The sequence below is a fragment of the Candidatus Dormiibacterota bacterium genome (assembly GCA_035544955.1).
In the GTDB taxonomy this organism is placed as follows: domain Bacteria; phylum Chloroflexota; class Dormibacteria; order CF-121; family CF-121; genus CF-13.
This window is the reverse complement of the sequence record DASZZN010000050.1, coordinates 1-48,728: the sequence shown is the minus strand read 5'-3', so window position 1 is coordinate 48,728 and position 48,728 is coordinate 1. Positions and strand designations below refer to the sequence as shown.

The window sequence follows — 48,728 nt, the reverse complement described above, 5'->3', positions numbered from 1 at the left end:
CACGCGCGACATCGCAATCCTCATGGCCTTATCGAATTACCGCTACCTCGATCGTGATCAAGTCGAACAGCTCTTCTTCCCCAGTCGACGCGTTTCCCAGAGACGGATCAAATGGCTCAAGGATCAGGGTCTCATCTACCGCTGGCTCATGATCGAACCTCCCGGTTGGACCCGATTGCACTCACTCTTGCTGCTGTCTCCGCGGGGGGCGGGGGTGCTCGCAGCGTGCCTTGGCCGGGAGCCGCGACCGCTCGTTCGTCTAGCCGAGGAGTACCGCGATCATTGCTTCAACGTTGGGCACGACCTGGGAGCTAACGCGTTCTTCGTCGCGCTGGCCGTCGCCAGCGGCTCGCTGGCGAATGAGGGCCTGTATCACTGGGTGGGCGAGGAGCGTTGCCGGCGACTGCTGCGTGAGGATGCCGGTCCAAAGTATGCGCCAGCACCTGACGGCTGGGGTCGCTACCTGGTTGCAGGCCGAGAAGTCATCTTCTTCCTCGAGTGGGACCGGGGTACGGAATCCGTCGACCGCCTTCTCCGAAAGTCGGCGAACTATATCCGCTACTTCGTGAGGCGAATAGCCGCCGACCATAGCCATATCCTGTTCGTGTTTCCCTCGTTGAACAAGGAGCTGGCCTATCACAAGGGCCTCGCCAAGCAGCTGCCGGCCGAGGAACGTTGCTGCGTCTTCTGGACGACCACCGTGAACCAACTCCAGGTACTCGGGTCGCGGGGACCGATCTGGTGGAAGGTGGGTCGACGGGCGCTGAGCGACGGCACCGCTCGTGCGCCTTTGGGCAGCCTTGCCGGCCGTCCGGAGCACGGTTATGCCGCCGCGAACTGTATAGGCAAGCCCGATTGGTGGGACCGGAGACCTGCCGGAGGTCAGGTTTGACGCGCACTGGCCCCTCTGAGGGGCCAGAGTCTGTCCCCTTCAATGTCGCAGGACAAACCTGACTGACTAGCGGTCGAGCCGCGTCGCCCAATTCGGATCGCGTGCAGCCAAGCTCGTCGTTCCAGAGCTTGGATCCTACTGCGAAGGCGAGGAAAACCCGAGTGGAAAAGCCTCCTCGGCGGAAGTCGGCCCAGCCGGTTCATGATTTCAATCCTGCCAACGTCTCGATCACGTCGAGCATCCAAGCCCTTGACAGCTCAACGCCTTCGGGATTACCTTCGCGACACCCCGGTTGTGAGTCCCGGGGCGGTGACGCGATTCAGGCGTACGCGGAACTTATCTGCGCGTTCTGGGCTGCTCATCGCAGAGCAACAGCGGGCAACCATCCGGAGCACAAAGAGGCGGCTTAGTGGCGAACTCAGCGACCATCAAGCGGGCGGCGATCTACATCCGCAAATCCCAGGTCTACAAGGGCGTGCGGCATATCTCGCCAGAGATGCAGCGAGACGCCTGCATCCGCTGGTGTGAGGATGACGGCTACACATACGAGGTCTTCGCCGATGTCGAGGGCCACAGCTCCGGTGGGACAGACAAGCGTCCCGGTTACCAGGAGTTGAAGCGTCGCCTAAAGGAATTCAATGCGGTCGTGATTCATAGCCTCTCTCGGCTATCGCGGAACAAACGTGATTACTTCTCGTTCCTCGAAGATCTTCGGAAACACAACATCGACTTTGTTTGCATCACCCAGAAGATCGACACGACAACTCCATACGGCCGTGCCTTTCTGGGCATGGCGGTCGTTTGGTCGGAACTTGAGCGCGAGCTCGACGCCGAGCGAGCGACGCAAACCATTGCGGTCAAACAGAATCGCGGTGAACATTGCGGCACGATCCCACTCGGTTACGACCGCGACCATGGCGTCCTCAGGCCTGCCGCTGACGTACGCGAGATCAAGCTAGTTCGTTTGATCTTCGACCTGTACGGCACCGGCCAATATTCGGACGTGTCGCTGGCACGTCACCTCAATGTTGCCGGCTATCGCGGGAAAAACGGCATCGAGATAACCGACAAAGCGATCCGCACGATCCTCAACAACCATGAGCTCTACCTGGGATACATCAAGCGGCATTGGCGCCGACCCGACCGCGAGCTGATCAAGGGGAGTCATCCACCCCTCATTACCGACGCCCAAGTACAAGTCTCGCAGTCGATCCGAAGCAGGAACACGCTTACGAAATTGCGAGAAGGCCGGCAGAAGAAAGCCGCGGAGCATCGCACCTATTTGCTCGCGGGCATCGTCCGCTGCGCCTACTGCGGTGGACCCATGTGGGGTGGTGCCACCTCGTCGAATCGGGGCCGGCGCTATCGCTGCCGCCATATCGGTGTCGAGCGCTGTCCGCAACGAATGGTGACCGCTGAGGTCGTGGAACGCCAAGTCCTTGAGCTTCTACGCTGGTTCGACATACCCGTGTCTGCCCACGAGGGCGTGGCCAAGGCCGTGATCAGCCTCTGTCGGGCCACGGGTGGAGATGACGACTACGTCCAGGCGGAGACGGCGCGCCGCGAGCTCGCCCTGCGGAGGCAGCGCACCCTGGAGATGTACCGGGACGGGCTCTGCGACAAAGCGTTCCGGGACAAGTCTCTCGCGGATATTTCCGAAGAGGAGGGACGGTGGGATTATGCGACCTCAACCCCCGGCATGTCCCCCCTCCAAGCCCTCGAACTCGTTCGTGGCTTCGCGGCCGCCGTTCAGGAGTCGAGCCCGGAGGCCCAGCGTGAGGTCGTCGAGCGGGTGTTCACCCGGATCGCTATCCGAGATGATCAGGTTGTCGACGTGGACATATACCCGGTATACGCCGAGGCTTTCAGGTGGTATTTACGACCCCGAGCGGATTCGAACCGCCGATCTCCTCCGTGACAGGGAGGCATGTTAGACCACTACACCACGGGGCCGCGGAAGCCCAGTATATATAAGGTTGCGCCGGCCTAAGCGCGCATTCGCGGTTCCTCTTTCCCGATCACGAAGCGCTCGATCACCTGCGCGACACCCGCCTCCCCGATCCGCCCGGTGACGTAGTTGGCGACGGCTTTCAGGGCGTCGGGCGCCTGGCCCATAGCCACGCCGAAGCCGGCCCAACTCACCATGTCCTCATCGTTCGTGTTATCCCCGATGGCGCAGACCTCCGCCTGCGCAATGCCAAGCCGGTCCGCCACCATCGCCAGCGCCCGCGACTTGGACACCTGCGGGTTAATCACCTCGACGAACCAATCGAGCGACCGTGTGACCCGCCCGATATCGCCCATCCAGTCGGTCAACTCAGCTATCCGTTTCGGCACGTCAGCGGGGTCAAGGTCGACGAGGACCATCTTGGTCGAGTCCTGTTTGACCCATTTCGAAAGGGGCCCCACCACCTCGTAGGGCACCATCGCGATCCGGGCGTAGAGATCCGCCTCGGGCCGCGCGCGCGCCGTGTAGACGTGCTCGGCGACATAGGCGTTGACGTGCCAGTCCCGGGGCTCGGCAAACGCCAGCACCCGCTGTTGCATCGGCACGGTCAGCTCGCACCGAGACCAGATATCGCCGCTGGCGATCTCGCGGACCACCGCCCCCTGGTAGTTGATGATCGGGCCCGTCAGGCCAAGTGGTTCCGCATAGCGCTGTGACGACTTGAACATGCGGCCTGTCGCCAGCACCACCTTGACGCCCGCGGCAGTGGCCGCCTTAACCGCGGCGACGTCCCGCGGGTCCATCTCCAGCCGGTCGTTGACCAGCGTGCCATCAAGATCGATGGCCAGCAGCCGGATGCGCACCTAGTGGCGGACGGCGAGCGCTTCCGGGTTGACCAGGTTGGGCGGGGTCTGCCCCTCGACCGCCGCGATCACGTTCTTCGCCGCGGTCTCAGCCATGGCGGCTCGGGCCGTCACCGTGGCGCTCCCCAGGTGGGGCAGCAAGACGGCGTTCCAGCAATCGGTCAGCCCCGCCTCGGTCTTCGGCTCCCGCTCGTAGACGTCGAGACCCGCTCCCTTGATCCAGCCTTCTTTGAGCGCCCGCACCAGGGCCTTCTCGTCGACGATCGGTCCGCGCGCGGCATTGATCAGGTAGTGCTCAGGCCCCATCAACTTCAGCTCCCGTTCGCCGATCAGGTGGCGGGTCTGATCGTTCAAGTCGGCGTGAATGGTCACGAAGTCGGCCTTGCGCAGCAGCTCGTCGAGCGGGACGTACTGGGCGCGCAGCTCGGACTCCACTTCGGGGCTGGCCCGGTGCGCGTCGGAATAGAGGATCGACATGTTGAAGCCCAGGCCGCGCCGCGCTACGGCCTGCCCGATTCGACCGAAGCCGATGACGCCCAGCACCTGGCCATAGACATCGCTGCCGAGCAGGAGGTCGGCCTTCCAGCCCTTGAATTTCCCTTCCCGAAGAAACCGGTCAGACTCCACCACCCGGCGGGCGACCGCCAGGATGAGGGCGAACGCCAGGTCGGCGGTCGCATCGGTCAGCACGCCGGGCGTGTTGGTGACCAGCACCCCGCGGCGGGTGGCAGCCGCCACATCGACGTTGTTGTAGCCGACGGCGTAGTTCGCCACCACCCGGAGGTGAGGCGCGGCCGCCATGATTTCATCGGTGATCGGGACATTGACCATGCCGACGATGCCGATCGGATCCGCTTCGGCAATGTGCCGCTTCAGCGTCTCGGCCGGCATCCCTTCCGCCTCCATCATCGTGACCTCGAAGCGCTCCCTGAGCATGTCGATGCCAGGCGACGGCAGGGGCAGCGTGACGAAGACACTGCTCATGCCGGGCGACGGACGCGCAGGTCGAGCAGCATGACTTCCATGGCAAGGCGAGGATTTACATTCTGATCGATCAGCAACTGGGTACGCTGAGCCGCCGCCAGCGATGCCCGCACGTGGTCCACGGGGACCCGGGCCGACCACGCTTCGAGCGCGGACCTCCGCTCCGCCGGCATCGAACTCAGGACGCCAGCCTGGAGCAACATTGCGTCGCGGAGGAAGGCGGTGAAACCGCGGAGGGCATCCGCGGCTACCAGCCGCATCTCGGCTTGCGGGCCCTGGCCGAACCGCGCCGCGTAGGTCAGCACACCGTCGACGTCCTCAAAGGCCAGCGCCGCCAGTTGCTCGGCCCAGCGGTCGATCCGCACCACCCAATCGCGGTCGGTGAGCGCGCGCGCCGCCCATCCTGGGCGGCCATGCGCAAGCCCGACGAGCGCTTCGGCCTCCGCTTCATTCGGCTGACGCGCCTTGATGAAGCCGACCATCGCAGGCCTTCCTACTGGCGAAAGGGCTATCACCTGGCAGCGCGACAGGCAGGTGGGAAGGAGATGATCCGGATAGGCCGTGGTCAACACCAGGACGGTGTTGGGAGGGGGCTCTTCGAGCGTTTTCAGCAGGCAGTTCTGCGCGGCCTCGGTCATCCGTTCGGCATTTGCCAGGAGCGCCACCCGGAGCGGCGCCACGAATGGTTTCAGGCTAAGGAACTGCTGGAGCGATTGCTCGTGGGTCGGAGCCCCGCGTTCCGGATGAAACCGGATCTCGTCGATGCTGATCGCCTCCGGCCGGTCATCCGACCAGAAGTCCGGGTGGACCTCGAGGCGCGACGGCTGCCCTTCGCCCAGGAGCAGCTCTTCGGCGAGCGCCCGCGCGACGGCGGTTTTGCCGATCGCTTCCTCGCCGGTGAGGCAGTAGGCATGGGCCAGGCGGCCGGCTCGCTGGTGAGCTCGCAGGATCGAGATGGCTCGATCGTGCCCGGCGATCGCGGCAAAACCTTTAGGCACAAGTGCCGTGCTTCGACGAGTCCGCGAGGCTGGCATGGCGCCCACCTTAACAACTCTTTCCTTGACCGTGCCCGAACCTACTCCTATTCTGTAGGCGTTTCCGACAGCGTGACTGTCATCTTGTAGGCATCGTCGCGTTCCACCGCCCGTCGCAGTTCTCGTCACAGCACTGATTCCGATGGATGCCGAAGAAACCGACCAGCAGAAGAAGATTCGCGAGCTGCAGGCAATCATCGCGAAAGGCCTGAACGGCATCAACGACTGCCGCTACAAGAACGAGTGCGAATTCGCCTGCGCCTGCCCCGGGACTTGCTGATCTAGGCCCGCACCCCGACCGCCCCGCAGGGAGCCTGCTATAATCCATAAAGGATTCTTTATATGGCATCCTCTCCCCTCCTCAATAATCCCTCCCTGCGCGAATTCCGAGCCCATTACCAGGCCCTGGCCAGCATTACGCGCCTGCGCATCCTTCAATACCTGGCCGGCATTCCGGAGATCACCGTTCTCGAGCTCGCCGATGCGATCGGCATCAGCCAGCCTCGCCTGAGCTGGCACCTGCGGATGTTGCGACGCGGCCAGCTGGTCCGTGCGCGGCGGGTGGGGCGCACGATTCACTACTCACTCAACCGGGAAGGCCTGCACGCCTTCCAACGAGAACTGACGACTCTGATCGCGCCTCGACCTCGGGTCAAGGCGCTGCAACACGAATGGAGGCAGGTGTAATAAGCGATGGCAACAACAAAGAACGGCAGCCGGCACAACGGCCGAACGCCAAAAACCACTGGCGTTCGCCGCGATGCCGGGTCGCGCCGCAAGGTCCGGGTCGCGATCCTCGGCGTAGGTAACTGCGCCTCGTCGCTGGTCCAGGGTATCGAGTATTACCGCGATGCGAAGCCCGGAGCCTCGGTCCCGGGCCTGATGCACGTCGACCTGGGCGGCTACCACATCAAGGATATCGAGTTCTCCGCCGCCTTCGACATCGACAAAGAAAAGGTCGGCAAGGACCTGTCGGACGCGATCTTCTCCGGGCACAACAACACCGTCAAGTTCGCGGAGGTCCCTCACCTGGGCGTCAAGGTCGAGCGCGGCATGACCCACGACGGACTCGGGAAGTACCTCTCGGAGATCATCACCAAGGCCCCCGGCCCGACGGCTGACATCGTCGGCATTTTGAAGGCGACCAAGACCGATGTCGTGGTGAATTACCTTCCGGTTGGGAGCGAAGAGGCGGTCAAGTGGTATGCGGAGCAGGTGCTCGAGGCCGGCTGCGCGTTCGTCAACTGCATGCCGGTCTTCCTCGCGCGCGAGCCCTACTGGCGCGGGCGCTTCGAGAAGCGCGGCATCCCGATCATCGGCGACGACATCAAGTCGCAGGTCGGCGCAACCATCGTCCATCGCGTGCTGACCCGGCTCTTCGAGGATCGGGGCGTCAAGCTGGAGCGAACCTACCAGCTGAACTTCGGCGGCAACACCGACTTCCTCAACATGTTGGAGCGGGAACGCCTGGTGTCGAAGAAAATCTCAAAGACGAACAGCGTCAAGTCGCAGATGAAGGTCGATATCGGCGCGGACAACATTCACATCGGGCCGTCCGACTACGTGCCCTGGCTGGGCGATCGCAAGTGGGCCTACATCCGGCTGGAAGGCCGCTCCTTCGGCGACGTCCCCCTCAACGTCGAGCTCAAGCTCGAGGTCTGGGACTCTCCGAACTCCGCCGGTGTCGTGATCGACGCCATCCGCTGCTGCAAGCTTGGCCTCGACCGCAAGCTGGGCGGAGCCCTCGATGGGCCGTCGTCGTACTTCATGAAATCACCGCCAACCCAGGTCACGGACGGGGTTGCCCACCAGCTGACCGAAGCCTTCATCGCCGGGACGCCCGTCGACGGCAAGGCCGACGAGCGCGCCCAGGCCGTTCCCGCCCGGGAAGCGACCGCTCGGCGCTAATGCTCCTCCCTCGGCTCTTCAGGCTGGGGAACTGGGTCATGCGGGCGCTTCCGCCTGGGGTTCGCTACCCCCTCGCGGCGGTTACCGGGCGCTGCGCGTTTTACCTGATGCCGCGACGCCGCCGAGTGGCCTTCGAGAACTTCGGGCAGGTCCTCGGCTTGCCGTGGGACGACCCGTTGGTGAAGCGGACCGCGCGGCATGCCTTCGGCAACTACTTCAAGATGTTCGCCGACTTCATGTTGATGGACACCCTCAAGCCCGAACAGATCCGACGCATGGTCCGTCCTCAGGGCATCGAGCGGATCGACGCGGCTCTCGCCCAGGGCAAGGGCGTGGTGGTCGTCACCGCCCACGTTTCGAATTGGGACATCCTGGCCGCCGCCTCCGCGGTGTACGGGTACCCGATCAGCGCTGTGACCAACGATCTACCCAGCGGTGGCCTCAACGAGTTGGTGATCGCCTCCCGCGAGCGGATCGGGATGAAGATGATCGGGCTCGGCCCCGGCAGTCTGCGCCAGATCATCAAGGCGCTCGGAAGAAATGAGCTGGTGGCGCTCGCAAGCGACCTGTACAGTGGTGATCGTGGCGTCCGCGTGCCTTTCTTCAACCGGCCCGCAATGTTCCCCTCAGGCCCGGCTGCTCTCGCGTTGAAGACTGGCGCGCCGATCCTGCCCGTCTGGTGCCGGCGTCAGCCCGATAACCTCTATATCGCCGAAGTGGAGGCGCCCATCGAAGTCAGCCGCACCGGCAACACCCAACGCGACATCCAGGTGACGACGGAGCGGATCGTGCAGTTCTTCGAACGGATCATCCGCCGCGAGCCCGACCAGTGGCTGGTTTTCCTCCCCGTCTGGCGGCTGGAGCAAGCGCCGCAGAGTCCGGGCTCACCCATGCAACCGGTCCTCGACCCGTCGTGATGACCTATCTCGGATTCCGGCTGATCGAGGGCATCCTCGCGCGCTTGCCACGGCGGCTCGCGTATGCGATCGGTGTGGTCACGAGCACGCTGGCGTTCCCCTTGCTCGCCCGTCAACGCAAGGCCCTCGAGTCGAATCTGCACCACGTCTTGCCCGAGATGCCCGGGCCGCAGCTCCGCAAGCTCGCCTGGCGCAACTGGCTCAACTACACGAAGGCCTGGATCGATTTCTTCAAGATCCCTCGCATGGACCGCCGCAAGCTCGGCACCCTACTGACCCCGTATGGACTCGAAAATCTCGACGCCGCGATGGCCGGTGGTAAGGGCGTCATCGTGGTGGCACCGCACATGGGATCGTGGGAACTGGCCGCGGCCAGCTGGGCGGCCACCTTCGGTGAGATCGGAGTCATGGTGGAGCAAATCGAACCGCGCCGGCTCTTCGATCACGTGTCGAGCCTTCGCTCGCGAATGAACATCCGCGTGATCCCACTGAGCCGCACCGGCGCTCGGGACATCATGCGGATGCTGAAGGAGCACCGGATGGTGGTGCTCGCCATGGATCGTGACATTTTGAACACCGGCCGGCAGTTCAAGTTCTTCGGCCGTCTCACGTCGTTTCCCACCGGTCCCGTCGAGATCGCCCTCAAGACCGGGGCGCCGATCCTGCCCGCCTTCTGCATCCGGGACGCCGATGACGCCTACATCGCCATTGGGGAGCCGCCACTCTTCCTCACCCCAGGTGAAGATCACCGGGCAGACGTACGAGGTGCCATGGAACAGATCCTGGCCACGTTTGAACGGTATATAAAGAGGTATCCGGACCAGTGGCACGTACTCGAGCCAATCTGGCCGGAGAAGCCCGTCGTCCCGGCCGTCACCATTCCGTCACCGCCGGCGCAAGCCGCAGTGGGCGATTAAGGAGGATCTCGTGGGCAAAGCCGATTTTCACATCCATACCTCGTTGAACGACGGTACCGCCACCGTCCGGGAGGTGCTCGACTACGTTCGCGACCGCACCGATCTGGACGTGATGGCGATCACCGACCACGACCGCCTCACCGGGAGCTACCAGGCGCTCGAGATGGCTAATGAGTATCGCTTCGAGGTGGTGAGCGGCTGCGAGATCACCACGCTGCACGGGCACCTGCTGGCGCTCTTCATCGACAAGCCCATCCCCATGTGGCGTCCGCTCGATTGGACGATCGGCAAGATCCACGAGCAGGGCGGGCTGGCGATCGCGGTCCACCCCTTCTCCATGCTTACCCGGAGCATTGGATTTCGCTCGTTCGACGGCATCATGAAGCATCCGTCACCTGACATCTACTTCGATGCGGTGGAGACCTTCAACCCTTCCGTCGCCGGTCGGACCTGCGCCGCGAAGATCGATCGCCTGAACAAGAGCCGCTTCCACCTTCCGGAGGTCGGCTGCTCCGACAGCCACCACCTCCAGGGAATCGGCACCGGGTTCACGACCTTCCCCGGCAAGAGCGCACAGGACGTGAAGAAGGCCCTCCTGGCAAGCCAGACGAAGGCATTCGGGGAGTACTGGGATTTCGTGACGCATCGTCGTATCGCCCAGCTGAAGTTCCGGCGCATCGGCCGCAACTGGGCCCGCATGGGGCGGTCCGCCGTTCGAGCTTTCGCCCGAGGCTAGGGAAGTGAGGGGAAGTCGCTGATGAAGGTCGGCCTCGTGTCGGCCTATGACTACGCACATCCGGGTGGGGTCACCGAGCACGTCCGATATCTCGCGGCCGGACTAAGGCGACGTGGTCATGACGTCACCGTGTTTGCGCCCTGCTCGGACAAGGAGCTTGCGGATCGTGACAGCGACTTCATTCGCGTCGGCCGGCCCTTCCCCATCCCCATGCACGGTTCCGTGGCCCGCATCACCGTCAGCCTGCATCTCACCAACAAGATCAAACATTATGTCCGAGACGGCGGCTTCGATGTCCTTCACTACCACGAGCCGCTGATGCCGGTGTTGCCGGTTACCGCACTGCGGTTCTCGAAGACGATCAATATCGGGACCTTTCACGCCTTCGCCCGCTCCAACATCGGCTATTACTACGGCAAGCCGCTGCTGAAGCGCTATGTCCGGCGGCTTCATGCGCGGATCGCCGTCTCGAATCCGGCCCGCGAGTTCGTGCGCCAGTATTTTCCGGGCGATTATCGCGTCATCCCGAACGGGATCGACGTCAAGCGCTTCCAGAACCAGGCCCCCTACCCCGAGCTGCGTGACGGCATGTGCAATCTGCTCTTCGTCGGCCGGCTGGAGTACCGCAAGGGCCTCGGTTACCTGTTGCGCGCCTTCGCTCAGCTCAAGCCGCAGTACCCGAACCTGCGCCTCATCATCGTCGGCGACGGGCCGCTGCGACGCTGGTACGGCAACTTCCTGGCCCGTAAGCAGCTCGATGATGTCGTGATGGCCGGCTACGTGCCCGCGTCCGACCTGCCGCGTTACTACGCCAGTTGCGACATCTTCTGCTCACCGGCGACCGGCGATGAGAGCTTCGGTATCGTCCTGCTGGAGGCGATGGCGTCGGGCAAGCCGATCGTCGCCACCAGCATCGACGGCTTCCGTGAGGTCGTCACCCACGGCCGAGACGGGCTGCTGGTCGAGCGCAAGAGCCGCCGCCAACTGTCCTACGCCCTGCAGACGCTGATCAACAATCCAGCACTCCGCCAGGAGATGGGCCAGGCCGGACTTCAGAAGGCACGCCGCTACGACTGGGAGCGCATCATCGACGAGGTCACGGACGTCTATCGCCAGGCGCTCGACCACGCGCAACCGGCGCCATCGGCGCGTCTCGAGCCGAGTCTGAGTCCGCGCTGATGTTTACCCAGAAATTCCAGGCATGGGTACGCCGCTGGGCGGAGCGCTTCGTCAGCGTCTTCCGCGAATCGCCGATCACGCCGAACATGCTGACGCTCTTCGGCCTGGTCATCACCGGCGCAGGCGCCTTCCTCGTCGCCATCAATCAGTTGCTGCTGGGCGGCCTGGTGCTCACCGTCGCCGGTTTCTTCGATGTCTTCGATGGCGCCCTCGCCCGCGCCGCAGGCAAGGTCTACCGCTACGGCGCCTTCCTCGACTCCACCGTCGACCGCTATTCCGAAGGCGTCGTCTACCTGGGAATCTTGATCTACTTCCTGCGACAGCACGACGGGCTGCAGCCGATCATCGTCTTGATCGCTCTGGCCGGCTCATTCCTCGTCAGCTACGTGCGGGCGCGAGCGCAAAGCCTGGGCTTCACCTGCGACGTGGGCATCCTTGCCCGACCCGAGCGAGTCGTCATCATCGTGGCGGGCCTGCTGCTCGAGTCGTTCGGCCTCAAGGTCGGGTCCTGGACGCCATTGACGCTCGCACTACTCATCCTGGCGGTGGGTACCAACTTCACCGCGGTCCAGCGCGTCTGGGTCGTCTGGCAGCAGAACCGGGCTGAGCTACGGGCCACCCGTGGGCAGGCCGCCCCATCGCCCACCGACAAACCTCGCGAACCGCAACCGGTCCGGGCGGCCATGCGGCGCTTCTTCGAGAACCTGGGTAATCCCTGACCCGTTCGTCGGCGGGTCGCGCCACTCGGTATCATGTGGGCGTGCAGGTCGCCATCTATGCCGACCACGATCCGGGCGGCAAGAAATTCATCGCCACCCTGAAGCGTCGCCTCAAGAATGAAGAGATCCGCGCCTGGCAGATCCAGAAGTTGGCGCCCTTCACGCTGGTGCACGCCGGCGATCGCTACACGAAGATCCGCGTGACCTTCGTACCGGCCGGAACGCCCAGCTTCAGTCGCGCTGCCAGGGCCGGCCTGCTGGGCGCCTTCAAGAACCCAGAGCCGACGCTGCTCGCCACCATCTCGGCCGGGCCGTCCGCCGACCGCGTGCTGGGCTTCGTGGTCGGCATGCTGACCCGCCACGCCGAGCCGCTAGGCGTGTCGGGCGTCGGCATCCCCCTGACCGGGTAAGCCTCGAGCCGCTAGCTCGTCTCGGTCTCGGTGGCCACGCCGCCGCGCAAACCGAAGAGATGCTTCTGCCACGCGAGGTAGATCACGATCGCGACGTTGATCAGCAAGATGCCGATGCGCACCGGCGTCTGTCGGTTGAGCACCTCGCTCACCTCCAGGGGGATGCCGATGCAACCGGCGATCACCGTGAGGTACTCGGCCCAACGGCGTCGCCGCGCCAGCCCGACCGCTTCCGTCAGCTCCAGGACCCCGAAGAGGACCGCACCGATCCCGATGAGCAGCACGGTCCGCGAGGAAAACCCGCCGATAGGACGAAGGATGGTGCTCAGGAGCCGAGGAATCAATCGCCGCTCAGGGTTGACGTCGAGCTCGGCCACCCACTGGCGAACCAGCGACACCACACTGCGGCTCCGGGTCAGCAGCGCGATCCCCAGGATGAAGACCAGCGTGCCGCGGATGGCGCGTTCAAGGATGATCAAGCGCACGATGGTGTCGACCGGCTGCGTTTCCCGCCCAAGCTCGCGCTTGGCCTCCTGCCAGAAGGTCACTGCGGGAGCGCCTCCAGCAGGCGATTGAGATCCTCGTCGCTGTTGTAGTAGTGGGGCGAGGCGCGCAGGAAATCACTGCGCAGTGAAAGGATGACGCCGGCCTCGCGTAAGCGAGTATGCAGCTCGGCCGGGACCATCCGGGGGTGGCGGAACGACACAATGCCACAACGTTCGGATGGCAGCGTAGGTTTCAGCACCAGCTCATAACCCCGGCGCGGGAGCTCGTCGCGCAACCGATCGGCGAGCCGAAGGACGACGTCTTCCACCGTCGGCGGGCTGGCCCGCAGCAGGAGATTGACCGCCGCGCCCATCCCGAGAATGCCTGGATAATTGGGCGCCGCCTCTTCGAAGCGGCGGGCGTCCGGCTTCAGCGTGATGTCATAGTCGAAGTACTCCTCGTCACGGACCACGCTGTCGGTGCCGATCGTGACCGGGCTGAGTCGCTCCAGCATCCGCGGTCCCACGTAGGCGAAGCCCACGCCGATGGGGCCCAGCAGCCATTTCTGCGCACCCGCGCACAGGAAGTCAACGGGCGTCGCCGAGAGGTCCAGGCGCATAGCACCGACCGCCTGGATCGCGTCCACCACGAGCAAGACGTCGCGGCCTTTGAGCGCCGCACCGAGGGCTCCGAGGTCGGTCCGAAACCCGCTCCAGAACTGGACTGCGCTGATGGCGAGCACGCGAGTCCGCTGATCGCAGAGCCGCACCAGGGCCTTGACGTCGATCCGGCCGTGCGCGGGACGGTAGAGGCGCAGGTCGACACCTTTTCGCTTGAGGCCCATCCACGGGTAGATATTGGCCGGAAATTCCCCATCGACGCCCACGATGTTGTCACCTGTCTCCCAGTCGAGGCCGGCCGCGACGAGACCAAGCCCGGCGGTCGTGTTCTTCGTAAACGTGATCGATTCCGGCCCGACCGCCAGCAACTCCGCGACCCGGCCGCGCACCTGAGTGCGAAACCGCGCCCAGTGCGCCAGGTCGAAGGGTTCCTCCGTCATGCGGCCGAGGAACACGTCCATCGTGGAGCGGACCGGCGTCGCCAGCGGGGCGATGGACGCGTGATCGAGATATGCGTAGCGGCGCGTGATCGGATAAAGCGCTCGCATCTCCTGCGGCGTGAGCGGCATACCTTGGGCACACTACACTAGGCATGTTGGGCGAGGCGACCACCATTGATCTCTCCGACTTCGAGCGGGTCGACATGCGCGTCGGCCGGGTCCTTCTGGCCGAGCCCTTTCCGGAAGCCCGCAAGCCGGCCTACAAGCTTCGCATCGATTTTGGCCCGCTCGGCATCCGGCGGTCCAGCGCCCAGCTGACGGCGCACTACACGCCGGACGAACTGCGCGGCAAGCTGGTCATCGCCGTGCTCAACTTTCCCCCGCGGCAGATCGGTCCGGTGCGTTCCGAGGTGCTGGTCCTGGGCGTGCCCGATCCGGACGGCGCCGTGGTCCTGCTCGAGCCAAGCCTCGACGTTCCTCTCGGGGGTCGCGTCTTCTGAGCGTGCCGCCGCTGACGCCCTACCTCGTCAGTGAATGGCACGATCCGGCGACCGGCGCCCGCGGATGGTTCGTCATCGATCGGCTGGTTGGCGGGATGTGCTCCGGTGGCATCCGCATGCGTCCAGGCGTCACGGTCGACGAGGTCACCCAGCTAGCCCGGATCATGTCCCACAAGATGGCCGTCCTCGACATCCCGTACGGCGGCGCGAAATCAGGAATCGACTGCGATCCGGCGTCTCCGCAGGCGCCCGCGGTGCTGCGCGGTTTCGTCGAGGCCATCCGCCCCTTCATCGCCGAGCGCTACGCAACGGGGGCCGACCTGGGCACGCGCGAGGACGACATCATCGCGGCCTGCCAGCTGGCCGGGCTGACCCATCCGCTCCAGGCCGGGTTCAAGTCCGAAGGCGGCGCCGGGCTCAGCCGCGTCAAACAGGCGCTGGCGCTTGCCAGTGAAGGCAACCCGATCACCGAGCTGATCGCCGGCTACGGGGTCGCGGAATGCACCACCGAGGCGACCGAGGTGCTCGGGCTGCCGCTGAAGGGCGCGACGGTCGCGCTCCAGGGATTTGGCAACGTTGGGGGTGCCGCAGCCCGTTACCTGGACCGGGCCGGGGTCCGCATCAGTGTGGTGGCCGACATCGAAGGAACGATCGTCGACGAGAACGGCCTCGATGTCCCGCACCTGCTCTCGATCCGCGACCGCTTCGGCCGCGTCGACCGGCGACGTCTGAAGCCGGGCGCGCGTTGCGAGCCGGAGCCCGCCTGGCTCAGCCATCGGGTCGACATCATGATCCCGGCGGCGATCGGGAACGCGATCCGCGCCGACAACCAGGCGGGCATCAACTGCCGCCTGCTGGTCGAAGCCGCGAACAACCCGGTCACGGCCGACGCTGAGGCGCAACTGGAACGTCGCGGCATCACGATCCTGCCGGACTTCGTCGCCAACGCCGCCGCCGCGTTTCTCTTCTGCGGCCTGCTGGAAAAACGCCTGGAGCCAAACCTCGATTCGATCTTCACGGTCACCAGCCGCCAGCTCCGCAGCACCACGCGCGAGCTCCTCGAGCGGGCAAGGCGGGAGGGCGTCTCGAACCGTCGTGCCGCCGAGGAGATCGCCGAAGCGCGGCTGCGGGCGCATCGCCCCTAGCGTGACGTTCTCTCAGTGCTGGTGGCGCTGCGCGTGGCGGCGCAACATGCAATCGTCCATGACCACGTCGAGACCGCTGGCGCGCGCCCGCGCGGCGGCGTCCTCGTCGACGACGCCGTCCTGCAGCCAGACCGCGCTCGCCTTGATGGCAATGGCGTCGTCAACGATCGGTCCGACGAACTCCGACCGTCGAAAGATCTCGACCACGTCGACCGCTTCCGGGATCTGCCGCAGACTCGCGTAGGCGCGCTCACCGAGCACTTCATCGACGTGGGGATTCACCGGAATGATGCGATAGCCTGCTCGTTGCAAGTAGCGCGCGACGCCGTGGCTCGGGCGCCGCGTGTCCGGACTGAGGCCGACCACGGCGATCGTTCGGGCCGACGCCAGGATCTTGTCGGCAACATCGGTCGGCTGCCGGTCCACTGGCATCCACTCTACAGGCGAAACTCGAGCAACCCTCGCCTAGAATTCGGACCGTGGCACCCCTGGCCCGGATCTCGCCGATCCCGACGCAAATCGTCGACGCCTTCCGGGTGGTGGCCCCGGCGGTCGAGTCGTTTGCCCGCGAGCACGACCTGCTGATCGACCGCTACCGCCGGGGAAAGGGCAGCTGGGAGCTTCGCTTTGCGCGCCGTCTGGGTGGCCAGGCGGTCCTCACCATCAGCTACCGGGAACGCACCGGCCATGTCCTCGACGTCAGCGCGACCTGGTGGCTCGACGACCGCGCAGCGCAGACGCGGCGGCTGCGGTCGGAGAAGATTGGCGTCTACGACCGGCGTGCGCCGTCGGCCGCCCTCGTACAGCAGCTCGAAACGGGGCTGGCGACCGTCGACGGCTGGACGCTGTCCGATCTGGGTCCGCCGCGTGGTCCGTTTCCCGCTGCCGCAGCAGCCGCCCCCGGCGTGGAAAGGGCGGCGAGATTGTCACCCCGATGAGTGATGCCGGCGACGATCGCGCCGCCGAGGACGAGCTGCGGCTCGCGTTCGGCCGGGCGATCGGGTTCACGCTGGCGGCGCTGCTGCTGCTGGTCGGCGGCGCGATCCTGCTGATCCTGATCGCGGCCGCGTTCTTCCGCTTCGCGTTCGGCGGCTAGAGGGCTCGGTCGCTGACGCGCTCGAGCGGCCGGGCCGTCGAGGACGGCGGCGGATCCACGGCGTCGGGATGAAGAATTCCCGCCATGATCTCCACGCTCTCGACCAGGCGGGGACCGGGTCGGCTGAAGAAGGCGTTGCCGTCGACCACCCACGTCTCCGCCCGGAGCGCATCGAAGCAGCCGCGTGCTGCCTCGACCTCGCGCAGGCTGCGCTCGAGGGAGAAGCCGCACGCCATGACGACCACGACCTCGGGATCGGCTTTCATCACCTCCTCCCAACGGAGCGGGTACGCAGGTTGGCGCGCAACCCCCAGCCGCTCGTCGCCGCCCGCGATGGTGACGAGCTCCGGTGTCCAGTGACCACAGTTGAAGGGTGGGTCGACCCACTCGAGGCAGACCACCCTTCGCGCACGCCGTCCGGCGACACGCTGCTCGACGCTCGCAACGCGCCGGCGAAGAGCATCGCAGACGTCCTCCGCGGCATCAGGCCGGCCGACCAGGCGGCCGACGAAGAGGATGTTCTGGAAGACGTCCTCGAGGCTCTCCGGCTCGAGCGAGACGAGCTGGGGCGACGACCCCAGCCGGCGCGCGGCCCGTTCCACGATTGGGTAGGAGACGGCGCAGACCTCGCACAATTCCTGCGTCAGGATCAGATCGGGGTGGAGCGCCGCCAGCAGGTCGGCGTCGAGCGCGTAGATGCTGCTCCCCTGGTGGACGAGCTCTCGAATGTGATGATCCACCTCCGCTCCGGTGCTCGCGGCGGAGAGCACACTCCTTGTCAGCACCGGCTTGGTCCGGACCGACTCCGGGAAATCGCACTCGTGCGTGACAGCCACCAACTCGTCCTCGAGGCCGAGCGAACAGACGATTTCGGTGGCGCTGGGCAGCAGCGAGGCGATCCGCATTCAGCGATGGGCCGGGACGAAGGGGTTCAACAACATTTCTTCTTCGATCGTCGTGCTGGGTCCATGCCCGGGGTAGACGACGGTCTTCGGTGGCAGGCGGTAGAGCACATTGCGGATGCTGAAGACGATTTTCTGCGTATCGCCGCCCGGCAGGTCGGTCCGGCCGATGCCACGCTGAAACAGGGTGTCGCCCGCAAAGCAGTCCAACCCGAAGAGAAAGCAGACCGAACCCTGCGTGTGGCCCGGCGTGTGCAGGACTCGCAGACTGATGTCCTGGAACATCAGCGTCGCATCGTGGGCGAGCCTGGTGTCGACGGAAAATCGCCCAAAGCCGGCGGGCACAAAGGGCATTTGAGCGAACCGCTCCCAATCGAGAATGGCGAGATCGTCCGGGTGCATGGCGATCGGCGCACCCGTTTCCTTATGCAAGGCGGGCACACCGCCGACGTGGTCGATATGCCCGTGGGTCACCAGGATCTGCTCCAGCGTTAGTCCCTCCTGACGAAGCCACTCAAGGACGCGGTCGACCTGCAGCCCCGGATCGACGGCCAGCGCCGAGGTGGTGTCGCGGCGCCGGATCAGATAGCAGTTCTCACCGAAGAGATCGTCAGGAAATACGGAGACCGCGAGCTTTTCTCGAAGGGCCTCGGCCGGCGTCATCCGACGCCGATCTCCCAGGAGGCCGACGTCAGCACCTCCGGTTCGGTATCGGTGACGAGCACCATTTCCTCGAGACGAACGCCACCCCAGTCCGGAATGTAGATGCCCGGCTCGTTGGTGATGACCATGCCAGCACGCAGGGCGGTGTGATCGGTGGGCGACAGGAAGGGCCGTTCGTGCACCTGCAATCCGATCCCATGGCCCAGGCCGTGGCCGAAGGCGTGCGCCTCAGCGGCGAGCACCTCGTGGGCCCGGCGGTCGATAACGTCCGCGGTCACACCCGGTTTCATGAGGGCCATCGATGCGAGCTGCGCAGTGCGCACCGCCTCGATCACGCGGGCTTGCTCGCTGCTGGGCTCACCTATCACGATCGTCCGGGTGGTGTCGCTGTGGTAGCCGGCGCCGGTCGCGCCGAAGTCGACCACCACCATGTCGCCGCGCTCGAGCACCCGGTCGGAGGCGCGGCCGTGCGGCAGCGCACCCCGTTCCCCGGCTGCCACGATCGTCTCGAAGGCTGCACCCTCGGCCCCCAGCTCGCGGAAGGTCTGCTCCAGCAGGAACGCGACATCCCGTTCGCGCAACCCCGGGCGAATGGCGGAGCGAACCCGATCGAAGGCGCGGCCGGCGATCGCGGCGACGGCGCGAAGCAGCGCGACCTCCTCGGCACTCTTGATGATGCGGAGCTCTTCCACCAGCCCGGTTGTGGGGATCAGCGTCAGCTCCGGCGGTAGGGCTGCCACGAGTCGCTGATGTTGATCAACCGTGGTCTGCTGCGACTCGAAGCCGACGCGGCACAGGCCCAGTGCCTTGAGCCGCTCAGAGACCAACGCCCAGAGGCCGTGTGAAGGGCCCGATCGCACGAGGGTGAATCCAGGGGCCTCGGCTTCCATCTGCAGCCAGTAGCGGCTGTCGCCCAGGATTTCTGCCGCGCTGGTGCCGATCACCAGGTACCCCAGGCTGCCGCTGAACCCGGAGAGATAGCGGATATTCTCAGGGCCGGTTACCACCAGTCCGTCGAGCTCGAGATCGACCAGTCGACCTCGCAGCGCCGCGAGCCGTCGTGCGGATTCGTCAGCGCGCATCGGGGCTCATGATACGGAGCGCCTAAACTGTCTCCCCGCTTTTTCACGCCGGAGCGGGGCCCCATACGACACCCGCGTCAAGCGACGCCTTCCGGCCGTGCGGAGCCCAGCGAGCTGAGTGGCTCGGTTGCCACTTGGGCGAGCTGCCCGAGCAGGTCCATCCCCGCAGTGAGCGGCTCGGCCCGGTAGATGGCGACCGCCCCCCAGATCGCGCCGCGCTGCGCCATCGGCGTCGCGACCGCCGCCCCCGCAGGGGGATCGGCGCCATGCAGCAGGTGCCGGGACCACCGACTCTGTCGCAGGTCGTGGATCACGACCGGTTTTTCCGTGTAGAGCGTCCACTCGAGCAGGGCCTCGAGCACCGGCGCGAGCTCCTCCAGGCGGTCGGGCCGTCCGGGTAGGGCAAAGCTGTCCCGGTTCCACCGGCCATCCGCGTCCCAGAACACGACCATGCCGCTTGCGGCCTCGAGCATCTGCAGCGCGCGACCGAGCAGCAGGTTGGCCGCCATCTCGCGGACATGGCTCGTCTGGACGACCGGGTCCGACTCCCGGGCCGGCGCAGGCAGGCGATCCACTCTGGCTGCTTCCTCCTGTCTTCAAGCCTAACCGGCGGTCCAGAGGCTGGCAAGATCATCGCGCTGAGTGGCTCTTGACACCTCATGAGTTTTGCGTAAGTCTGACTTCGGGAATGGCCGGTTTGCGGCCTGGGAGGGTACACGTGACAGAGTCAGACGGACCACACATCGAGTCGACGCCAGCCATCGCCGCGGAGGAGCCTCCGCCCCCCGCGCCCGACGTCGCGCGTCGGGGATCGGGGCGCCGCTGGCTGATCATCGGAGGGATTGCGCTGGTCTTCCTGTTGATCATCGGTTACGTTCTCGGCGGGGCCGCGGCGGCAGGCGGCCCGGTTGCGCGGGCCGACACTGCCTTGCACACTGCGGTCAGCCACAACAACGATATGGTCGACAGCTTCAACAACGATCCGTTCAAAGGCATCGATCTCAAATCCGCCAACGTCACCATCCCGACGGTCAAGGCCGCGCTGGCGACCGATAAGGACAAGGTCGCGAAATGGCAAGCACTGGTCTTAAGCGATCGCACCGCCTTGCAGCAGGTTCGCCCTGACCTGAAGAGTTCTCTGCTGACGCTGCCCGAGCAGGGTACGCTCGACCGGCATCGTCAGCGGGTCGAGGCCGCATTGTCGGCACTGAACTCGGCCCAGCAGGGCATCGATCTTTATAGGAAGGAGTTCGCCTTCCTCGACCCCTTCCTCGATGCGATGGCCGGCTTTGATGCGATTGGGCAGGCGGGGACCGCGAACGATCTGGCCGGGGTGAAGGCGCAGTTGCCAGGCACCGGCGCCAACATGCAGAAGGCGATTACATTAGCCCAGCCGCCAGCCGTCCCAGCCGAGCTCGGACCCGCCCTCAAGTCGATCCAGCAGGTGCTGACTGACCTCCAAGCGCTGGTTGCGGCGGCCGATGCGAACGACGCCGCGGGGGCTCAAAAGGCCGCGGCCGCACTCGAAGCCGACGCCGCCGTGCTGGATAAGTACGACTGGACATCCGTTGACACCGCGAGCACAGCACTCTTCCAGCCGCTGATCGACGCCTACAACCGGGACATGAAGGTCGCGGCCGGCAACTAACCGGTAGGGTTGCGGCCGCCACCGGCTGGCGAGCGCCAGCGCCGGTCGAGGAGCAGCGTCAGGATGAAGACGACGACGCCCAGGCGGATCGCGGTATCCGCCAGGTTGAAGTTGGTCGGCCAGAGGTGCACCTCGATAAAGTCGACGACGCTCCCCAGGCGCAGGCGGTCGATGAGATTGCTGGTGGCTCCGCCGGCCACCGCGCCGAGGGCGGCGGCGCCGAGCACGCCAGGTGCGCCGCGCAGCACGATGGCGGCGACGGCAATGATCACCAGGGTGGATGCCACGACAAAGAGCAGGTTATGACCACGGAGGAGGCCAAGGCTGGCGCCCGAGTTGCCGGTCAGTTTGAACCACAGCCAACCGGGGATCACCGTGAGCTCGTGCTCGGGCTGAAGCGACGCCTGAGCCCATGCCTTGCTGGCCTGATCGACGGCCACCATCAGCAGTGCGATTGTTCCGGCTGCCCAGGCATTGCGAGCTCGCGGCATTCCGGCAGCCATGCTACCGGGCGCCCGGGTCAGCCGGTCGGCTATGGGGTCCCGGTTATGTGGGGCAAGGTCGTCGGGACGCTCGTTGGGCTCGTGGCGGTGGGCGCAGCGCTGGGGTTGCCCGGGCTGATCGACGAGCCGGGGGTGGCGGGGGTGGCGGCGACCTGAAGGGCCCGAGCGGCGTCCTCGCGCGCTTTCGTAATGGCGGTCACAGCGCTGGGGTCGGTCACCTGGCCCAGCAGGCTGGCAAGCTGGGCGTCATGCGTGGCGATCGCCTGGCGCAGGCGGCGCTCCATGGCGGCCCCGGCCGGCGGGTCGCTTTGCTTCTCCGCCTTGACCACGAGCGCGGCGTCGTAGAGCTGGCTGTCTAATGCGCTGAGCGCCCGGCTGGCCAGATCCAACCGGTGACGCGCGATCATCGCTTCCGACTCGGTCAAGCGGGTTCGGGCAAGGTCGAGGTGGTAGGGGAGTCTGTCTGAGGGACTGAAGATCAATCCGCCCCGCACATTCTCGAGCACGCCTTTCAGCGGGTAGATGGGCGAATCCGGGAGGCTATCGGCGGATGCCGCGAGGGCACCGGCCACCAGCAGTACGGCGGCGGCGAGCACCCCAACCACCAGGCGCCGGAATGGGTGAGCGCGTGATCGTGCGGCGGTCGACTGCTCGACCGCCGCCAACACCAGGTTCCAGCCCCGAATCTTGGCGCTCGGCGGGGCCACGAAGGGATCGACGGCGCGCAGCCGTTCCGCCAGCCGCTCCAACCGCTGGACTTCGGGCGTCACTTGGCGGTCCTCCCCTGCAGGGCACGCTCGAGCGAACCCAACGCCCGGTGCTGTAAGGCCTGCACGGCGCCGACCGATTTGCCCATGATGGCGGCGACTTGATTGGCGGTCAGGTCCTGGAAGAACCGAAGGATCAGGACCTGTTGCTGCTCATCGGTCAGGTCGCGGATCGCGACGTGCAGGTCATCGTTCGACAGTTGCTCGACCGCCAGCTCGGACGGGTCCGCCGATTCTAGGGGCGGCGCCTGCTCGAGGGAAACGAGCGACATCTTCCCCTGCCGGCGGTAGTGATCGATGGTGGCGTTGTGCGCGATCCGGTACACCCAGGAAGAGAAGGCGACGCCCTCGTCTTGGAATAGATCGAGGCGAGTCAGGCTTTTTGTCATGGTCTCGATTGCCAGATCCTCCGCGTCCTCCGCGCGCCCGAGGCGTGCGTAAACATAGTTGTAGATGCGGTCGAAGTAGCGCTCATAGAGGCTTCGGGCGGCGTCCTGGTCCCCTCTCCGGACCCGTTCGATGAGGGGGCGATCGTCGTCGGACGCCGCCTTGCCCGGTGCGCGCATTGGGTGCCATTATGGGCGCTGCCGAGATCGACACGCGGCCGCCACTTCACCCTGAGCTCACCCATCATTACCCTTTAATACGCGCGACCGGGGCCATGGCATATTGGCGTGCGAAACCGTGACGAGGCTGTTGCGAGCCAGTCCTCGGAATGCCCCGCTCAGACGACCACGATCGAGCCGGCGTCCCCCTCGGTCAGCTCGCCGACCACGGCACCCAATACCCGCTTGGCCTGAAGTGCCGCGAGCAGCGGCTCGACATCCTTCGCGGCGATGGCGATCAGCAGCCCGCCGGAGGTCTGGGCGTCGCAGAGCAATGTCTGGCGGCCGAGCGGCAGGTGCGCGGGCCATCGGACACGTGAGGCCAGAAACTGCTCGTTCCTACGCGTGCCGCCCGGCACCTCGCCCGCATCGGCCAGCATCTCGGCGTCCGGGAGCATCGGGACCGACGCGGCGTCGACGCGCGCGGCGAGGCCCGACGCCCGGGCCAGGTAGTGGAGGTGTCCCAGCAGGCCGAAGCCGGTGATGTCGGTGGCGGCGTGGATATCGACCGTCGCCATCGCGTCGGCGGCGTCGCGGTTGAGCCGCAGCATCCCCTCGATGGCCGCCGCGGCCGAGGCCGGCGGCGCCACGTCATGCTTGATGGCGGTGGTGATCACGCCGGTGCCCAGCGGCTTGGTCAGCACCAGCCGGTCGCCCGGTCGCCCGCCACGGTTGCGCCGCACGCGGTCCGGGTGGACCGTGCCGGTCACGGCGAGCCCATACTTGGGCTCGCGGTCGTCGATGCTGTGGCCGCCCAGGATATCGATCCCCGCCTCGCGGACTTTGTCCAGGCCGCCCAGCAGGATGTCGGCCAGGAGTTCCGGCCCCAGCTCCTTGATGGGAAAGGCGACCAGGTTGACCGCCATCAAGGGCTGTGCGCCCATCGCATAGATGTCGCTCAGCGCGTTGGCGGCCGCGATCGCCCCGAAGGTATAGGCGTCATCGACGATGGGCGTGAAGAAGTCGGTGGTGACCACCAGGGCAAGGTCCGGTCGGAGGCGGTAGACCGCGGCGTCATCGCCGGTCTCCTGCCCAACCAGAACGTCGGGGTTGTCGAGCCGTGGCGGCAAGTGGCTCAAGACCTGAGCCAGGTCCTCAGGACCGATCTTGCAGGCTCAACCCGCTCCGTGCGACCACTGCGTGAGCCGCACTTTCTCCACGGTACTCATCATTTGCACTGTACTCGACACCTGTTACCGTCACCTCAGTGGAGGTGACGTTTCTCGGGACGGGTGCGGCCTTCTCCCCGCACGCCTACAACGCGGCCATCCTCGTCGACCGAACCATCCTGATGGACGCGGGCGCCCCGCTCACGGTCCACCTGCCGAAGGCCGGCGTGTCGCTCGATGAACCCCGCGCGGTAATGCTCAGCCACTTTCACGCCGACCACACGTTTGGTATCGCCTGGCTGATCCTGGGCCGGGTGCTGCACCACGAGGACGCGCCGCCCCTTACCGTCTTCGGTCCCACCGGGACGACATCCTATCTCGAGCGGCTGCTCGACTTTGCCTGGGGCAAGGAGATGCGCCATTACAGCTGGGAGCGGCTGCAGCTGACGGTGCACGAGCTCTCCGGCGGGGATGCCTTCGAGGTCGATGGAAGCCACGCCCTCGCGTATCGGATGCGCCACGCCAGCGGCCTCGATTGCCTGGGTTACACGATGGAGCGCGGCGGCGTCCGCCTGGGTTACAGCGGGGACGCGGAGATGTCAGCCGAGCTGGAGGCGCTGGTGGCCGCCTCCGATCACATGATCACGGAGATGACCTACGACGAGGAGGCGGGCGGCCGCATGCACCTGGGGCGCAAAGACGTGGAGGGGCTGATGGCGCGGCATCCATCGACCCGGTTCATCATCACGCACCGAGGTAGCAACGGATCGGTCAACGGCGCCGTGATGGCGCGCGACTTCCTGACGCTGCATCTTCCGCTCTAAGGACGCGTCCCCGGCCAAGGGCATCGCGCCAGGCCTTCGCCACCAGCCGCGGGTAGCTGCCACGAACGCGGCTCCAGGCGTCGCGCGCCTCGGCGAGCTCCGCGACGGAGAGGCCGCCACGACGGAAGCTGGCACGGGTATACAGCGTCGCCAGCCGCCGGACCTCTTCATCGAGCGGTGGCAGTGAGGCCGCCAGCCGGCCACCGAACTCGTCCGGCGTGTCGCCCACATGTCGCGGGATCTTCAGCCGATCGCCGAGAAAGAGCAGGCGACGCCAGATCCGCGGCGCGTCGCGGGCGACGCGCAGCCAGCGGAGGGCGAGCAGAAGGGCGAGTACCAGGAGGAGCAGGAGGCCGCCGGCGACGATCAGCACCGGCCGCCAGATGTCCGCGAAGACCCCGCGGCCGCTGCCGCCCACGGCCGGGACCGCCCCGGCCGACTCGTTGGGCGTGATCTTGGACCCCGCGTCCGTGGGGACGGGTGCCGCAGCAGTCAGTTGATCCGGCGTTTGCGGGCGATTGATCGGCGCGTTTGTCCCGTCCGGCGTGGGCTCGAATGGAATCCAGCCGTACCCGGGGAAGAAGACCTCGACCCAGCTGTGCGCTTCGACGGCGTTGACGAAGTGCTGTCGGGTTTTGTCGTCCAAAACCCCGGCGCTGAACCCCGCCATTTGCCGTGAGGGAATTCCCAGCATCCGAAGCATGACGTTCATCGCCGTTGAGAAGTCCTGGCAGAAACCCCTCTGGGTAATGAAAAGGAAGTTGTCGATCGGCCGCACTCCGGCCGGCGCCTTCGGCGGGGTCAAGGTATAGGTGAAACGTCCCTTTTCGATGAACCACGTTTCGATCGCCTTCGCCTTGTCGTAGGGTGTGGTGGCCCCCGCGGAGCGAACGATCTGCTCGGCTAGGTTGAGGATCTCCTTGTCGCGACCGGTATCCGCGATCCGGCCGTCCTGGTAGAGGGTGGCGTAGGGCGCGAGCCAGGCAGGATAGGTGGTGCCGGCAGCCTGCAGGTCCTGCACGTCGACATTGGGGATCGCCTCGGTGACCGAGTAGGTATAGGGCGCCGGCAGCCGCTTCGCGAACACGATCTTGTCGACGGTGTCGAAGCTGGCCGTCGGGGCACTGTCGCCGGTGACATTGACCAGGGCCGGATTGGGACCGTTGAGGGGCGTGCGGACCGAGGTCATGATGCCCCGCACCCTGGTGGGCTGGTTGTCGACGGACATGATCTCACCACCGCTGAAGACGGTGTTGAGCAGTTGCTCGGGTGGAACGAGCAGGTGGAAGGTGTTGTGCAACACCTGGATCCGCTGGATCGGCGGCAAGTCATCGCGCGGAAGTGTTTCGTGCGCGTTGAGCAGGGGTTGCTGGCGCACCGGCACGTCCTGCGTGGACGGCAGCTCGTACCACTGGATCCCGTTCCAGCCGGCCAGCGCGATACCCCGCCAGTAGGGATAGAAGGTCGGGCTGTCACCGCTGACCGTCATCAGGGTCTTGGATTTCGCAGTGAGCTGTGATCCCGGCCTCACGGTTTCGCTGTATCCGACCGATCCGGTCGTGCCCGACTGGGACCCGCCCCCGCTCCCGATCCCGAACGGGTGAAACGCGTCCGCGTGCGTGACCCCGGGGAAGAGCACGCCGCTGATGTCGGTACTGCTGAGTGGAGGCAGAATGAGGAAAGCAACCGCGAGAATGGCGAGGGTCGCCTCGATGCCGACCTCCCCAAAGGTCCAGCCGATGTCGGCCGCGTGCGGGACGCGCCGGGTACGCCATCCCTCTTTGAGACCGACGAAGTTGAGGCGGAGGAGGACCGACGCCGCGTCGGCCAGCCAGACAACCGTCAAGAAAATCAGGCCCGGGCTGACGTCGTTGATGATCTCCACCGCCAGGATGGTGCCGGTAGGCAGCAGGGCGACGAGGCCGGCGCGCCGGCGAAAGATCCACCAGCTGGTCCACAACCCTGTGAGGGCGAACATCAGAATCAAGCCGATCAAGAGCAACAGCGTGGTTTGATCGGGGAGGGCCTGCAGCCACTTGAGCAGCGCGGCAAGGCTGACGCGGGGACTGGTCAGCGGCGAGGGCGTCAACAGCAGCAGGGAGAGGATCGCCGTCGCCAGCGAGGCGAACAAGTAGGCGAGCCGCGAAAAGCCCGCGACGATGAAGATCCAACCGAGCACGGTGGTCATCGAGAGGGCCGGCACCAGCCGGCCTTCCGTGCCGGGCACGCCCCAGCCTGATCCGGACCGCTCGACCGCCGCCGCCACTGCCCATCCCATCAGCAGCGCCAGCACGAGCAGCAGTCCGGTGTTGCGGAAATCAAACGTGGCGAGCACCCGGCCGGCACGAAGGACGCGAAGGGTAAGGCGACCGTCCTCGTACTGCGCACGGAAGAGCCCGGCGGCCCAGGCGGCGCCGACCCCGGCCAGGACCAGGAGGAAAATCGTCCCCGGGTTAACTTGCGGCAACCCGTTTCTCCGGGGCGAGCTCGAGCTCGCCCGCCCCACGGATGATCCACCAGTTGACCGCCTGTCGCCAGCGGCCGGCCGGCGCCAGCGATGGCTGGCTGCCGCCGAAGCCCCGCGGATCGAGGTAGACGACCAGGCTGCGCTGGCCGCGAACGCCCAGGTCGAGCAACGCCTCGAGCCACTGTTCATCCGCGGAGGGCGTGATCACGATCAGGCCGCCGCGGTGCCGCCACTGCTGCCGCTGCGAGTTGAGCAGCGTGGCCAGGGAGACGGTACCGTCGGCCTGCGCCAGCGTGAAATGCTCGAAGAGCTTCTTCTGCTGCTGTTCGCCGCGGGCGGCCTCGATCACGCTGAGCCGGCTGTCGTTGCTGACCAGGCCGATGGCGCCCCCACGCCGCAACGCGGCATCCGCGATGGAGGCCGCCATGCTCATGGCGTACTCGAGGGTGGATTCCGGCGCCTCGCCGGCGTGGACGGAGGCCTGCAGGTCGAGCACGATCCAGGCATCGCCGCCCTCGCGGGTTTCGAAGCTGCGGCTCATGAGCCGGCCCAGGCGCGCCGACGAGGCCCAGTGGATGCGCTTGACGCTGTCGGTCGGCACGTATTCCCGGATGGTGGTGGCGTTCGGCGGGATGTCAAGCACCCGCCCGCGGAGCTGTTCGTCCCCGGCGGTACTGGGTGCCAGCGCATCGAGCGATCCAACCGGTCGTACCACCGGGTACACCACCACCGATTGGCTGCCGGCCACGCGGAGCGAGCGGGTGAAGAGGCCGAAGGGATCGCCGTAGCGCAACTCCACCGGACCAAAGGTGAAGAGGCCGCGCTGCTTGAATTGACCGCGCGACGTCCACCGCCTCGTCCGCCGGCCCTTCAGGCTGAACACCCGACCGGGGTCATACCCCGGAAGGTTGGAGAAATCCGTCAACTCGATCAGCGGGACCGGGATCCAGGAGCGATTCTCGATCGTGAACTGCTCTTCGAAGTCGTCGCCCACCTGGTACTGGCCCTCTGGACTGGTCCGCACGACCGAGAGGTTCTCGCCCGCGAGCCGGCTCCAGAAATAGCTGACGACGAAGATCAGGACCAGCGCATAGAGCAGGCTGTACGCCAGCCGGATTCCGGTGATGTAGGCAAAGAAGAACAGGAGCGCAAGCGCCGTGAGCAGGGGAAGGCGCGGGAGGCGCATGGGACCCGGCGGCTAACCCGCCACTCGCCGTCCGAACCGCGAAACGACGTTCGGCGGCGGCACCGGCTCTGTCTCCAGGATCTGCGTCAACACTTTCGACGGCGTGAGGCCGCGCAACTCGGCATTGGCCTTCAGGATGAGGCGATGGGCAAGCACCGGTTGGGCCAATGCCTTGACGTCGTCCGGCGTGACGAAGTCCCTTCCCTCGAGGGCCGCCCGAGCCTGCGAGGCTCGAAACAGGCCGAGCGAGCCGCGGGAGCTCGCCCCCAGCCCGATGTCCACGTGCGACCGGGTGCGATGGGTGACGCGCGCAATGTACTCCTTCAGCTGCTCATCGACATAGATCTCCTGGACCGCCTTTTGGCCGGCGAGCAGCTCGTCCGCCGACGCCACCGCCTCGAGCTGGTCGATCGGTGATGACCGCTGAAAGCGATCGAGGACCTGGACCTCATGGGCAACGTCGAGGTAGCCGAGGTTGACCCGCATCAGGAAGCGATCGACCTGCGCCTCCGGCAGCGGGAAGGTGCCGGCGAATTCAACCGGGTTCTGCGTCGCCAGCACTAGGAAGGGAAGCGGAAGCGGGTAGGTCGTGCCATCGACCGTCACCTGCTTCTCCTCCATCGCTTCCAGCAGTGCCGACTGCGTCTTGGGCGTCGCCCGGTTGATCTCATCGGCGAGCAGGATCTGCGTGAAGATCGGACCCTGGCGAAATTCGAACTGCTGGGTCGATGGGCTATAGATGTTGACCCCCGTCACATCCGACGGAAGCAGGTCGGGCGTGAACTGCAGCCGCTCGAAGCCGCAGCTGAGCGAGCGGGCGAGGGACTTCGCCAGCATGGTCTTGCCCACGCCCGGCACGTCTTCGATAAGGATGTGGCCGCGGCTCAGCAGCGCGATCACGCAGAGCTCGACCTCCGCCGCCTTGCCGACGAGCACACGGCCGACGTTTTCAACGATCCGCGAACCGAGCGCCTCGACCGATCCGTTCTCCACCTGCATCCTGTTACTTCCTTTTCGATGATCCGGTTCCGCCGTCAACAATGCCGGCTTGCCGATCGAACGCGTGCTGCCCTCTATTCGTTACCTCGCCGTCCGCCGTCGCACGAGCGCGGCGGCCAGACCTCCGATCGTACCCCCGCTCAGGACGAGGACGTCGTCGATGACCAGCCCAAGCGTGTCCAGGCCGGCCGAGCCCAGCGGACCCACCGGGCCGATGGCCGCGGCAAGCTCCGCCACCACGATGAAGCCGACGGCCACGATGATGCCGTTCCAGGTGGCGCCACCGACCGGTCCGATCAACCCGGCCAGGAATCCCCCGGCAAGCAAGGCGACGAAGATGAGCAGCCCCTGGGAAACCAGCTGGGCGCGGTGACTCGGGAAGAGCAACGTCTCCCCCACCAGCCGAACCACGACGGCGAGCACGAGCCCGAGCCCGGCGGCGAACCAATCGACCCTCCGCCCACCGCCCGCCTGAGACCTCGCCATCGGAGTTGCCTAAGTCTATCGTCAGAGCGCACCCATCGCATGCAGGATGCCCGCGAGCAGCGGCGCCACCACCAGCGCCGGGAGGAAGTTCGCGACCTTGATCGACTTCAGTTCCAGCAGGCCGACCGCAATCCCGAGGACGGCGATGCCGCCGGCCGCCGTCAGCTCCGCGATCTCCAGGTCAGACAGGCCGGCATGGATCAGAAAGGCGAACAGGGTCAGGCTCCCCTGGACGACGAGCACGCTGACCGCGGAGAGGATGACACCCCAGCCCAGCGTCGCCGCAAACACGATCGCCGTAACACCGTCCAGCGTGGACTTGATGGCGAGCAAGGTGATGTCACCGCGCGTGCCGTCGAGGAAGGAGCCAAGCACGGTGAGGGGGCCGACGCAGAAGATCAGGCTGGTCGTGATGAAGGCCAGCCTGACACGCCCCGGTTCGCCGCCGCGGCTCACCCGGCGCTCCGCCCAGGCGCCGATCGCCTGCACGCCGTCATCGAGCCGGAGCAGCTCACCGATCAGGACACCGAGCAGCACACTGACGAGCAGGATCAGCGGGCTGTGCGTCTTGAGCGCCATCTGGATGCCGATCACCGCGACGAAAAGACCGATCGCGGCGCGGATGGTCCGCTGGAGACTTTCGGGGATAACGCGTCCGAGGGTCAGGCCGACCGCCGTGCCGGCGAGGACCGTCCCGGTGTTGAGCGCGGTCCCGAGCCCGGGGATCACGTTTTGAGCCCGACCACGTTGGTGGTCGCCACCGGACGGCTGAAGCCTTTTAGCGTCACCTCCCGGACCGGCTCGACATCGACGAGATCTTCAACAGCGGCGTAGAGCCGTTGGCTGATCAGGATCTCTCCGCCTTTTGCCTCTCCGCTCAAGCGAGACGCAAGGATGACGACGTTACCGGTGGCGTTGTACTGGAAGTGCCCCTCGTACCCAACCCGGCCAAGCGTCGCATAGCCGAGCGCGATCCCAATTCCCAGGTCCAGCTCGTATCCGCGGCGACGCCAGCCACCGGCAAGCTCACGAAAGCGCTCCCTCATCCCCAGCGCGCACCGAATGGTCTGCGCTTCGAACCCCGGGGTGGAAACAGGGTCATTGAAAAACGCCATGATCCCGTCGCCGGCCAGATGCTCGAGTGTGCCCCTGTACTGCGCGATCATCTGGCCCATTGCGGCCTGGTACTCACGCAGCAGACTGAAGACCTCCTCCGGCTCGGCCGTCTCCGAGAATGTGGTGAAGCCACGCAGGTCACAGAACAGGGCTGTGATCTGGCGGCGGTGACCGGCCAGCAACTGCTCGCCCTCTTCACTCGCCAGCATCGCTGCCACCTGCGGTGTGACGTAGCGTGAGAGTTCTTCGGTCTGCCGCTGCAGCGCGCGAACCAACCGGACATTTTCGATGGCCACCACGGCCTGGTCCGCGAAGGTGGTCAGGATACGGATTTCTCGATCGGTGAACGGCCGCACCTCGCGGCGCCAGACCGAGATGACACCGATCGGAAAGCCCTCTCGAAGCAACGGCACGCCGAGGATGGAACGAAACCCTCCCGACCCTTGCGCTTCGGCGAACTTGTAGTCAGGGTCCGCGAGCGCGTCGTCCATCTGGACTGGCCCTGCTAGCAGGATCGTTCGTCCGACAAGGGTGTCGCGACCGGGCCGGAAGCGATGGCGTCGGATAATCGCGCGATACTCGGCGCTCCCGACGCCAAAGTGTGCGGCCTCGAGGTACTCGTGCGTTTGAGGGTCGAATCGGACGATGTCCCCATGCTCGGCGCCGCACAAATGGACCGCTCGGGTGATCAGCGGGAGAAAGACAGCCTCCAGATCGGAGGTCGATTGGCTGATAATCCGGAGCACCTCACTTGTCGCCGTCTGCTGCTCCAGTGAATCGGCGAGTTCCCGCGCGTGACGCGCTTGCACGATCGCTATGACAACCTGGTCCGCAAAGATACTCACTAATTGGGCTTCGTCGTCGGTGAACGGCTCAGGCTCGGTCCGCCATAGCGCGATGACGCCAAGAACCGCCTGATCGCGAATCAACGGCACGCCGATCATCGCCCGGCCCTTGCCGAGCCCCTGGGCTTCCCAGTGCGTGTATTCGGGATCCTGGAGGACGTCCGGAATCCGGATGGTGCGCCGCTGCCGGCCGGCCCGGGCGGTAACGGTCCCGAAGTTGTCGATATGGATCGGAGTTCGCTCGGTGAAGGCGCGGAACTCCGGGGTGATGTTGTAGGCAACGTCCAGGCGGTACCAATCGCCGTCCAACCTGTAGATGAATCCCGAGTCGGCGCGACAGAGTCGACTGGCCCGGTCGACGACGGCCTCCAGGACCGCCTTGAGCTCGAACGACGTCCCGTTCATGATTTGCAGGACCTCGGCCATCGCCGTGAGCCGCGCAGTCGGCCCTTCCATGGCTCCTCAGGCGCTACAGCTTTTCGAAGCGGTCGACGTTCATGATGAAGACGGTCGCGCCGCCGACCTGCACCTCGACCGGATAGGGGACGAAGAAGTCACCGGGCTCGACCAGGGGTGGCATGGGGTTCATGAACTCGCTGCGGGTACGGCAGTTCTCCTTGATGAGGCCGAGCACCTCTTCGATCCGATCGTCGTCGATGCCCGTCATCAGCGTCACGTTCTTGTGCTGCAGGAATCCGCCGGAGCTGGCGAAACGGGTCACCGAAATTCCTCGGTCATTGAGGGCATCCATGGTCGCCGACGCGTCCTCGCTGTGCACCACGGCGATCAGGAGCTTCATGCTGATCGCCGCTGCGCCGGGCGGATGCCGGCCTGCGCCAGCGCCTCGCTGACCAGCGCGAAGATGCGCGCGGCGACCTGGTCTGCGTCGGCCGCAGCGTCCACCTCCCGCCAGCGAAGCGGGTCAGCCGCCGCCATCTCCTGGTATCCGGCACGGACGCGCTCGTGAAATTCCGCCGTCTCCCGATCCAGCCGATCCTGCGCCGGGCGAGGAATCCTGGAGAGCCCAGTCTCCACCGGCAGGTTGAGCAACATCGTCAGGTCCGGTTGAAGACCACCGGTCGCCTCTGACTGCAACCGTCGCAGCGTGTCCAGGTCGAGCCCGCGCCCGTAACCCTGGTAGGCGAGCGTCGAATCGGTGTAGCGATCGCAGAGCACCAGCTCGCCTCGCGTCAGACGCGGACGGATCACTTCCTCGACATGCTGGGCTCGCGCGGCGGTGAACAGCAACGCCTCCGACCAGGGGGTCATCCGCGTCTGTTGCTGGCCCAGCAAGATGGGACGGATCATCTCCCCCACCCTGGTGCCGCCCGGTTCGCGGGTCGTCCACACCGGATAGCCCTGCTCCGCCAGCGCCGCGGCCAGGCGATGGATCTGGGTCGACTTCCCGCCGCCCTCCGGCCCCTCGAAGCTGATGAAGAACCCGCCTGGCTTCCCCGCGGTTTCCACCTCGCGCTGAACTATACACGCGGGAAATCCCGCGACCCTGACTAGTCTGCGGTGGTGTAGATGCGCAAGCGCCGGTTCGGCTCCTTCCCGGTGCTGCGCGCCGTCAGCTCGTGACGCTCCACCAGCTGGTGCTGCAAGCGGCGGACGTAAGCGTTTTGCGGCGAGAGCTCGACCATCGAATTGGTCGCCTTTGCCCGGCTGATCCCCTCCAGGGTCTCCTGCAGCGCCGACTCCGTCGGGTCGGGCGTGTCCAGCTGGTAGACCCGGCTGAGCGCATTCTTGATCTGGGTGATGGTGTTGCTCTTCAGCACCTGGATCGGGATGCCGTCGGCTTCCGCCTCCTTGAGCGGCGAGTCCTTGCGCCGATAGTAATTCTTGAGCGTGACGATCAGGTCCGCCTCCTCGATGTGATTCTGGACGCGGATCGGGACCTTGAGCTCATTGATCGCCTGCTCCAGGTAGTTGCGGCTGACGCCATACGGAAAGACCGACACCGTCTCGTGGAGACTGCGTGACCGCGGCGCTTCGAGTGGCTCGCGCACGGCCGCGGTTCGCATTGGCGCCGCTTCAGCGATCCTTGCGACGATGGCGCCATCCGCGCCGCGGATCCGCATCTGCGGCGGCTTGAGCGTGCCGCGCAGCGCCGCATCGACCACCTCCGCCAGTGGCTGGTGGATGGCCAGACGATCGCGGTCATGGATCTCGACCAGGACGTCGAAGGTGGGGGGTGACTTGCGTTCGAGGACCGACTTCTGCGTCCCGCGCCGTCGCGCCTCTTCGTCCGAGAGGGTGACCGTCTGGATGCCGCCCAGCAGGTCGTTGAGGGTTGGGTTGACGAGCAGGTTCTCCAGCGAATTCCCGTGCGCGGTCGCGACCAGCTGCACCCCGCGCTCGGCGATGGTGCGCGCCGCCACCGCTTCCAGCTCCGTGCCGATCTCGTCGATCACGATGACCTGCGGCATGTGGTTCTCGACGGCTTCGATCATGACCGCATGTTGCAGGGCGGGCGTGCGGACCTGCATCCGCCGCGAGCGGCCGATCCCCGGGTGAGGAATGTCGCCGTCGCCACCGATCTCGTTGGAGGTGTCGACGATGACCACCCGCTTCTTCATCTCGTCGGCAAGCACGCGGGCGCACTCACGGAGCATGGTCGTCTTGCCGATGCCCGGGCGGCCGAGCAAGAGAATGCTCTTCCCGCCGATGACCATGTCTTTGATGATGTCGATCGTCCCGGTGATAGCCCGGCCCACACGGCAGGTCAGGCCAATGATCTGGCCGCTGCGATTGCGGATCGCGGAGATACGGTGGAGCGTTCGCTCGATGCCGGCCCGGTTGTCGTCACCGAAGGAGCCGACTCGAGTGGCCACGAACTCGAGATCTTCCGAGGTGACCGGCGTGTCGTCGAGGATGACCTCGTGGTCCGGAAAGCGGGCTTCGGGCTCGCGTCCGAGGTCGAGCACGACCTCCAGCAGCAGGCCCTGGTGATCGAGACGCTTGACCGCCCGATTCAGGTGTGGCGGCAGCGCCTGGAAGAGCAGGTCGAGCTCCGCCGGATCGGCATTGGTCAGACCGTTGTTGGATCGCCTGAGTTCGTGCATTGCTTCAGCCATATTGGGGTACCAGTCGCTTCGATTTGATTCTTACCCGCATTCGGGCGGGGACCTTCAACGGCAGCTCCCGCACCATCAGCGTTTGGGAGGCGATCACCTCGAAGCCCTCGCCGCGCAGCAGTCGGATGCCTGCCTCGTCATAATGCCGCAGACTGCACCAGACCGCACCCGAATGATGCTGAGCGACGTAGGCGAGCGACCGCTGAAGCAGGGCGGGCCATAGCTCCACCGGTTGGCCCGCCGCCATCAGGCCAAGCGTGTGGGGGCGTCCACCCCCGCCGGGCACGAGGCTCATCCAGCCGACCACCTGGACCCGCTCGACGACGAAGCGCGGCTGGCCGGCGCGGCGCGGCATTCGGGCACCTCGAAGTCCGACCGCGAAGCTGCCGCGCCATTCAGCGAAGTTGGCGGCCTCCACCGCCGCGACCGATTTGGGCGTGGTGGCGCAATAAAGAAGGTAGAGGCCGAGCTCATCGCCGCGACGCATCGGCCGCCAGCCCGCCAGCGCGGGTGCGGGCCGGGGCGCGACCGCCTCGCTGAGAAGGGCATGCTCGGTGGCATAGGCACTGAAACCGCGGGCTCGGAACAGATCCGCTACGGGGTCATCCACCGGCACGCGCACCACGAACTTCGTCACGCCACGATTCAAGCCCTCGTTGAAGAGATGATCGAGTAGCGCCGTCCCATCATTGAATCGGTCGAGGTCGGGGCTGAGGCAGAGGTTCAGGATCTGCCAGGCATTCGGGCCCAGGGCGGCAGTCTCGGCCTGGACGAACCCCTGGATGGCGCGCCGGCGAGAATCTTCCATCACGTAGACGTAGTCGGCGGTCGATGTGATCGGCAGGATCGAGGAAAAGGTGCTGTTCAAGAGGAACCAGAGCCGTGACGAGGCGAACTGGCGCTTGAGCGGGGTGCGCTCCGCCTCCCGCACCTGCTGCCGGTAGAGCGCCTCGATGGCGGCGAGGTCCTTCAACTGTGCCGGGCGCACCTTGAGCGTCATTTCGTTTTGCCGTCGAGCGACAGGAAGTACTGATGCCAGCGGCGATCGGACGTCAGCTCCGGGTGGAAGGCGAGCGCCAGCCGGTTGCCTTGCCTGACCGCGACCGTCTGATTCCCATGGCGCGCGAGTTCCTCGACCTCCGGCGCCCGCTCGGTGAGCTGCGGGGCGCGGATGAAGACCGCTGGGGCGGCTCCGCCGATGGCCGCGGACTCGACCTCCGCTTCGAAGCTGTCGATCTGCCGGCCGTAGGCGTTGCGCCGAACGCCGATGTCCATCAACTTCAGCGGCTCCTGGTCCGACCGGCCGTCCTCGATCTCGCGTGCCATCAGGATCATGCCGGCGCAGGTTCCCATCACCGGCATGCCGGCCGCGCTGCGCTGCTGGATCGATTGCTTCAGCGCGGGATCCATCAGGTGCGCCATCGTCGTGCTCTCACCCCCGGGCAGGATCAGAGCGTCGACCGCCTCCAGCTCACTCGCGAGACGGATGGGAACGCCCTCCACCTCGCAAGCGCGCAGCGCCGCCAGATGTTCCCGAAAATCGCCCTGCAGCGCAAGGACGCCGACCCGGCGGCGTGTGCTGCTCACCAGCCTCTGCCGGCGAGCAGCTCCTCCTGGGGAATCGCCCCAATCTCCAGCCCCCGCATCGCTTTGCCGAGGCTCTTGGAAGCGTCGGCCAGGATGTCCGGCCGGTCGAAATACGTGGTCGCCGCCACGATGGCCTTGGCGCGCGCGGATGGGTTCTCCGCTTTGAAGATGCCCGAGCCGACGAAGATGCCGTCACAACCCAGCTGCATCATCAGCGCCGCGTCGGCCGGCGTCGCAATGCCGCCCGCGGCAAAATTCACGACCGGAAGGCGGCCAAGCCGAGCTGTTTCTTCCAGCAGGTCGGAGGGTGCACCGATGCGCTTGGCCTCCATGACCAGTTCCTCGGGGCCGGCAGCGTGAAGCTTGCGGATGGCGCTGGTGACCGCGCGCATGTGCCGCACCGCCTCGACGACATTGCCTGTGCCGGCCTCCCCCTTGGTGCGGATCATCGCCGCGCCTTCGGCAATTCGTCGCAGTGCCTCACCGAGGTCCCGGCAGCCGCAGACGAAGGGCACCTTGAAGGGATGCTTGTTGATGTGGTGTTCCTCATCGGCCGGCGTGAGGACCTCGCTCTCGTCGATGTAGTCGACTCCGAGCGACTCCAGGATCTGGGCCTCGACGAAATGTCCGATCCGGCACTTCGCCATCACTGGGATCGTGACCGCCTCGATGATGGCGGTGATCAACGCTGGATCGCTCATCCGGGCGACGCCGCCCTCACGACGGATATCGGCGGGCACCCGTTCCAGGGCCATCACCGCGACCGCGCCGGCGTCCTCGGCAATCTTGGCCTGCTCGGCGGTAACGACGTCCATGATCACGCCACCCTTGAGCATCTCGGCCAGCCCGGCCTTGACCTTCCAGGTCCCCTTCCGCTCGCTCACCCCGCTGGGTCCCTCCGCCACACCCTCATTTTACCGCTGGCCCGAGGCAATTCAGGCCCAACTCGTGGACACCGCGTGACGAGTGGGTCGCGGCAGCCCGGCAAATAGCGGAGCGCGACACTAGAATCGTCCGGCAATGCGGGGGCCCCAGGGAACGCGACGGCAGCGGGTGGTTGCCCTGATCGTCGCGGTGGCTCTGGGAGTGCCGGCACTGCTGGGAATTGCCACCGGCATCGGGCTGCTGGTCACCCCATCGGTGAACGACATGCCCAAGCGGGTAGATGCCATCCTCCAGCAACACGGTGGAACGCGAGTCCGGCTCAACGACATTCCGGATCAATTGAGCGAGGCGCTGATCGCCATCGAGGACGAGCGCTTTTACCAGCACAGCGGCATCGATACCCAGGGCCTGATCCGCGCCGTCCTGACCGACCTCTACCATCACCGGGCTCTGCAGGGGGGCAGCACCCTGAGCCAGCAGCTGATGAAAGTCCTCTACATGAACAACGATGATGACGGCTGGCGTAAGCCGGAGAATCTCCTGCTCGCCTTGAAGGTGGAGTCGCGCTTCGACAAGCACACGATTCTCGAGAACTACTTCAACGCGGTCTACTACGGGCACGGCGCTTACGGAATCGGCATGGCCTCCCAGATCTACTTCCACATGCCTCCGGCCCAACTCGACCTGGCCCAGGCATCGATGCTGGCCGGCCTCCCCCAGTCACCCTCCTACTACGACCTGTACCGCAATCCGTGCTCAGCCCGAGCTCGGCAGTTCAACGTCCTGGCCCAAATGGCGCACGATGGCTATATCAGCCAGGAACAAGCCGCCGCCGCCTATGCCGAGTCCATCGGCTTTCCGTGCAAATAGCCATGGCGCTGGACCTCGTCTTGCTCGGACCGCCCGGATCGGGCAAGGGGACGCAGGCCGTCCGGCTGACGGAGCAATACCGGATTCCGGCGATCGCCACCGGCGACATCCTGCGCGCCCAGGTCGAGGCCGGGACGCCGCAGGGTCAGCGAGTCCGTTCCTACCTCGACCGCGGCGAGCTGGTGCCGGATCAGCTAGTCGTCGACATCATCCGGCACCGGCTGTCCGAGCCCGATACCGAGGCCGGCTTCATCCTCGACGGGTTTCCAAGGACCGTGCCGCAAGCGCAAGCCCTGGACGCGATGCTGGCCGGGCTGCAGCGTCCGCTCGATGCGGTCCTCTATCTGCAGGTTGACCGCCAGGCGCTGCTGGACCGGCTGGGCCAGCGCCACCGCCAGGACGACCGCCCCGATATCGCGGACCACCGGATCGACGTCTTCCTCGACCAGACGGCGCCCTTGATCGGCTACTACCGCGACGAAGGCAAGCTCAGGCTCATCGATGGGTCGCGGCCTCCCGAGCTGGTCGCCGCCGCGATCGACGACGTCATCCGCCCGCTGGTCGCGGCCGGTGATCGACCGAATACCCGGCCCACCGCGAGCTGAGCCGCCGGCAGCCCGGGTCGTTTGGCCGGCCCTGATTTGGGCATAAACCTAAGGTCTCGCCGGTTGTCTCTGACGAGACGAGAAGGAGAAGCAAGCAATGCCCGAACAAGAAACTGATTTCATTCCCCTCCTCCCCCTGACGAACGGAGTGGTGCTGCCGAACATGGTGGTCACGATCCCGCTCGAGCGCGAGGAGGCACAAGCCGCCGTGGCCGCCGCCCGCCAGAAGGACGGTCTCGTTTTGCTCGTCCCTCGAGTTGGGGGCCGGTACGCCGCGATCGGCACGGTCGCCAAGCTCGAGGACTCCCGGAAACTGCCAAACGGCATCGAGGTGGCGATCCTGCAGGGCCTGTATCGGGCTTCGGTGGGCAGCGCCGCCGCCGGGACCGGTCCGGCCCTGCGCGTGGTGGCGCAGCCGGCCGAGGATGTCAATCCGCTGACCGAGACGTCGCACGTCCTGGCCCGCGAGTACAAGGCCCTGATCGAGAACTTGCTGGAGCTGCGCGGCGCCTCCGAGGTGGTGCAAATGGTGCACGGCATCGACAAGCCCAACCAACTCGCCGACCTGTCCGGCTATTCTCCGGACCTGTCGCTCGAGCGCAAGGTCGAAATCCTGGAAACACTCGACGTCGAGGTGCGCCTGCAGAAGCTGATCGAGTGGACCCGGGAGATCCTCGCGGAGGCCTCCCTCAAGGACAAGATCCGCAACGACGTGCAGGAAGGCATGGACAAGCGGCAACGCGAGTTCCTGCTGCGCCAGCAGATGGAGGCCATCAAGAAGGAGCTTGGCGAGGCTGACGGCGACGTTGCGGGCGAGTACCGCAAGAAGATCGAGGAGGCCGGCATGCCCGAGGCCGTCCGCAAGGAAGTCGAGCGTGAGCTCGGACGCCTGGAGCGGACCAGCGAGCAAAACCCCGAGGCCGGTTGGATTCGCAACTACCTCGATTGGATGCTCGACATGCCCTGGAACAAGAAGACCGTCGACCTGTTCGACGTCACTGAAGCTCGGCGGATCCTCGACCAGGACCACACCGGGCTCGACGATGTCAAAGACCGAATCATCGAGTTTCTCGCCGTTCGCAAGCGGCGCGATTCGCGCGGCCTGTCGCTGGTCGGTGGTCGGGGCTCCGGTGCCATCATCACGCTGGTCGGACCGCCAGGGGTGGGCAAGACCTCACTCGGCGAGTCCGTCGCCCGCGCCCTCGGCCGGAAGTTCACGCGCATATCCCTCGGCGGGATTCACGACGAGGCGGAGATTCGGGGTCACCGCCGCACCTACGTTGGTGCGCTGCCCGGTCGGATCGCGCGCGCCCTCAAAGAGGCCGGAACCAGCAACCCAGTGATCATGCTCGACGAGATCGACAAGGTCGGCAGCGACTACCGGGGCGACCCGTCGTCGGCGCTGCTGGAAGTGCTCGACCCGGCGCAGAACCACTCGTTCCGCGACCACTACCTGGAGGTCGACCTCGACCTTTCGGAGGTCCTCTTTATCCCGACGGCCAACGTTTCGGACACCATCCCCGGGCCCCTGCTCGACCGGATGGAGATCATCCGGCTCGACGGCTACACGGAAGAGGAAAAGCTTGCCATCGGGCGCGACCACCTGCTCCGCCGGCAGCTGGATCGTAATGGGCTCACCCCCGACGAGGTGGTCGTGAGCGACGACGCCATTCGGCGCATCATCGCCTCGCACACCCGTGAGGCCGGCGTCCGCAATCTCGAACGCGAGCTGGGGCGGTTGCTCCGCAAGGTCGCGACGCAGATCGAAGCGGGTAAGGCGAGCGCGCCCATCCAAGTCTCGAGCGACGACGTCGCCAAGTACCTTGGTCGCGCAAAATTCCACGAGGAAGTGGCCGAGCGGACATCAGTTCCCGGCGTTGCGACCGGCCTGGCGGTCACGGGCATTGGCGGAGAGGTTCTCTTCGTCGAGGCCGCCGCCATGGAAGGGAAGTCGGGGCTGACCCTCACCGGTCAGCTGGGCGACGTCATGAAGGAGTCCGCGCAGATCGGGCTGTCGTATGTCCGCTCTCACGCGAAAGACCTCGGTATTGCGCCCGACTTCGAGGAGAAGGCGATCCACGTCCACGTTCCGGCCGGGGCTGTGCCGAAAGACGGGCCGTCGGCGGGCGTCACGATGGTGACGGCGCTGGTCAGCTTGCTGAGCGGGCGGCCGGTGAAGAGTACGGTCGGCATGACGGGAGAGGTGACGCTGCAGGGCAAGGTGCTGCCGATCGGCGGCGTCAAGCAGAAGCTGCTGGCGGCGCATCGTGCCGGGCTGACCGAGATCATCCTGCCGTATCGCAACGAGGCGGATCTCGACGATCTGCCGCGGAGTGTGCGCGACGCGATGACGATCCACCTGGCCAAGGATGTGCGAGAGGTCCTCGACTGGGCCCTCGAACCGAAGAGCGCGTCACTCACGCAGGCCGCCTGACGGCTCGCTCATGAGCCGGGCCTTTGTTAAGGAAGGCGATTCGGCCGCGAGCGGATCCCTGGTAGATCGCTTCTACCAGGGATTGCTCGGGCTCAGCGATCCGGCGAAGATCCTGATCGCGAAGCGGCAGCAGCAAGCCTGGCTCGCGTCGCAGCCGGCCATCGAGGCCGCCCGCCTCGAGGCGCGTACCGTGCTGGGAGTCGACTCCTATCGGGAGATCTTCGAGGCCGCCGCCGAGCGCGCCGGCGATCCGCCGCAGAGCCCCACCTGGTGGGCCACCGGAGATGCGGCAACCGGCCTGGCCTCGCGGCGACGGCTGACGCCGGAGCAGTTCCAGACACTGGTGGCAGCGATGTCGGTTGCTCTGCCCTGGCTGAAGGACGCCGCGAACCAGACCTAACTCAGGCGAGGTCGAACCGGTAGCGGATCTCGGTATGCGCGCCGTCCGCCAACTCAATCTCCCGCTGACCGGCGACAGAGCCGCCCTGCCGGGTGTACCAATCGATGCCGAGGCGGTTGCCTTGCAGCACCCATAGCTCGATCGCCGACCCTCCGCCTGCCCGGACGTCCCGTACCACTTGCTGCCAGAGAGCCCAGCCGATGCCCTGACCAAGCAAGGCCGGATCGATGTAGATGGCATAGACCTCGTGGATCGAATCGCCCACGGGCCCATGCTGTACATATCCGACCACCTTTCCAGCAATTTCCGCAACATGAAGGGGCGGTCCCGTGAGGCGCCGAAGCATCGTCTTCGTCGAATACCACCGCCCCAGAGTGTCCTCGATTGCCTCCGGTGAAATTAGGCCTCGGTAGGCATAGCGCCAACCGGCAGCGGCGACCTGCGCAACCTGTGCGACATCTTTCTCGCTAGCTCGGCGAATGGTGAGCATCCGAAGCACTCAAACGTCTCGGCGAGTCACGGGGCCACGCTTCGCCAGTGGGTCGGCGACGGCAGCGTGACGTCACCGTATCCGTTGCACCGTGCCTCGTTGACATACAGCTCAAACAGGATGTATTCGGGGGCCGGTGAGTAGCTGGCCGATCGAACGGCAAGCGTGCGTAACGCCTCATCCTCTACCAGGGTCGCCCTGCCGCGCAGGTAAAACTCGCCGCCGGTTCCTTTGTTATCCGGCACTCCGTTGTGCAATGCAAAACTCGCACGCTCTCGCAAGTCCCGCCCTTTCGGCGAGGTCGGCTCCATGAACAGGAAAAGATGGTCGCTCGCGATGATCGGCGTCACCGGATGGACTCGTGGGTTGCCATCTTTGGTCATCGTCGCCAGGTAAGCGGGGCGACGACCGAGGCAGTCGGCACCGAAGGCTGCTAATGACGGATGCGCGCCTGCAAATTCACCCCAGGTGGTCATGTCCGGTCGACCCAAGGCTACCGCGGGCCCGGCTACTCCTGAAAACAAGCCTGCCGCCGCACCTCATACCCGCTCAGCCGGCACATGCGATGAGCTGACCGCCGCAGTTTGGGCAGGGCTCTATATCGCAACCGAAGTGGTGAATTCCCCCTGGCATCACGTTGCAACGATCGCATCGGTCGGTTTTGGTGGCGGGATGCGGAACGCGGTCGAACGTCCTGTCGCCGACGACCACGGCAAGGATCGAAACGCAGCTGGGAGCCCGTAGCATCTCTGGCTGACAATCCGGACAGGCCGCCACGGGCGCTACCGTAACCGCTCTCTTTGACAGCTGCCTGTCGAGCTAGAACGATTTGACGTTTGTGACTGTTCGCCAAGTGGGCAAGTCTTTGGGTCGAGGCATCTCACTCGCCGCGAGTGAGCCGGCATAACTTAAGTCGTGCTCTGGGCCGCGCGGGCGAAGCCATTGAATAGTCGCTGAACCCAGGGCAGCGTGTCGATTTCCTCGGGATGCCACTGCACCGCGATCAGAAAGCGCCGGTCGTCCGACTCCAGTGATTCGATGACACCGTCAGGGGACGTCCCCGTCACCTTGAGCGGCGGGGCGACCGCCTTGACTGCCTGGTGATGGAGGCTGTTGACCTCGACACTGGTTTCGTCGATGAGCTGCGCGAGGCGAGAGTCTGGATCGAGGCGGACGCGGTGCATCAGCGCCGTGCGCGCCCGGCCGTCGGCGTCCGAGTGATCGACCGAGGTCACGCCCTGGTGTCGAAGATCCTGCCAGAGGCTGCCGCCCAAAGCCACGTTGAGCACCTGCTGGCCGCGGCAGATCCCGAGCGTGGGCAGGTCATCGGCGAAGGCCCAGCGCGCCAGCGTCAGCTCGGTGCGGTCGCGCGGGGCCTCGACCACATTGAGGTCGCCGATCGGCTCTTCGCCATATTCCTGCGGCGCGATGTCCGCACCACCCGGAAAGACGATCCCGTCGAGCCGGTCATAGATCGCCCGCAGGCGCTCGTCATCATCGAGGAGCGGAATCAGCACCGGCGCGCAACCGGCCGCCGTAAGCGCGCGCACGTAACTCTGGTTGATGCCGAAACGAGGCGGCTTCGGCCCCGGCGGAATCGCCAGCGTCGGCAGCCCGACCAGTGGGAAGGTGCTCAACTCGTAAAGTCGAACGCCTTCAGCCGTACGGCCGGCACCCGCGACGCGCCCAGGTACTCGCTCACCTGCAGCTTCGTCGATCGGCTCAATGCCAGCGTCCCCTGGAATCCCTCGAGGATGCTTTGCGTAAACCGCAGGTCCTTGACGGGTCGCGTGATCTTCCCGTTCTCGATCAGGAACGTTCCCTCCCGTGTCATGCCGGTGATGATGGACGCCTTCGGATGCACGACCCGGACGTACCAGAAGCGGGTGACCCAGATGCCTCGCTTGATGTCGCTCATCAGGTCCGCCTTCGCCGCCGTTCCCGGTTGCATAAATAGATTCACGGCAAATGGCCCTTCCGTGTTGGGCGCCGGCAGCCCGTGACCCGTCGATTGACGGCCGGCCCGCGTTGCCGTCTGCATGTCGTAGACCAGGCCACTCGCGACCCCGCGGGTGATCAGGTCGACTCGCTGCTTGGGCACGCCCTCGAAGTCGAACGATGCCGGGATGCCGGAGCGGTCCAGGCCGTCGTCCCAGATGCTGACCTGATCACCAGTAATTTTTTCCCCGAGCTTCATGAAGCTGCGTTCTTCCTGGACCGCCAGGGCGCCGAAGCCCATGAAGCTCATGAACTCGAGCATCTCGGCCACCGCATACTCCTCGAGCACCACCTCGTAGACGCCCGGCTCGACCGGCTGCGCATTCTGGTTCCGCTGGGCCTTGTCGATCACCTCGGTGGCAAGCTCGTTCTTGTCCAGTTCCCGGACATCGATCGCGCCGCGATCCGCGTAGCCGGACCCGGCATCGCCCATCACAACGGAGTTGACCGTCCCTTGGGTAGAGCGCTGATGGTGTAAGACGCCCAAGGAGTTGGCAATCGCGAACTGCCCGGCGCTGGTGCTGTACGCGCCGAACGCCTTGAGCCCCGCCTGGCCGGCTTTCGCGCAAATGGTCTGGACAAAGTCGGCACGCTCTTCGGGCGTGGCCGCGGCCGTCGCATCGGACCAGGCCTCCACGGGCCGTGCGGGCGCGGGCCCCGGCAGGGGAACGACCTCGCTTCGCGGCTGGAGCTCGGCGATGGCGACCGCTCGCTTCAGCACGTCCGCCGCCGCCGCCTCGTTCAGCTGGTTGATGGAGGCCACACCGGTCTTGCCGTCTTTCACTACGCGTACCCGGACGCTGACGTTGCGCTCGGCGACATTCTGGTGGATGCCGTTGTTGGCAAAGCGCGTCAGCGCGCTGTCCCACTCGGTCACCATCACCTCCGTCTGCTCCGCGGGTGACCGCTCGAGCAAGCCGATCATGAACTGCTTCAGCTCGCCCTCGGCCGTCAGCCGCGCAACTTCCATGCTTTTCACTTCAGGATCCCGACCTTGACGTGCTGGAAGCGCGCCGGTGCGGCACCGTGCGCCACATGGGCAACCTGGGGCGGCTGCCCCTTGCCGCAGTTGGCCAGCCCCCAAACCTTCCACTCCGAGCGGCCCGCGACCGCGTCACAGGAATTCCAGAACTCCGGCGTGATCCCTGCGTAGGTGGCATTCTTGAGCAGCCGGCCGCGCTTCCCGTCGACGATCTCGTAGGCGAGCTGCGTGCCGAACTGGAAGTTGAGCCGCTTGTCGTCGATGCTCCAGCTGCGGTTCGTCTCCATGTACACCCCGTCTTTCGTCTCGGCGATCATCTTTTCCAACGACGAATCGCCCGGCTCCAGGTTGACGTTGGTCATCCGGATCAACGGGATCCGGTTCCAGCCGTCGGCGCGCATCGTGCCGTTGCTCTGCTGTCCCAGGACGCTGGCGGTTTCCCTCGACGTGAGGTAGCCGACGAAGAGGCCGTTCTTGATAAGGAAGGATCGCTGAGCCGGCACGCCCTCGTCGTCCCAGCCGAAAGTGCCGAGACCGGTTGGCGTCAGCGCGTCGGCCGTGATCGTGACCTGGGGCGAGCCGTACTGGAGATGATTCAGCTTCTCGGGCGTCATGAAGCTCGTGCCCGCGTACGCCGCCTCCATGCCGAAGACGCGATCGAGCTCTGTCGGATGGCCACAGGACTCGTGGATCTGCAACGCCGTCTGGCTGGCACCGAGGATCAGGGTCTTGACCCCGCTCGGGCATTGCAGCGCAGTCAGCAGCGCCACGGCCTCTTCGGCGATCCGGCCACCGTGGCGGTCGAGCTCCAGGGCCGTGATGTATTCGTAGCCTCCGGCTCCCTGGTGGCGCCCGAACGAATTCGGGTAAGAGCGGTTCTGGACTTCATCCGGCGAGGTCGCGGTCGCCTCGATCCCGGCGCCACTCTCGAATAGTTCCTGCTCGACGAGGGCACCCTCGGTCGAGGCGAAGAGTTTCGTCTGCCGGATGAACTCCATTGAGCCCTCGCGAATGGTGACGCCCTTGACTGACCCCATCGCCGCGTCGGCGCGCAAGAGAAGGTCAACCTTTTCGCTGAGTGGCACCGCGAACGGATCGCGTTCGAGCGGCGTGCGGTAGTGACCGCGCGATGTGACCGCCGGGCCCAGATCGACCGGCGCCAATCGCACTCGGGCACTGGCCCGCGCAATCCGGATGGCGCGGTCCACGACCTGCTCGACTTCGGCGTTGTCGAGGCGGGCGCTGCCGGCGAATCCCCAGGCGCCATCGACGATCACCCGGACGCCGAATCCCTCGCTCGCGTCGTCGGAGACCGCGGCCAGCTGCCCGTTCTTGACGATGATGTCCTGCGTGACGTGTTCGTCGAGGCGCACGTCCGCGTAGCTCGCGCCCTTGACCTGGGCCGCGTTGAGGGCGGCCTCCGCTAATTCCTTCATGCCAAGAGAGTAACCGCTATTGGTTGATGTACCAGTCGGCGGTCTGGTTCATCCACCAGAATTCGTTGCCCTTGTACCCACCCACCTTCTTGTTGTAGGCCTCGACGTCAACCGCCTGGTAGAGCGGGATCTCCGGCACGAGGTCGGCCAGCCGGCGCTGGGCCGCCACGTACTTATCCTTGCGGTCCGAGAGCTTCACTGAGAGCCGCGCCTGGTCCAGCGCCTGGTCCAGCTGAGGGTCACTCGTGAAGGTGGTGTTCTGCCCGACGCAGTTGTTTGCGTCACCCGGGATCTGCGAACTGTGGTAGGCGGTATAGGCGAGCGAGTCGGGCTCCGCCGGGTAGCTGTAATTGCTGGTGTACATGGCGAGATCGAAGTTGTGGGAGTAGATCACGCCACCGCTGGTGCACGAGGCGAACATCCGCAGCGCCGGCACATTCGCGAAAGGCTTGATCACCTGGATGCCGATGGCGGCCAGGTCGGAGGCGATGACGACCTCCTGCTCTTCACGCAGCGGCAGCGTGGTGGTGATCAGGTGGAGCTGTACGCAGCGCCCCAGCGGGTCGGTCCGGAAGCCTTTGCAGGGTCCCGAATCCTGAAGCTTGTAGCCGGCGTCGTTGAGCAGCTTGTTGGCCGCCGGCTGATCGTACTGGGTGTGTTTGGCATTCGGATCGAGACACCAGGCGCCGGTTTGAATGCACATCCACGCGTCCGGCGGCACGACGGTCCTTCCAAGAAGCAGCGTATCCACGATCTTCTGTCGGTCGATCGCCATCAGGATCGCTTTTCGGAGCGTCACGTCCTTGAGAAACGTGTTATGCAAATTGATATCGAGGTGCTCGGTGGCGCTGTCCAGGATGGTCACCGTGGTCACGTCGCTCAGCCGCGACAGCGGGGGCAGGAGTGACGGCCGCAGGTCCAGCCCCATGTCGATCGCATTCGTGCGCAGGTCGTTGAGCTCGGTGTTCGCGTCGGGGTCGAACTTGATACGGATCTCGTTGAGGTACGGACGATTCCCGCCGCCCCACCAGTGGGGATTCCGCACCAAGGTGAGATGGTCGCCAGGCACCCACTCCTTGAACATGAACGGCCCGGTACCCACCATGAGCTTGTCCAGCGTGTCCGTCCCGTTGTAGCCCCCCGGGATGTTGACCGTGACTTTCTCCGACGTGAGGTTGCCGGACTTGGCCCAAACCTGCTGCAGCAGGTGGTCGGGAAGGATGCCGTATGGCCCCGTTCCCAGGGTGAGATACGCCGCATACACCGTCTTGAGGTGCACGATGGCGGTGTAGTCGTCCGGAGTATCGACGCTGTCCACCTGGTCCCAGCCGACGACGGAAATGAGCGGTGTCGGGTTTTTGTCGCGGTATTTCAGAAACCAGAAGTCGAAGGTCGCCTTGACATCCTTGGAGGTGAACGCGACGCCGTCATGCCACTTGACGCCGTGGCGAAGCTTCCAGGTCACGTCCATCTTGTCGCCGCTCACCTTGACGTCGCCGTTTTCGAGGGTGGGTACCTCGGTCGCAAGCTCGGGCACCCAGTAGTCCGCGAGCTTCGGATTGGTGGGAACGTCCTGGTTCGCCTTGACCGTCAGCAAGCCCTCCATCGCCGGATTGACGTAGGCGCATGCATGCGGCGATGCGGCGGTGATGTTGCAGGCCAACAGGCTATCCTGCTCCTGCCAGGAGGCGACGGTGACCTTACCACCCGCCCTGGCCGATGAACTGGTCGTCGCCCCGCTCGGTGCGCAGGCAACCAGCAGCACCGTGCCGATGCCGGTCACGGCGAGCAGCCGCAACCAGCGTGGGCTGGCACCCGTCATACGACCTCCTTCCGGATGTTCACGCCTATGGCGCGGATGAGAGGCGGGCGCCGGCGTGACCTGCCGGCGCGGATGATGGGCGCATTCTACGGGCGGTCAGCCAGAAGGGTCAACGAAACCCCACCTTTTCTAAGGTTGTCTAACAC

At 65.7% G+C, this 48,728-nt stretch carries 54 protein-coding genes and 1 tRNA gene; 20 read left to right on the top strand and 35 right to left on the bottom strand.

Annotated elements, in window-relative coordinates; all coding sequences use genetic code 11:
• Window positions 1–892: replication-relaxation family protein (locus tag VHK65_18095; GenBank protein ID HVS08062.1), on the top strand; the 892-nt coding region annotated here is incomplete at its 5' end.
• 667 nt (window positions 893–1,559) lie between these two features.
• On the opposite strand, the gene VHK65_18090 is transcribed toward VHK65_18095, so the two are convergent.
• The 6 genes from VHK65_18090 to VHK65_18065 all read right to left on the bottom strand — a co-directional run bounded on the left by VHK65_18090 (window position 1,560) and on the right by VHK65_18065 (window position 5,721).
• On the bottom strand, window positions 1,560–1,808 hold the full coding sequence (locus VHK65_18090) for a hypothetical protein (protein HVS08061.1): 249 nt from the start codon (window positions 1,806–1,808) through the stop codon (window positions 1,560–1,562).
• A gap of 39 nt (window positions 1,809–1,847) precedes the next feature.
• Window positions 1,848–2,327, bottom strand: a complete 480-nt coding sequence (locus tag VHK65_18085) for a hypothetical protein (GenBank protein ID HVS08060.1) — start codon at window positions 2,325–2,327, stop codon at window positions 1,848–1,850.
• A 444-nt stretch (window positions 2,328–2,771) separates the two neighbouring features.
• A tRNA-Asp gene (locus VHK65_18080) sits at window positions 2,772–2,845 on the bottom strand.
• A gap of 33 nt (window positions 2,846–2,878) precedes the next feature.
• Entirely contained in the window at window positions 2,879–3,703 is an 825-nt protein-coding gene (locus VHK65_18075) for a Cof-type HAD-IIB family hydrolase (protein ID HVS08059.1), read from the bottom strand.
• Window positions 3,704–4,687, bottom strand: coding sequence for a D-glycerate dehydrogenase (locus VHK65_18070; protein ID HVS08058.1), 984 nt, complete (start codon window positions 4,685–4,687; stop codon window positions 3,704–3,706). It lies immediately after the preceding gene.
• Entirely contained in the window at window positions 4,684–5,721 is a 1,038-nt protein-coding gene (locus tag VHK65_18065) for an AAA family ATPase (GenBank protein ID HVS08057.1), read from the bottom strand. The genes VHK65_18070 and VHK65_18065 overlap by 4 nt, the downstream gene beginning before the upstream one ends.
• A 142-nt stretch (window positions 5,722–5,863) precedes the next feature.
• Between VHK65_18065 and VHK65_18060 the strand changes: the two genes are divergently transcribed.
• The 9 genes from VHK65_18060 (at window position 5,864) to VHK65_18020 (ending at window position 12,507) form a co-directional block, all read left to right on the top strand.
• Window positions 5,864–6,001, top strand: a complete 138-nt coding sequence (locus tag VHK65_18060) for a hypothetical protein (GenBank protein HVS08056.1) — start codon at window positions 5,864–5,866, stop codon at window positions 5,999–6,001.
• Window positions 6,002–6,063: 62 nt separating this feature from the next.
• A complete protein-coding gene (locus VHK65_18055; protein ID HVS08055.1) occupies window positions 6,064–6,408 on the top strand; it encodes a metalloregulator ArsR/SmtB family transcription factor in 345 nt (114 codons plus the stop codon).
• A gap of 6 nt (window positions 6,409–6,414) precedes the next feature.
• Window positions 6,415–7,629, top strand: a complete 1,215-nt coding sequence (locus VHK65_18050; protein HVS08054.1) for an inositol-3-phosphate synthase — start codon at window positions 6,415–6,417, stop codon at window positions 7,627–7,629.
• Complete coding sequence (locus VHK65_18045; GenBank protein HVS08053.1) at window positions 7,629–8,546, top strand: lysophospholipid acyltransferase family protein; 918 nt, start codon at window positions 7,629–7,631, stop codon at window positions 8,544–8,546. Before VHK65_18050 ends, VHK65_18045 begins: the two co-directional genes overlap by 1 nt.
• Window positions 8,546–9,463: a hypothetical protein gene (locus tag VHK65_18040; GenBank protein ID HVS08052.1), complete on the top strand. Its 918-nt coding sequence runs from the start codon at window positions 8,546–8,548 to the stop codon at window positions 9,461–9,463. The genes VHK65_18045 and VHK65_18040 overlap by 1 nt, the downstream gene beginning before the upstream one ends.
• 10 nt (window positions 9,464–9,473) lie before the next feature.
• Entirely contained in the window at window positions 9,474–10,199 is a 726-nt protein-coding gene (locus tag VHK65_18035; GenBank protein ID HVS08051.1) for a PHP domain-containing protein, read from the top strand.
• Window positions 10,200–10,220: 21 nt separating this feature from the next.
• Window positions 10,221–11,378 carry a glycosyltransferase family 4 protein gene (locus tag VHK65_18030; protein ID HVS08050.1) on the top strand — a complete coding sequence of 386 codons (1,158 nt, stop codon included), beginning with the start codon at window positions 10,221–10,223 and terminating at the stop codon, window positions 11,376–11,378.
• A complete protein-coding gene (locus VHK65_18025) occupies window positions 11,378–12,097 on the top strand; it encodes a CDP-alcohol phosphatidyltransferase family protein (GenBank protein ID HVS08049.1) in 720 nt (239 codons plus the stop codon). Before VHK65_18030 ends, VHK65_18025 begins: the two co-directional genes overlap by 1 nt.
• A gap of 41 nt (window positions 12,098–12,138) precedes the next feature.
• Window positions 12,139–12,507, top strand: coding sequence for a hypothetical protein (locus tag VHK65_18020; GenBank protein ID HVS08048.1), 369 nt, complete (start codon window positions 12,139–12,141; stop codon window positions 12,505–12,507).
• An 11-nt stretch (window positions 12,508–12,518) separates the two neighbouring features.
• On the opposite strand, the gene VHK65_18015 is transcribed toward VHK65_18020, so the two are convergent.
• Both VHK65_18015 and VHK65_18010 read right to left on the bottom strand, forming a co-directional pair.
• Window positions 12,519–13,055 (bottom strand): DUF2127 domain-containing protein, encoded by a 537-nt coding sequence (locus VHK65_18015; protein HVS08047.1) that lies wholly within the window; start codon window positions 13,053–13,055, stop codon window positions 12,519–12,521.
• Window positions 13,052–14,182 (bottom strand): aminotransferase class V-fold PLP-dependent enzyme, encoded by a 1,131-nt coding sequence (locus tag VHK65_18010; protein HVS08046.1) that lies wholly within the window; start codon window positions 14,180–14,182, stop codon window positions 13,052–13,054. The genes VHK65_18015 and VHK65_18010 overlap by 4 nt, the downstream gene beginning before the upstream one ends.
• Before the next feature lie 23 nt (window positions 14,183–14,205).
• Here VHK65_18010 and VHK65_18005 point away from each other — a divergent pair, with 23 nt between their 5' ends.
• A complete protein-coding gene (locus tag VHK65_18005) occupies window positions 14,206–14,553 on the top strand; it encodes a tRNA-binding protein (GenBank protein HVS08045.1) in 348 nt (115 codons plus the stop codon).
• A gap of 2 nt (window positions 14,554–14,555) precedes the next feature.
• On the top strand, window positions 14,556–15,698 hold the full coding sequence (locus tag VHK65_18000) for a Glu/Leu/Phe/Val dehydrogenase dimerization domain-containing protein (GenBank protein ID HVS08044.1): 1,143 nt from the start codon (window positions 14,556–14,558) through the stop codon (window positions 15,696–15,698).
• Window positions 15,699–15,710: 12 nt separating this feature from the next.
• Here the strand turns inward: VHK65_18000 and VHK65_17995 are convergent, their stop codons facing one another.
• Window positions 15,711–16,130, bottom strand: a complete 420-nt coding sequence (locus VHK65_17995; protein ID HVS08043.1) for a CoA-binding protein — start codon at window positions 16,128–16,130, stop codon at window positions 15,711–15,713.
• Window positions 16,131–16,177: 47 nt separating this feature from the next.
• Here VHK65_17995 and VHK65_17990 point away from each other — a divergent pair, with 47 nt between their 5' ends.
• Window positions 16,178–16,636, top strand: a complete 459-nt coding sequence (locus VHK65_17990) for a hypothetical protein (protein HVS08042.1) — start codon at window positions 16,178–16,180, stop codon at window positions 16,634–16,636.
• The gene (locus tag VHK65_17985) at window positions 16,633–16,794 is read left to right on the top strand and encodes a hypothetical protein (protein ID HVS08041.1); all 162 of its coding nucleotides are present in this window, start codon (window positions 16,633–16,635) and stop codon (window positions 16,792–16,794) included. The genes VHK65_17990 and VHK65_17985 overlap by 4 nt, the downstream gene beginning before the upstream one ends.
• Here VHK65_17985 and VHK65_17980 read toward each other — a convergent pair.
• The 4 genes from VHK65_17980 to VHK65_17965 all read right to left on the bottom strand — a co-directional run bounded on the left by VHK65_17980 (window position 16,791) and on the right by VHK65_17965 (window position 20,016).
• Window positions 16,791–17,699, bottom strand: a complete 909-nt coding sequence (locus tag VHK65_17980) for an ABC transporter substrate-binding protein (protein HVS08040.1) — start codon at window positions 17,697–17,699, stop codon at window positions 16,791–16,793. The two genes, VHK65_17985 and VHK65_17980, sit on opposite strands and share 4 nt — an antisense overlap.
• Window positions 17,700–18,359: an MBL fold metallo-hydrolase gene (locus VHK65_17975; GenBank protein HVS08039.1), complete on the bottom strand. Its 660-nt coding sequence runs from the start codon at window positions 18,357–18,359 to the stop codon at window positions 17,700–17,702.
• Window positions 18,356–19,441 (bottom strand): Xaa-Pro peptidase family protein, encoded by a 1,086-nt coding sequence (locus tag VHK65_17970; protein HVS08038.1) that lies wholly within the window; start codon window positions 19,439–19,441, stop codon window positions 18,356–18,358. The genes VHK65_17975 and VHK65_17970 overlap by 4 nt, the downstream gene beginning before the upstream one ends.
• Before the next feature lie 77 nt (window positions 19,442–19,518).
• A complete protein-coding gene (locus VHK65_17965; GenBank protein HVS08037.1) occupies window positions 19,519–20,016 on the bottom strand; it encodes a GAF domain-containing protein in 498 nt (165 codons plus the stop codon).
• A gap of 143 nt (window positions 20,017–20,159) precedes the next feature.
• Here VHK65_17965 and VHK65_17960 point away from each other — a divergent pair, with 143 nt between their 5' ends.
• A complete protein-coding gene (locus VHK65_17960; GenBank protein ID HVS08036.1) occupies window positions 20,160–21,089 on the top strand; it encodes a hypothetical protein in 930 nt (309 codons plus the stop codon).
• Here VHK65_17960 and VHK65_17955 read toward each other — a convergent pair.
• From VHK65_17955 to selD, 4 genes are all read right to left on the bottom strand, one after another.
• Window positions 21,086–21,580 (bottom strand): signal peptidase II, encoded by a 495-nt coding sequence (locus VHK65_17955; GenBank protein ID HVS08035.1) that lies wholly within the window; start codon window positions 21,578–21,580, stop codon window positions 21,086–21,088. The genes VHK65_17960 and VHK65_17955 overlap by 4 nt on opposite strands.
• A 41-nt stretch (window positions 21,581–21,621) precedes the next feature.
• On the bottom strand, window positions 21,622–22,362 hold the full coding sequence (locus VHK65_17950) for a DUF5667 domain-containing protein (protein HVS08034.1): 741 nt from the start codon (window positions 22,360–22,362) through the stop codon (window positions 21,622–21,624).
• Window positions 22,359–22,925 carry a sigma-70 family RNA polymerase sigma factor gene (locus VHK65_17945; GenBank protein HVS08033.1) on the bottom strand — a complete coding sequence of 189 codons (567 nt, stop codon included), beginning with the start codon at window positions 22,923–22,925 and terminating at the stop codon, window positions 22,359–22,361. Before VHK65_17945 ends, VHK65_17950 begins: the two co-directional genes overlap by 4 nt.
• A 158-nt stretch (window positions 22,926–23,083) precedes the next feature.
• A complete protein-coding gene (gene selD, locus VHK65_17940; GenBank protein HVS08032.1) occupies window positions 23,084–24,070 on the bottom strand; it encodes a selenide, water dikinase SelD in 987 nt (328 codons plus the stop codon).
• Window positions 24,071–24,171: 101 nt separating this feature from the next.
• Between selD and VHK65_17935 the strand changes: the two genes are divergently transcribed.
• A complete protein-coding gene (locus tag VHK65_17935) occupies window positions 24,172–24,897 on the top strand; it encodes an MBL fold metallo-hydrolase (protein HVS08031.1) in 726 nt (241 codons plus the stop codon).
• Here the strand turns inward: VHK65_17935 and VHK65_17930 are convergent.
• The 12 genes from VHK65_17930 to pdxS form a co-directional block, all read right to left on the bottom strand.
• Entirely contained in the window at window positions 24,845–27,364 is a 2,520-nt protein-coding gene (locus VHK65_17930; protein HVS08030.1) for a transglutaminase domain-containing protein, read from the bottom strand. The two genes, VHK65_17935 and VHK65_17930, sit on opposite strands and share 53 nt — an antisense overlap.
• On the bottom strand, window positions 27,351–28,550 hold the full coding sequence (locus VHK65_17925) for a DUF58 domain-containing protein (GenBank protein ID HVS08029.1): 1,200 nt from the start codon (window positions 28,548–28,550) through the stop codon (window positions 27,351–27,353). Before VHK65_17925 ends, VHK65_17930 begins: the two co-directional genes overlap by 14 nt.
• A gap of 12 nt (window positions 28,551–28,562) precedes the next feature.
• Window positions 28,563–29,549, bottom strand: coding sequence for a MoxR family ATPase (locus tag VHK65_17920; GenBank protein ID HVS08028.1), 987 nt, complete (start codon window positions 29,547–29,549; stop codon window positions 28,563–28,565).
• Window positions 29,550–29,630: 81 nt separating this feature from the next.
• Window positions 29,631–30,035 carry a hypothetical protein gene (locus VHK65_17915; protein ID HVS08027.1) on the bottom strand — a complete coding sequence of 135 codons (405 nt, stop codon included), beginning with the start codon at window positions 30,033–30,035 and terminating at the stop codon, window positions 29,631–29,633.
• 21 nt (window positions 30,036–30,056) lie between these two features.
• Window positions 30,057–30,764 carry a DUF554 domain-containing protein gene (locus VHK65_17910; GenBank protein ID HVS08026.1) on the bottom strand — a complete coding sequence of 236 codons (708 nt, stop codon included), beginning with the start codon at window positions 30,762–30,764 and terminating at the stop codon, window positions 30,057–30,059.
• Window positions 30,761–32,452, bottom strand: coding sequence for a GAF domain-containing protein (locus VHK65_17905; protein HVS08025.1), 1,692 nt, complete (start codon window positions 32,450–32,452; stop codon window positions 30,761–30,763). The genes VHK65_17910 and VHK65_17905 overlap by 4 nt, the downstream gene beginning before the upstream one ends.
• Before the next feature lie 13 nt (window positions 32,453–32,465).
• A complete protein-coding gene (locus VHK65_17900) occupies window positions 32,466–32,795 on the bottom strand; it encodes a cyclic-di-AMP receptor (GenBank protein HVS08024.1) in 330 nt (109 codons plus the stop codon).
• Window positions 32,792–33,463 carry a dTMP kinase gene (tmk, locus tag VHK65_17895; protein ID HVS08023.1) on the bottom strand — a complete coding sequence of 224 codons (672 nt, stop codon included), beginning with the start codon at window positions 33,461–33,463 and terminating at the stop codon, window positions 32,792–32,794. Before tmk ends, VHK65_17900 begins: the two co-directional genes overlap by 4 nt.
• A gap of 41 nt (window positions 33,464–33,504) precedes the next feature.
• A complete protein-coding gene (locus VHK65_17890; GenBank protein HVS08022.1) occupies window positions 33,505–35,061 on the bottom strand; it encodes a R3H domain-containing nucleic acid-binding protein in 1,557 nt (518 codons plus the stop codon).
• Window positions 35,062–35,065: 4 nt separating this feature from the next.
• The gene (locus tag VHK65_17885) at window positions 35,066–36,073 is read right to left on the bottom strand and encodes a hypothetical protein (GenBank protein ID HVS08021.1); all 1,008 of its coding nucleotides are present in this window, start codon (window positions 36,071–36,073) and stop codon (window positions 35,066–35,068) included.
• Window positions 36,070–36,660: a pyridoxal 5'-phosphate synthase glutaminase subunit PdxT gene (gene pdxT / locus VHK65_17880; protein ID HVS08020.1), complete on the bottom strand. Its 591-nt coding sequence runs from the start codon at window positions 36,658–36,660 to the stop codon at window positions 36,070–36,072. The genes VHK65_17885 and pdxT overlap by 4 nt, the downstream gene beginning before the upstream one ends.
• On the bottom strand, window positions 36,657–37,565 hold the full coding sequence (pdxS, locus tag VHK65_17875; protein ID HVS08019.1) for a pyridoxal 5'-phosphate synthase lyase subunit PdxS: 909 nt from the start codon (window positions 37,563–37,565) through the stop codon (window positions 36,657–36,659). Before pdxS ends, pdxT begins: the two co-directional genes overlap by 4 nt.
• A 115-nt stretch (window positions 37,566–37,680) precedes the next feature.
• Between pdxS and VHK65_17870 the strand changes: the two genes are divergently transcribed.
• From VHK65_17870 to VHK65_17855, 4 genes are all read left to right on the top strand, one after another.
• Entirely contained in the window at window positions 37,681–38,415 is a 735-nt protein-coding gene (locus tag VHK65_17870; GenBank protein HVS08018.1) for a transglycosylase domain-containing protein, read from the top strand.
• A gap of 8 nt (window positions 38,416–38,423) precedes the next feature.
• Window positions 38,424–39,020, top strand: coding sequence for an adenylate kinase (locus tag VHK65_17865; protein HVS08017.1), 597 nt, complete (start codon window positions 38,424–38,426; stop codon window positions 39,018–39,020).
• A 97-nt stretch (window positions 39,021–39,117) separates the two neighbouring features.
• Window positions 39,118–41,454, top strand: coding sequence for an endopeptidase La (gene lon, locus VHK65_17860; GenBank protein ID HVS08016.1), 2,337 nt, complete (start codon window positions 39,118–39,120; stop codon window positions 41,452–41,454).
• 10 nt (window positions 41,455–41,464) lie between these two features.
• Window positions 41,465–41,854 (top strand): hypothetical protein, encoded by a 390-nt coding sequence (locus VHK65_17855; GenBank protein ID HVS08015.1) that lies wholly within the window; start codon window positions 41,465–41,467, stop codon window positions 41,852–41,854.
• Window position 41,855: 1 nt separating this feature from the next.
• On the opposite strand, the gene VHK65_17850 is transcribed toward VHK65_17855, so the two are convergent.
• The 6 genes from VHK65_17850 to VHK65_17825 all read right to left on the bottom strand — a co-directional run bounded on the left by VHK65_17850 (window position 41,856) and on the right by VHK65_17825 (window position 48,582).
• A complete protein-coding gene (locus VHK65_17850; GenBank protein ID HVS08014.1) occupies window positions 41,856–42,200 on the bottom strand; it encodes a GNAT family N-acetyltransferase in 345 nt (114 codons plus the stop codon).
• A 170-nt stretch (window positions 42,201–42,370) separates the two neighbouring features.
• Window positions 42,371–42,820, bottom strand: a complete 450-nt coding sequence (locus VHK65_17845) for a pyridoxamine 5'-phosphate oxidase family protein (protein ID HVS08013.1) — start codon at window positions 42,818–42,820, stop codon at window positions 42,371–42,373.
• Window positions 42,821–43,252: 432 nt separating this feature from the next.
• A complete protein-coding gene (locus tag VHK65_17840; GenBank protein HVS08012.1) occupies window positions 43,253–43,981 on the bottom strand; it encodes a gamma-glutamyl-gamma-aminobutyrate hydrolase family protein in 729 nt (242 codons plus the stop codon).
• Window positions 43,978–45,312: a TldD/PmbA family protein gene (locus tag VHK65_17835; protein ID HVS08011.1), complete on the bottom strand. Its 1,335-nt coding sequence runs from the start codon at window positions 45,310–45,312 to the stop codon at window positions 43,978–43,980. Before VHK65_17835 ends, VHK65_17840 begins: the two co-directional genes overlap by 4 nt.
• A gap of 5 nt (window positions 45,313–45,317) precedes the next feature.
• The gene (locus VHK65_17830) at window positions 45,318–46,760 is read right to left on the bottom strand and encodes a TldD/PmbA family protein (GenBank protein ID HVS08010.1); all 1,443 of its coding nucleotides are present in this window, start codon (window positions 46,758–46,760) and stop codon (window positions 45,318–45,320) included.
• A 16-nt stretch (window positions 46,761–46,776) separates the two neighbouring features.
• Window positions 46,777–48,582, bottom strand: coding sequence for a peptide ABC transporter substrate-binding protein (locus VHK65_17825; protein ID HVS08009.1), 1,806 nt, complete (start codon window positions 48,580–48,582; stop codon window positions 46,777–46,779).
• Window positions 48,583–48,728: the final 146 nt, after the last annotated feature.

Bases quoted from the DNA above. Each gene is read 5' to 3' on its own strand.
- VHK65_18090 (HVS08061.1), bottom strand. From the start codon at position 1,808: ATGGTCGCGGTCGTAACCGAGTGGGATCGTGCCGCAATGTTCACCGCG.
- VHK65_18070 (HVS08058.1), bottom strand. From the start codon at position 4,687: ATGAGCAGTGTCTTCGTCACGCTGCCCCTGCCGTCGCCTGGCATCGAC.
- VHK65_18065 (HVS08057.1), bottom strand. From the start codon at position 5,721: ATGCCAGCCTCGCGGACTCGTCGAAGCACGGCACTTGTGCCTAAAGGT.
- VHK65_18060 (HVS08056.1), top strand. From the start codon at position 5,864: ATGGATGCCGAAGAAACCGACCAGCAGAAGAAGATTCGCGAGCTGCAG.
- VHK65_18055 (HVS08055.1), top strand. From the start codon at position 6,064: ATGGCATCCTCTCCCCTCCTCAATAATCCCTCCCTGCGCGAATTCCGA.
- VHK65_18050 (HVS08054.1), top strand. From the start codon at position 6,415: ATGGCAACAACAAAGAACGGCAGCCGGCACAACGGCCGAACGCCAAAA.
- VHK65_18045 (HVS08053.1), top strand. From the start codon at position 7,629: ATGCTCCTCCCTCGGCTCTTCAGGCTGGGGAACTGGGTCATGCGGGCG.
- VHK65_18040 (HVS08052.1), top strand. From the start codon at position 8,546: ATGACCTATCTCGGATTCCGGCTGATCGAGGGCATCCTCGCGCGCTTG.
- VHK65_18030 (HVS08050.1), top strand. From the start codon at position 10,221: ATGAAGGTCGGCCTCGTGTCGGCCTATGACTACGCACATCCGGGTGGG.
- VHK65_18025 (HVS08049.1), top strand. From the start codon at position 11,378: ATGTTTACCCAGAAATTCCAGGCATGGGTACGCCGCTGGGCGGAGCGC.
- VHK65_18010 (HVS08046.1), bottom strand. From the start codon at position 14,182: ATGCCGCTCACGCCGCAGGAGATGCGAGCGCTTTATCCGATCACGCGC.
- VHK65_18005 (HVS08045.1), top strand. From the start codon at position 14,206: ATGTTGGGCGAGGCGACCACCATTGATCTCTCCGACTTCGAGCGGGTC.
- VHK65_17995 (HVS08043.1), bottom strand. From the start codon at position 16,130: ATGCCAGTGGACCGGCAGCCGACCGATGTTGCCGACAAGATCCTGGCG.
- VHK65_17985 (HVS08041.1), top strand. From the start codon at position 16,633: ATGAGTGATGCCGGCGACGATCGCGCCGCCGAGGACGAGCTGCGGCTC.
- VHK65_17980 (HVS08040.1), bottom strand. From the start codon at position 17,699: ATGCGGATCGCCTCGCTGCTGCCCAGCGCCACCGAAATCGTCTGTTCG.
- VHK65_17975 (HVS08039.1), bottom strand. From the start codon at position 18,359: ATGACGCCGGCCGAGGCCCTTCGAGAAAAGCTCGCGGTCTCCGTATTT.
- VHK65_17970 (HVS08038.1), bottom strand. From the start codon at position 19,441: ATGCGCGCTGACGAATCCGCACGACGGCTCGCGGCGCTGCGAGGTCGA.
- VHK65_17955 (HVS08035.1), bottom strand. From the start codon at position 21,580: ATGCCGCGAGCTCGCAATGCCTGGGCAGCCGGAACAATCGCACTGCTG.
- VHK65_17945 (HVS08033.1), bottom strand. From the start codon at position 22,925: ATGCGCGCACCGGGCAAGGCGGCGTCCGACGACGATCGCCCCCTCATC.
- VHK65_17925 (HVS08029.1), bottom strand. From the start codon at position 28,550: ATGCGCCTCCCGCGCCTTCCCCTGCTCACGGCGCTTGCGCTCCTGTTC.
- VHK65_17920 (HVS08028.1), bottom strand. From the start codon at position 29,549: ATGCAGGTGGAGAACGGATCGGTCGAGGCGCTCGGTTCGCGGATCGTT.
- VHK65_17915 (HVS08027.1), bottom strand. From the start codon at position 30,035: ATGGCGAGGTCTCAGGCGGGCGGTGGGCGGAGGGTCGATTGGTTCGCC.
- VHK65_17905 (HVS08025.1), bottom strand. From the start codon at position 32,452: ATGGAAGGGCCGACTGCGCGGCTCACGGCGATGGCCGAGGTCCTGCAA.
- VHK65_17900 (HVS08024.1), bottom strand. From the start codon at position 32,795: ATGAAGCTCCTGATCGCCGTGGTGCACAGCGAGGACGCGTCGGCGACC.
- VHK65_17890 (HVS08022.1), bottom strand. From the start codon at position 35,061: ATGCACGAACTCAGGCGATCCAACAACGGTCTGACCAATGCCGATCCG.
- VHK65_17885 (HVS08021.1), bottom strand. From the start codon at position 36,073: ATGACGCTCAAGGTGCGCCCGGCACAGTTGAAGGACCTCGCCGCCATC.
- VHK65_17870 (HVS08018.1), top strand. From the start codon at position 37,681: ATGCGGGGGCCCCAGGGAACGCGACGGCAGCGGGTGGTTGCCCTGATC.
- lon (HVS08016.1), top strand. From the start codon at position 39,118: ATGCCCGAACAAGAAACTGATTTCATTCCCCTCCTCCCCCTGACGAAC.
- VHK65_17855 (HVS08015.1), top strand. From the start codon at position 41,465: ATGAGCCGGGCCTTTGTTAAGGAAGGCGATTCGGCCGCGAGCGGATCC.
- VHK65_17850 (HVS08014.1), bottom strand. From the start codon at position 42,200: ATGCTTCGGCGCCTCACGGGACCGCCCCTTCATGTTGCGGAAATTGCT.
- VHK65_17845 (HVS08013.1), bottom strand. From the start codon at position 42,820: ATGACCACCTGGGGTGAATTTGCAGGCGCGCATCCGTCATTAGCAGCC.
- VHK65_17835 (HVS08011.1), bottom strand. From the start codon at position 45,312: ATGGAAGTTGCGCGGCTGACGGCCGAGGGCGAGCTGAAGCAGTTCATG.
- VHK65_17830 (HVS08010.1), bottom strand. From the start codon at position 46,760: ATGAAGGAATTAGCGGAGGCCGCCCTCAACGCGGCCCAGGTCAAGGGC.
- VHK65_17825 (HVS08009.1), bottom strand. From the start codon at position 48,582: ATGACGGGTGCCAGCCCACGCTGGTTGCGGCTGCTCGCCGTGACCGGC.